This is a genomic window from Herbaspirillum sp., from assembly GCF_035644555.1.
In the GTDB taxonomy this organism is placed as follows: Bacteria; Pseudomonadota; Gammaproteobacteria; order Burkholderiales; family Burkholderiaceae_D; genus Herbaspirillum.
In genome coordinates, this window is the sequence record NZ_DASQOH010000032.1 from 1 (window position 1) to 49,425 (window position 49,425).

Below are 49,425 nucleotides of genomic sequence, written 5' to 3' on the forward strand. Positions count from 1 at the left end.
AAGACGACGAAACGGCACCCTGCATGCCGCTTCGCCGATATCTCGGGCTCAACGCTGCCAACCCGGTCGAGTCTTCCGGCCTCAGGCCGCCACTTCTCTGGAGAGAAACTCCTCGAAGTCCTGCGGAGATGTCTTTTGGACGGGCGTGAAATCGCGGTGAGCAATGAAGTCGGGACGAGTCGGCTTCACGATCGCATTGGAGAGTGCTGACAGGGTCAGATAGGCAATCCGGCGAGGGTAGGGCGTGATATTTCCGGCAGAGCCGTGCACGATGTTGGCGTGGAACATCAGCACTCCGCCCTTCTTGCCGGTCGGAGTCACGATGCCGTTACGTTCGACCAGATCGGTCACCGTCTGGTTGTCCAGGGTCCAGAGCGGATAGGAGGTGGTCTTGACGTCGTGGGACGACTCAAGTGCTCCCGACTTGTGGCTGCGGGGAACGACCATCAGGGGACCATTGATCGGCATGACGTCATCCAGAAAGACGGCGATGTTCATCGCACGAGGTTCCGGCATTCCGTCGTCCTTGTGCCATGTGGGGAAATCCTGATGCCATTGCCACACGTCGCCCGTGAATGCGGCTTTGGCGTTGATCTTGAACTGATGGAGATAGCAGCGCTCGCCAAACAACTGCTCAACGGGAGTGACCAGACGCTCGTCTGATGCAAGCAGCCTGCAGGCTTCGCTGTATTGCTGGCAGGCGAAGGCCATCCGGGGTGCGCCGTCCTTCTCGCGCCAGACTTCCGCGCGATGTTGGGCGAAGACCTCGCTGGCCGCTGTGCGAAGCGCTTCCACCTGCTCCAAGGGGAAGCACTCCGGCAAAAAGATGTAGCCCAGTTCGTCAAACTCGGCGAGTTGTTGTTTGGTCAGTTGCATGTTGCGTCTCCATTTTTTTAAGAAAAAGCGACCCCATGACCCGGTGCAATCGAGCCAGTCAGTCGTTACTGTGAATACCGAAACTAGGGCCTGCTGCACATTTAATCTGTGCTCGTAGATCAAATGTGAGCAGGCCCTAGTCGGCGGATTCCCTGAACTTCGTAAGTCGTCGGTACATGTCGTTGCTGGCCCTCTGCATGTGACGCGCGGCCAGATCGCTTCCTTCGAGGACGTTGCCCGACAGGAGGTATTCGGTCAGTTCCTCATGCTCTTCCCACGCTCTGCCCGGGGTTTCCGGCTCATCCAATACGATGAGCATGGATCGCATCAGGTGCGCCCAGCGCGTATTCATCATTTGTTCGATGACGTGATTTCCGGAGAGGCGATAGATGGCGCGATGGAATTCCAGATCGGCTCTCACCAGGTTCGCTAACGGCTCGCCTGCCGCATAAGCTCTTTTCCCTTCCATGAGCGCCGCCTTCAGGGCCATGACCTGCTCGGGCATGGCGATCCTGTCGGCCACGCGTTGTGCGGCAAGCCCGGCAACCGTGACTTCCAGCGCCTTTCGGGCCTGGTACATCTGTTTCATGTAATCCGGATCGATAGGGGACACCACCAGCCCTTGCCGTCCCGAATCCTGAACCAGGCCCTCGTGTTTCAGGAGTTGTAGCGCGTGACTTATCGGCTGTCGGGACACGCTCAATTCCGCGGCCAACTCGGCTTGCCGAATTCGTTGCCCGGGCTTCAGTGTGCCGAGGGCGATGGAGGTCAGCAACTGCTCGAATACCTGATCAATGAACGGGGAGGTGTCTTCGATAACCATGATTTTTTGAATTCCGTATTCCGAACTCGAATCATAGGTATCGGTTATTTGGCTGTCAACGACAGATTTTGTAAAAGATGGCGGAATACGGGGGTTAAAGAGGAGTTTTCGTTGAATTAATTGGCGTGACTTCGGTGCAAAAAGTTCACCTGACTTCTTTTTGTTGTTGTTATATTAATATCCTGATTCGAATTTCGCTTGTATTTATTTCTCTTTAGGCAATAAAAATGTAAAAATGGAATTCCGTATTGAGCGAATCGCGCCATCCGCAGGACACCCGTCTTCGGATAGCGCGTTCCAAAGCGGATGGTTGAAATGGCTTGATTTCTTACGAGGAGGAGATTGAGGATGGAAAACGAAGAACAGACGCGGGCTGTGGAGCGCTGCGTCGCCTCTGTCATGCAGCTGGCGATTGATACCGACATGACGTTGATCCAGCGGCTGATTGAACATGCCCTGCGGGCAGGCACTGGATGTGCGGGCGCGGAAGGCCGAATGAGGGTGATGCTCGGAGAGTCACTCCGGGCTAAAGCGAACTTGCTGGCGGTGGATGAACCGGCGATCGCAGAAATGCTGATGCGGGCACATCAGGCAACACAAACCTTGCCGGCACACCTTGATCGCTAAGGGCAAGTGCCGTCCCCCATCGCTGATCCCAATGGGGTGTCCATTGCCACCCTTGTCCCGCTGCTCCTGACGCGGTTCTCAGGGCGCAACCACCAGCTGTTCCCAGGTGCGATGCACGTGGCGGCGCAGATAGCTGCCGAGTTTTTCCGCATCACGCCCGCTCAGCAGTTCGATGATCACCTCATGCTCGTCGACGGCGGTATGCCAGATGTCCGAGGTCACGCTGCCCTGGTAGCGGTAGCGATACAGCTGCCGGTTGAGCTGGCCGTGCACATCGCTGAGCGTCTGATTGCGGGCCGCCGTGACGATGCCACGGTGGATGCGCTGGTTCAGCTGGAAGTAGGCCATCCGGTCGCGTCGCTCGTAGGCCGCCAGCATTTCGTGATGCAGGGCGCGTATCTCGCCGATCTCCGCATCGGTAGCCAGCTTGCAGGCACGGATCGCAGCGAACTCCTCGATCACGCCCAGCACGTCCAGCTTTTCCTCGATCTGTTCCGGCGTCAGCTCGGCCACGACCGCGCCGCGGTTGGGTAGCAGTCGCACCAGCCCGTCGCTGGCCAGGATCTTGAGCGCATCCCGCAGAGGCGTGCGCGACACCTGCAACTGCTCGGCCAGTGTGCGCTCGCGCAGGGGCGTACCTGGGCGGAGTTCGTCGGTGACGATCAGGGTGCGCAGACGCTCGGCCAGCTGTTCGGAGAGCAGCTCCTGCGCGCCTTCTTGCGCCGGTTCTTCGTTTGGGGCCGGTTCCAGTCGTGCTTCCTGCGTCATTTCTTTCCTTGCATGTGTGTGTTTCCGCGCGATGCCCGAGGGCGAGGCGTAACTTCTTTTTGATTTTGGTATTCCATTTTATATAAGAATATAACTTTATAAATCAATGACTTAAATTTAATTATCAAAAATAAGTCGTTATTTTATGATTTTGGTATACCATTTGATGGCCGGTTCACCTCCGGTCACCGCACTTTTCACTGAAAAAACATACTCCAAGCGGGAGACAGACAATGCCTATCAACGATGCCGCCACGCTGCGGCCAAGCCATCACCGCATCTTTTCGTCAGGATCTGCCCGCACCAGCGGCGGCCGCACCCTTCATGCCGGTCCGTTTCCGTCCTGCGCCGACCACAGCTGAGGCCGGCGCCATGCGCGCACAAGCGCAACGCAACGATTCCTGAACCCACGAAAAGAAGGCCACCCATGCATCCCGATGTGTATCAACTGGTCAGCCCGGTGCTGGCGATTTTATTACTGATTCTGCTCATTACGCGCCTGCGGTTTCATCCTTTTCTGGCACTGATCCTGGCGGCCGGCTTCCTCGGCATCGTCAGCGGCGTGTCGCCGGTGGACACCGTCAAGAGTTTCCAGAAGGGATTCGGCGGCATCCTGAGTTCGGTCGGCCTGGTGGTCGGCCTGGGCAGCATGCTGGGCGGCCTGCTGCTGGAGTCCGGCGGCGCCGACAAGATCGCCAACGCCTTCGTCGGCATGGCCTCCAGACGCTGGATTCCCACCACCATCTGCGCCGCTGCACTGCTGATCGGTCTGCCGCACCTGTTCGACGTCAGTTTTGTCATGCTGGTGCCGCTGGCCTTCGTCATCGCCCGTCGCACCAATAACTACATTCTTCGCATCGGGGTACCGCTGGCGGCCGGCCTGTATGTCTCGCACGGCCTGCTGCCCCCGCACCCGTCGCCCACGCTGGCCATGGCCGCCTATCACGCCGATGCCGGCAAGACCATCTTCTACGGTTTCCTGATCGCGGTGCCGATGGCGATCATCTCCGGCCCCTTGTTCACTTCCTTCATCATGCGCTGGTTCCCGGCCTCGGGCGGCTTTGGCGAGGATGCCGCGCCGGCTGCCCATCCGGTGACCGGGCCGGATGGCCGTCGTCTGCCGTCGCTGCCGCTGGTGCTGGTCGCCGTGCTGCTGCCGCCAGGCCTGATGATGTTGCGTACCTTCGGTCGCGACCTGTTTGACAAGCACAGCCCACTTCACACCTGGCTGGAATTCGTCGGTGACCCGATTGTGTCGCTGCTCATCGCCGTGCTGTTCGCCATCTACGCGCTGGGCATCCGTAGCGGGTTCTCGCTGACCCAGATCCAGAAACTGCTGGGCAAGAGCCTGGGCCCGGCGGCCGGCGTGATCCTCATCCTCGGTGCCGGGGGCGGCCTCAAGGAAATGCTGGTGGCCACCCACGTCAGCGACCTGATCGCGCACTGGGCGGTGACCTGGCAGATCAACCCGCTGATTCTCGGCTGGGCCATCGCCGCCCTGATCCGCGTGGCGATCGGTTCAGCCACCGTGGCCACCGTCACCGCCGCCGGCATCGTGGCGCCCCTGGCTGCAGCCGATCCCAACGTCAGCCTTGAACTGCTGGTGTTGGCCACCAGCTCCGGCGGCCTGATGCTGTCGCACCTGAATGACTCCGGCTTCTGGCTGTTCAAGGAGTACTTCAAGCTGAGCGTCTCGGAAACGCTCAAGAGCTGGACCCTGCTGGTATCGCTGCAATCGCTGATCGGCCTGGCCGGCGTGCTGATTCTCAATGCCTTGATCCATTGACCTACCGTTCAATCGCAACAGAAGGAAAGACATGAACTACGAAACCCTCTTCCAGGAACTGCAGGGCCGTACCATCAGCATCGCGCTGACAGGGGCCAAGGGCGGCTTCGGCCGTTCGTTGCTGGTGCAGTGCCGCCACATCAAGAGCATCCGCGTCGCCGCCTTGTGCGATCTCGACCTCGACGGCACCCGTGACATGCTGCTGGGCCTGGGCTATGCGGCCGACTCGCTGGCCGTCTGCACCGATGCCGCGCAGGTGCGCACCGCCAACGCCGCCGCCAAGACCGCGCTGATCAGCGACTATCGCCTGCTCGACGACGCCACGCTGGACATCGTGGTGGAAGCCACCGGCAACCCCGATATCAGCGCCCAGATCGCCATCAATGCCATCAAGCGCGGTGTGCACGTTGCCATGGTCAGCAAGGAGACCGACGCCGTGGTCGGGCCCTACCTGAACCGCCTGGCCTGCGAGCGCAAGGTGGTCTATACCACTGCCGACGGCGACCAGCCCAGCAACCTGATCGGCCTGGTGACCTGGGCTCGCGTACTGGGCTTCGAGGTGGTGGCCGCTGGCAAATCCAGCGAATACGACTACGTGTTCGATCCGGTCTCCGGCCAGCTGGAGTACATGGAGGCGCCGCATGCCATTCCTGGCTTGAATGCGCTGCTGACCCTGGGCGAGGACGTCGCCGGCCGCCTGCAACAGCGACGCGATGCCATCAGCGCCTTGCCGCAGAGCGCCACGCCCGACTATTGCGAGATGAATGTGGTGTCCAACTCGACCGGCCTGACGCCGGCCTGCGATGCCCTGAGCTATCCGCTGTGCCGCATTGCCGAACTGGCTGACGTCTTCATTCCGCGCGCGGATGGCGGCATTCTTGATCGCGAGGGCGTGGTCGATGTCTTCAACTGCCTGCGCTTGCCGGACGAAGCCAGCTTTGGAGGTGGCGTCTTCGTGGTGGTACGCTGCACCGATGCCGAAGTCTGGGAAATCCTGCGCCAGAAAGGTCACGTGGTCGGCCGCAATGGCAAGTACGCGGCGATCTACCTGCCGTATCACCTGATGGGCCTGGAAACACCGATCAGTCTGTTCTCCGCCGTGCTGCAGGGGCGTGCCTCCGGCAGCCCGACGCAACAGGTGCATGCCGTGATGGCGGCCCAGGCGCAACGCGCCTTCAAGGCCGGTGAAGTGCTGAAGATGGGCGGTCACCACCATAACATCGAAGGCATGAAGCCCTTGCTGCTGCCGGCGGCACAGGCGCATCGCGTGCATGCGCCGTTCTACCTGGCCGCCAACCGCAGGTTGAAGGTGGACCTGGCTGCGGGCGATATCGTCAGTCTGGATATGCTGGAGTTTGGCCAGAGCACGTTGTATTCGGCATGGCAGGCGCTGGACTGAGCGCGCCAGCCGGTCTATGCCGCCGGCGTTCGGACATCCAGATTTCCGCTCGCCTCAAGTTGCACCTCCCGCACCGCCTGGAGGATTTCCTCCAGCGGGCTGGGCTTCCACAGGAACGCTGAAAACAACTTCAGCGTAGCCCGGGAGTCCGTCAGCGGCGTGGCGCTCAGCAGGACGATGGGAATGTGCCGATAACGGGCATCCGCCCTGAGCGCTGTGGCGAACGTCAGCCCATCCATGACCGGCATGCGCAGGTCCGTCAGGATGACGTCCACGGGCTGATCCTGCATGAGCGCCATCGCCTCCGCACCTTGCCCGGCCTGGAGCACGTGGTAGCCCTCTGCCTCGAACACATCGACGAGCAGCGACCTGACATAGACATTGTCTTCGATCACCAGGAGAGTGCCGGCTTCCGACTTCGGATTCATGTAAAGCCCACCAAGGAAATGGAACAAGACATCGCTGCGGGGACGAGGGCATGGCTCGACCCGGCGGCGATGGCCAGGGAAAGGGGAACGTCCACACGCTTGATGCACATGACGCGCTTCAATGGAAAGTCGTCATTCTCTGCGTGGTGAAGCCGGCACGTCCCGCCAGCTCGTCGTGCTCCTCGATGAAGAGCAGGAATTCCATGTGATTCCTGGCATTCACCCAGGTATCCAGCGCCCGCCGATTCGGTATCGCCGACGCACTGATGTGCTCGCCGATCAGGCGGCCTACGAAGTGACGGATGTCAGCGCATTCCGCTCCCGCCGCATGCATCGCCACCAGGCAATTGCGCGTGGCCGCGCGCACCAGGTCGCCGACGATGAGGTTGGCGCCGGCCATTTCCGCCAGCCTGCTCATGATCAACATGTAGCGTCTGGCGATGTCCTCAGCATGACTATTGAGCATCTTTTCTCCCATGGGCGTCGTTATACGCCCCTGGGAAATTCGTGCCATCAGGAGAATCCTGAGCGTGCGCGCAACTTCCCCGTGGCGTGGCCATGTTGCAGCTCAGGTAATTTCTGATAGGTGAACCTGGATGGACGATCAATAATGGATCCACTGGACGTCACCGTGGAGGGGAGCATCAATGGACGTTTGTGCTATCAAGGTGGCGTCGAAAGCAGCCAAGCGCTTCGTCATCGTGGTCTGTCTGATCATCGTCGGGCTGGAAGGCTGGTCCAGCTGGCACGAACGCAGGACAGTGGTGGAGGAATCGTTCCGCTCTACTGCCAACATGGTGGTAGCCCTCTCGCAGCACGCCGACCAGGCACTGGACGAGGTCGACATCGTGCTCAAGGCGGTGCAGGAGCAGGCGACGAGCAGCGGCAAGACCGCTGGCGAGCGCACGCGGCTGCACAACTTCCTGGTGCGCAACGTCAGCGACGTACCCCAGCTGGCGGGGCTGTTCATCTATGACGAGAAGGGCGCCTGGATCGCATCGTCGCAACAGGTACTCGAAACCAGGTTCAACAACAGCGACCGCGACTACTTCATGCACCACCGCGAGCAGCGGCTCAATACCGCTTTCATCGGCAAGCCCGTGCGCAGCAAATCAACCGGCCATTGGGTGCTGACCATGAGCAGGCGTATCGACAAGCCCGATGGAAGCTTCGGCGGTGTGGTGCTGGCGACGCTGGATATCAACTTCTTCGAGCGCTTTTATCATCAATTCGATATCGGACAGAAAGGCGCCATCCTCTTCGGCAGCAATGACGGCACGGTCCTGTACCGGCGCCCGCTGCTTGCCGATTCGATGGGCAAGGTACTGATCGATTCTCCCCTGTTCCAGCAGCACATCAGGCAGGCCGATGCCGGTGCGGTGGAAATACGTTCGACCCAGGATGGGGTGCTGCGGGTCAACAGTTTCAAGCATCTGACCCATTACCCGCTCTTCGTGATCGTGGCGATGTCGAAGGAGGAAGTGCTGCAGAGCTGGACCCGTCACGCCATCGAGAAGGCCGTCGGGATCGGCTTCCTGCTGCTGGCCGTGTGTTACGGTGGCAGCAAGATGGTGACCCAGGTGGCCCTGCGCGAGCGCGCGCAGGCCGAGGCCGTGACGGCCCGGCAGCATCTGGAAAAGATGTTCCAGCTCCTGCAGGTGCAGTCGCGCCGGGATGGACTGACCGGCGCCATCAATCGACGCTATTTCGACGAGTTGCTGGCGCTGGAAGTGGCACGCTTCAGCCGTTCCGGCGGCACGGTTTCCCTGCTCATGATCGACGTCGATCACTTCAAGAAATACAACGACCGCTATGGCCACGTCGCCGGCGACCTTTGCCTGCAGAAGGTGGCGGCCGCAATCTCCGAAGCGGCCAGGCGCGAAGTCGACGTGGTCGCGCGATACGGTGGCGAGGAATTCGCCGTCCTGCTGCCGGCCTGCGGACGGGCAGGCGCAACCGTTGTGGCAGAGCGCATCTGCGCCGCTGTCAGCGCGCTGGCGATTGTGCACACCGCCAGTGAGGACGGGGTGGTCGGCGTGAGCGTCGGTATCAGCTCGATCGAGTCGGACAAGGGCTTTACATTCCAGCCGCGGGAAATCGTGGAAGCCGCGGACAAGGCGCTTTACGTGGCCAAGGAAGAGGGGCGGGGCAGGGCCGTCTACCGGGAATTCACCTACCGGCCGCCGACGCTGGTCTGGTCGGCGTAGGCGCGGCCCATCCGGTGTGTTTCAGCTGTAACCTTGCTGTTTCCGGCTGCAATCAGGGCGTCACCGGCGTGGCCCAGGATGACTACCTATCGAAACCCCAGTCATCGGAGAACACCATGCGCTACTACCTCTTCTATTTCGTTGCCGTCGTCAGCCTGATGGCCACCACCGTGGCCGAGGCCGCCACCGCCGGCCAATATCACAGCCCGGATGAATGGTGGTTCTTCCAGGTCATGGGCGCCATCGGTGGTTTCTCGTTCTGATCTGCCAGGGCTTGGAAGTCATCCGGTACTGAGCGATGTCAACTGGCCCGCGCTCCGATTCAACGGCAACAGCGCGCGCCCTGCGTGAGCCATCGATCATCCCTCCTCAGGGCAGCGGTGGTTCAGGCGGCTTCGATGCTGTCTGTGCTTGTGCTCCTTCTTCCACCAGCACCCCGCCGCGTCCGATGCGCTGGATACCGGCGGGCGCGTGCAGCGGTGGCTGTCCGCCCAGCGTACCCTCATGGCCGGGCTCTTCCTTCTCCACATGCGTGGTGGTGGCTGCCTCGCCGGGACGTTGCGTGGGATGTTGCTTGCGGTCAATTTGCTCGGGGCTCATGGTAGGTTCCTCCAAAAAAATCACCATAGCGCCCGTGGGGCGAAGCCGGCATCAGTCAGGGGCGTAATCTGGCGTCAGCCAAGTGCCGACAGAGGCGTCAAGCGTCCGTCAGGTCCTGCAGGGCGCGCTCCCTTACCTTGTCCAGGGCGCGCATCAGGGCGTCGCGCTCGGCAGTGCTCAAGGCTTCCAGCAGGAAGGCTTCGCGCGCTTCCACCATGGGGACGATCTTGCGATACAGCCGGCGCGCCTGCGCAGTGGGCTTGACGATGCGCGCGCGCGCGTCTTCCGGGCTGGGTTCGCGCCGGATCAGGCCGGCCGTCTCCATCCGGCCCAATGCACGGCTGACCTGCATCTTGTCCAGCGAGGTATGCGGTACCAGGTCGCTGCCCTGCATCTCGCCCTGTTCGGCCAGCGCCGCCAGGATGCGCCATTCGTCGCGGCTCAGGCCGAAGCGATCGGCATACACCGATGCCACCGAGCGGCTGACCGCTTCTGCCAGCTGGGCCAGCTGGTAGGGGAAGAAAGCTTGCAGTTTCATGTCGCCATGGTAACAGACGTTACCAAGATCGCAGGACGATGACGGGTTTGATGCAGATCAAGCCGGGCGTCGAAGAGCAGCCATCTTCCCTCCGGGCGCGTTGACCGCCGACGGTTTCCCTCCATATAGTAACAAATGTTACTAAATAAGCTTCGCCCCGCCACCCCTCCCAGGAGATATCCATGAAGATCGATCGCATCCATCACGTCGCCTACCGCTGCAAGGACGCCAAACAGACTGTGCAGTGGTATGGCAAGTACCTGAACATGAATTTCATCCTGGCCATCGCCGAAGACCAGGTGCCCTCGACCAAGGCCCCCGATCCCTACATGCACGTGTTCCTGGATGCGGGCCAGGGCAATGTCCTGGCCTTCTTCGAGATTCCTCATGCGCCGCCCATGGGGCGTGACGAGAATACGCCGGACTGGGTGCAGCACATCGCCTTCAAGGTCGAGGACGAGGCCACGCTGCGGGAAGTGATGCAGCGCCTGCAGGACGATGGCATCGAAGTGGTCGGCGTGACCGACCATGCCATCTTCAAGTCCATCTATTTCTTCGACCCCAATGGCCACCGGGTGGAACTGGCTGCCGACTGCGCCACGCCCGAGCAGATGCGGCAGCTGGACCAGGTGAAGTGGGACATGCTGGAAGAGTGGTCCCGCACCCGCCGCGCGCCCCGGCATGCCGCATGGATGCATGCGCAGGAATTCACCGCCGCCGGCCGCTGAACCGCTCACCCAACGCCGTTCACCCCTGCAGTTCATTGATAACGACAAAACGATATCCCTCTCAGGAGACACGCATGCAGAGCACCTACACCTATCCGCGCTTCACCTACCGGCAATCCGATGAACAACGGGAGGGCAGGCCGCGCCTGCACCCGGTGGTCATCATCGGGGCCGGCCCGATCGGTCTGACCGCTGCGCTGGAATGCGCCGCGCGTGGCCTGGCGGTGGTGGTGCTGGATGACAACGATACCGTCAGCATCGGCTCGCGCGCAGTGTGCTATGCCAAGCGTCCGCTGGAGATCTGGGACCGCCTCGGTGTGGCCCGGCGCATGGTGGACAAGGGGGTGAGCTGGCAGGTGGGCAAGGTGTTCTTCGAGGACCGCCCGGTCTATCGCTTCGATCTCCTGCCCGAAGCGGGCCACAAGATGCCGGCCATGATCAATCTGCAGCAGTATTATCTGGAGCAGTACATGGTCGAGGCCTGCGCTGCCCAGCCGCTGATCGACCTGCGCTGGAAACACAAGGTGCTCAACCTGCAGCAGGACGAAGATCAGGTCACGCTGTCGGTGGAAACCCCGGACGGCTTCTTCCACATGCGGTCGCAATGGGTCATCGCCTGCGATGGGGCCAACAGCGATATCCGTACGATGCTGGGAGCGGAGTTCACCGGACAGTTCTTCCTGGACCGGTTCCTCATCGCCGACGTCATCATGAAGGCCGACTTCCCCGCCGAGCGCTGGTTCTGGTTCGATCCGCCTTTCCATCGCGGCCAGAGCGTGCTGCTGCACAAGCAGTGCGACAACGTGTGGCGCATCGATTTCCAGCTCGGCTGGGATGCCGATCCGGAACAGGAAAAGAAACCCGAGAACGTGATGGCCCGCATTCGCGCCATGCTCGGCAAGGACGTCGAGTTCGAGCTGGAATGGGTCTCGGTCTACCAGTTCGCCTGTCGTCGCATCGACAACATGCGCTACCAGCGCGTGCTGTTCGCCGGCGACGCCGCGCACCAGGTCTCGCCTTTCGGCGCGCGCGGGGCCAATACCGGGGTGCAGGATATCGATAATCTGGTCTGGAAGCTCAAGCTGGTCATCGACGGTCATGCGCCGGTCAGCTTCATCGACAGCTACCACGAGGAGCGCGTCCGGGCCGCCGACGACAACCTGCGCCAGTCCACCCGTTCGACCGATTTCATCACGCCCAAGAGCGCGGCCAGCAAGTTGTTGCGCGACGCCGTGCTGTCCCTGGCGGAAACCGAGGAATTCGCGCGTACGCTGGTCAACAGCGGTCGCCTGTCCACTCCTACGCCGTATCGCGATTCATCGCTGAACACCCCGGACAGCGCCTTCTTCGACAGCCCCATGGTCCCCGGCACCCACTGCGCCGACGCGCCCATCCTGCGCGGTGGCAGTCCCGGCTGGCTGCTGGAAGAACTGGGGCAGGGCTTTACGGTGCTGGTGTTCGGCGACCAGGCGCCGACCATGGCGCTGGACATTCCCGGAGTCGCTCTCAGGATCAGGACCATCGGCGCACCCGGTTGCGGCGCCGACCTGATCGATGTCGATGGCCTGGCGGCCATTCGCTACGGCGCCGCTCCCGGCACCACCTACCTGATCCGCCCCGACCAGCACGTGGCGGCGCGCTGGCCTTATGCCGATGGTGTGGCCATCGCCGGGGCCATCGCCCGCTGCATCGGTCACTGCGTGGTGTAGTGCTGCAGCGGACGGCGCTGGCGCTTGAGGTGATACATGCCCTGGTCGGCGCGCGCCAGCAGCGCGTCGATGTCGTCGCCATCGTCGGGAAAGCGGGCATGGCCCAGGCTGGCGCTGATGCGCAGCGTATCGGCGCCGATCTGGAAGGGCGCCGCCAGGGCCTGGTTCAGCTTGTCGCGGATGATACCGATGTCGCCGCAGGCAACGATCTCGGTGAGCACCACGAATTCATCGCCGCCGATACGGGCGATCGTATCGGCGTGGCGCAGGCTTTCCGAGAGCCGGCCGCCGATCTGCATCAACAGCAGATCCCCGACGGCATGACCATGACGATCATTGACTGCCTTGAAGCCATCGAGGTCCAGGAACAGCAGGGCGAAGGCGCCTTGTTCGCGTTGCGCGCGGGCGATGGCCGACGTGATCCGGTCTTCCAGCAGGTTGCGGTTGGGCAGGCCGGTGAGACCGTCATAGAGGGCCTGGCGGCGCAGGCTTTCGTTGACCGCCTGTGCCTGCCCCAGTTGCTCGCTCAGCTGGCAGCAGCGTCGGTGCGCGCCGTACAGCAGGCCGGCGACGATGGCGAGGGCAGCCATGACGCCGCCGCCCAGGGTCAGTTGCCCGATGCGGGCCAGTTCGCTGTCATCCATCCCAAACATAAAACGCCGCGCCCTCTTTCATTCCTACGCACATGAATCCCCGGCCGTAGATATTCCTGATCTCGAACCGGGCATGGACGAGTTGTCCCAGCTTCTTCCGGATGCGATAGATGATGGTATCGATGCGGTGAGGATCGAAAATCTCCGCCGTGATATTGAGTGCATGCAGCAACTGCTCGGAACTGACCGGGAAGTGCGGGCTCAGGAACAGCGTGGTCAGGACCGCGCACTCCTTGTCGCTCAGCGCCAGTCGCTCGTTGTGCGGGCTGACCAGCGTCCCGTGGCGGCGATACAGGCTCCACGCCTCGGGTGGCCCGTTCAGCGGCGCGTGCCGGATGTGCAGGCGGCGCAGGAAGGAACGGATCGTCGCCAGCAGCACGGAATCCTTGACCGGCTTGTGCAGGAAATAGTCGGCACCATCATGCAGCGCGTGTTCGTGGTTCGCTTCGCTGGCATTGTCGGCGACGATGACGATGCCCAGCATCGGAAATTTCTGACGAAGATCGGCGACCAGCGGACGGAAACCTCCGGTGAGCCGGTGCGTCTCGAGAATCAGGATGGCCGGTTTTTTTTTTGAACCTCGCTCTCCAGCTCGGACGGTGCTGCCACGGACCTGACCGGCAGACCACTCTCTCCCAGGACCTTCAGCACGCTCCCTGATCCCGCGTCTGGATGCTCTACGATTAACACTGCCACGTCGACTCACATCCCCAAAATGAAACAGCCCTGATCTGTTATTGCGCTCTCAACGGATGAGTCTGATTATTGGTTACGTTATACCCCCTTTTGTAAGCGGGGAGATTCACAGAAAATCTCGACAACATTTCCAATTGGCAATAAGATGGCGCGCCATGATGAGCCTCTTCGCGGTGGCAGGCAAGCGGAAAGCGGCAGAAGCAGGCGGGGTTGGGGCCAGGAAGGGCAGGGTGCGGAACAGGGGTGGGCAGTGCGGATGCGCGAGCGCCGGCACATCGCGCGCCGTCGCCTGGCAGGCGGGAGCGGTGCCATGGCCCGGCAGTAGCGGGCCATGGTGTCCGGTCAGTAGATGTCCAGTCCGAAATACTGGGCGACGTCGCCCTCGGTCCAGTCCTTGATGACATCGCGTTCCAGCAGGACGCGATATTCGGAGCGGACTGCGCCGGCGCCCAGCTGGATCATGCGGCTTTCCAGTGTATAGACGGTCTGGTGGATGCGGGTGGTCATTGAGGCCTGCTTGACGACCGCACCGACCTCCGGTTCCTGTTGGTCGTCGTTGGCTGGGATGTCCATGGGATGTCCTATTTCATCTGCGCGCGCCGGGCCAGGATCTTTTCGATCTTTTCCTTGAGCGTGGCGGCATTGAAGGGTTTGACGATATAGCCGTCGGCGCCTTCCTGGGCCGCCATGACGATGTTTTCCTTCTTGGCCTCGGCCGTGATCATCAGCACCGGCAGATGTGCCAGCGCCGGTGTGGCCCGGATCTTCTTGAGCAGGGTCAGGCCATCCATGACCGGCATGTTCCAGTCGGTGAGGACGAAGGTGATATTGGAGGCGCCGGATTCCAGGATCTTGAGTGCCGTCGAGCCGTCATCGGCTTCCACGATCTTGGTGTATTCCAGTTCCTTGAGCAGGCCGCTGACGATGCGGCGCATCGTGGAGAAATCGTCGACGACGAGAAAATGTTGGTCTGTATCTGCCATGTGACTTGTACCTTGAACGGTGATGACGATGGCCTGTCGTCAGCAAGATGCATGCCGATCTTGCCCATCACGACAGGAGCGTCGCCAGCCGGTGTCCGCGCCGGCACCACGCAAGCGTAGTCGCCGGCGCACCCCCGGAGGATGCGCCGCACGGGAGGCGACGCGGATCAGCGGACGTGCTTCAGTTGCTCAGCGCCCACTTGCCCTGGGCGTTCTTGCAATAGCGCAACTTCAGCGGTTCGGTGCCACGCTTGCTGGTAACCACCAGGTCCACGTTGGCGCAGGGCGGGGTGCTCTGCTCGAAGCTCGGGGTGATGCTGGCCGAGGTCGAGGGCTTGGGACCGTCGGTCCACTTGGAGGTCTTGCCGCTCACACCGGCATCCAGCGAGGCCGAGATGGCAGCGTAGAGGGAATTGATCTGCTCCTTCTTCAGGTCGGCCACGGCCGTATTGGAGAAGAAGTCCAGGTTGGCCTGGGCATGCGCCTGGCATGCCAGTACAGCGGTGCAGAGTACGCCCGCACGGGCAGCCAGTTGGACGAAGCGGAGGAGGGGGTGGTGGTTCATGGAGTGCTCTTTTCTCGATGTCTGAAAGGCAGGAATGTTGCCCGGTCAAGGGGGAGGACAACGAAGCGCTTTTATACCAGATATCCTGACCGGTCCAAACCGGCGCTTGCGAGGGAAAGGCCCCGCTTTTCCTGCTTTGTCGACCTCGTCGCATCGGCATAATGCGCAAACTGTCACTGCGCGCGCAAGCCTGCGCCGCCGATGGCAGACGCATAGGGAGGGGATCGATGAAATCCGTGCTGGCGCAAACCTTGTTCATGATCGGCCTGTACGCCGGCACTACGCCCCTGCTGCAGGCGCAGACCGCAACGCCCGGGGCGACCGCGACCGCCCCTGCCGTCACCACCGCTGGCGCCGCCGCGTCCACGTCGCGGTCGGTCGCTTCCGGTGTGCGCTACGAAATGATCGGCCGCTGGGATGTGGACAAGCTCAATACCATCCTGAAAAAGGATACGCCGGCCTTCTCGGGCGTCCAGGTCTCCTATACGCCGGCGCGCAATGCAGTGATCCTGTATCGGGTCACCTATCCCTCGGTCATCCCGGAGCGCGGCAACCAGCCCATCCTGGCCTCCGGCCTGCTGGCCATTCCAGACACGCCGGCGCGCGCCTATCCCATGGTCTCGTATCAGCACGGCACGGTCTACGAGCGCAAGCAGGTCCCTTCCTTCCCCGAGCAATCGCCCGAGACGCAATTGATGATCGCCCAGTTTGCCGGACAGGGTTATGTCCTGATCGGCGCCGATTATTTCGGCATGGGTATTTCCACCGAGCCGGAAGGCTATATGGTCAAGGGCAGTCACCAGCAAGCCACCTATGACATGCTGATGGCGGCGCGCAGTGTACTGGCCGGCATGGGCGTGCACGATGACAAGCTGTTCCTGTCGGGCTGGTCGCAAGGCGGTTTCGTCACCATGGCCTTCCTGGAAAAACTGGAGGCCGCCGGCGTCAAGGTCGATGGCGCGACGACCGCCAGCGCGCCACTGGATGTGTTCGCGCTGCTGGAGGGCTTCCTCACCTATCCGCGTCCCAACGACGCAGCCTGGCTCAACAGCATCGTCATCCTGTCGGCCTTCGCCTTTGAAAACTATTATGGCGTGCCCGGTCTGGCGCGTTCGGTGCTGGCCGACAAGAGCTACGAGGTCGCCCGCAAGGCCTACGAACGAGAGCCATTCCAGGTCAGCGAGATCCCCACCGATCTGCATCAGTTGATGCGTCCCGAATATTTCGATCCACAGTATTTCGCCCGTTCCGCCTACGGTCGCCTGATCGCCACTACCCAGGCCTATCGCTGGGTGATCCGCTCCGACGTGCGCAACTACTATGGCGAATCCGACGAAGCCATCACCCCCGGTGTGGGCCGCATGGCGATGACCTATGCCCAGGCCATGGGCGCCGGCAATCCGCATGTGCAGGCCATCTCCACCGGCCCCACCACGCACCGCGGTACCTTCGCCACGGCGGTGCCGGCCTGGAAGCAGTGGTTCGACGGCAAGTAATCATCCCATGCGCCGGCTGCAGCCGGCGCCCTTGTCCGCCGGCACGCAAAGTCATCCGCACCCCTGCCGTTGTCCATGGGCCGATCAGGCCCGTCTCTACCCCTCTGTTCGCGCCTGGTGACGACGCACGTCCCGCGTATCATGACATGCGCTGCGCCAGTCGCCGCGAGACCCGTTTCAATCCACACGAAGACTCACATGAATCCTCTCCGTCGTCTCCGCCTGGGCACGCGCCTGGGTGCCGGCTTTGCCGCTCTGCTGGCCTTGCTGGTGATCATCACCGTCATCGGCATCACCCGCATGTCCTCGCTCGATACCACCGCCAGCGACTTGAGCAGTCGCATCTATCCCAAGGTCAATGCCGCACAGAAGATGCAATTCCTGATGATGAATATCGCCCGTTCGGCGCGCAACATCATCATCCTGGAAGACGACGCGCAGATGGCCAGCAACAAGCAGGGCATCGACAAGGATCTGGTCGAATTCCAGAAGACGCTGGAATTCCTGCGCGCCAACATCGTCAGCGAAGATGGCAAACGCCTGATCAACGCGGTCGACGAGGCCAGCAAGAATTACTTTGTCTTCACCGCCGAGGTGGTGGCGCTGGGTCTGAAGAACCAGAACGAGGAAGGACAGCGCCTGCTGTTCGGGCCGCGCTACAAGACCCAGGGCGATCTGCTGGAAGCGCTGCGTCAGCTGGTGGCACGCTACGAGGAACAGATGCGCGACGCCACTGCCGCGGCCCACGCCACCTATGTCAGCTCGGCCACCATCCTGGGCGTATCGGCGATCGTGGCCATCCTCATCGGTCTGATCGCCGCGCTGGTGATCAGCCGTTCCATTACCGTGCCGATGGCCGATGCCCTGGACGCCGCGCGCAAGGTTGCCAATGGCGACCTGACCAAGCATATCGATGACCACGCCGCCGACGAAACCGGCGAGCTGCTCGGTGCGCTGCGCGAGATGAACCGTTCACTGGTCGATATCGTCTCCAGCGTACGTGGCGGCGCCGATACCATCGCTACCGCCTCGCAGGAAATCGCAGCCGGCAACCAGGATCTGTCGGCGCGTACCGAGCACCAGGCCAGTTCGCTGGAAGAGACCGCATCGTCCATGGAAGAGCTGACCTCCACCGTCCAGCAGAACAGTGCCAATGCCCGCCAGGCCGCCGAGATGGCGCAGGCTGCTTCGCACATTGCTGGCCAGGGTGGTCAGATCGTCGGTGAAGTGGTGGCGACCATGGATGACATCGATGCCTCCGCGCGCAAGATCGTCGACATCATCGGCGTGATCGACGGCATCGCCTTCCAGACCAATATCCTGGCGCTCAATGCGGCAGTGGAGGCGGCCCGTGCCGGCGAGCAGGGACGCGGCTTCGCGGTGGTGGCCACCGAGGTACGCAGTCTGGCCCAGCGTTCGGCGGCGGCCGCCAAGGAAATCAAGGTACTCATCGGCGACTCGGTGGAAAAGGTGGACTCGGGCGCGCATCTGGTCAAGAAGGCCGGCCAGACCATGCAGGAAATCGTGCAGAGCGTGGCCCAGGTCAATACCATCATCGGACAGATCAGTGCCGCCGGCGAAGAGCAGCGCGCCGGCATCGAACAGGTGCACCAGGCCGTGTCGCAGATGGATGAGGTCACGCAGCAGAACGCGGCACTGGTCGAGCAGGCCGCCGCCGCCTCGCGGGCCATGCAGGGCCAGGCGGCCGAGCTGGCCGAACAGGTCAGCATCTTCCGCCTGCCGCCGCGCTGACGCGCGGCGCCGCGCCGCTATCGCTGATGATGGCGCAGGGGCGGATGAAGGCGGCTGCCAGCAGGCAGCCGCTTTTTTTTGTCCCGCTGCCACACCAGGCCCTGCGCGGTGGCGGGCAGGCGAGTACAGGCGATTGAGGTAAAGAAAGGTAAAGACGGCTAGAGGAGGGGGATGCGGGCGGGACAGGTTGTCGCGACCGGAGCCGGCCGCGACCAGACGGGATCGGTTCAGATCCGCCTCAGTCCTCGCCTCTGGCAGCGATATCGATGGCACGTACGATAGCCACGGCTTTTTCGATCACTTCGGCCTGGCTGCTCACGCGCATGCTCTTCTTGAGGTGGTGGATCTCGTCGCGGGTCTTGCGGCTGACCGGGACATTGAGAAAGCCGTCCGGCTCGGTCACGAAGCGCGGTGGCGTCGCAACGACGGGTTCAGTGGTCTTGGAACGTCTGGGCATGGGTCTCTCCCTTTTGATGGATCTGAATGACGGCGGCGGAGTGCCTGCGGCAATATAACTTCGATCTGAAAAATATTAGAACTTATTTTTTTGATTTTACGATTTTTCTGGCTTGTCTCCTATTCCGTGGGAAAGTCTGGCTGATCTTTGGCCTGCTCGCAACAACGATGCAGTGCGTCATCCATTCTTCAGGCAGCGCTTCAGGCAGCATAGGTGCAATCGCTCCCGATGCCGTGCGCCGATGGTGGAAACTCTTAGTTTTCCACCTCGTGGACAGTTTCTCCTTTCCACCTTCGTCACGCTGCATGTCCCTCTGTGGTGCAGTCCGGTCATGCGTCCGGATGGCACTGCGGGCGCATTCAAAAACTAACAAAACTCATTCCGGCTTGCCGGGACACACCGGTGTTGCCATCGGCGTTGGCAAGCGCCATCATCGTGATGCGAACACGTGATGCTGGCATGGTAATTGCACATTGGCCAGGGCGTCCAGTGCGCTGCCCGATGGGGCAGGCCGGCATCGCAGGAGCAAGGGGGACTGGCCGGTTTCCTAAGAAACCATGCACGGTGCCCGTCATTGCGGGCCGGACTCATCCTTGATCTCCCGGCCGCCCATCATCGATCATCATTTCCAACGACAACAAGGGAACCACCATGAAGTTCGTCAAGACCGCAATCGCAGCATCCCTGGGCCTGATGGCCGTACTGGCAGGTCCGGCAAGTGCCGACAACCTGGCCGACATCCAGAAGGCCGGGGTGGTGAAGATCGGTGTGCCACAGGATTTCGCGCCCTACGGTTCGGTCAACTCGGACCTGCAGCTGCAGGGCCTGGACATCGAGGTCGCCAAGCTGGTGGCCAAGGGCATGGGCGTCAAGGCCGAGCTGGTGCCGGTCCCCATTTCCAGCCGCATGGCCTTCCTGCAGACGCACAAGATCGACCTCATCATTTCCACGCTGGGCAAGAATGCCGAACGTGAAAAGGTGATCGACTTTTCGCAGGGCTATGCACCGTACAACAACAGTGTCTTCGGCGTGGCCGCCATCAAGGTCGCCGGCCCGGCCGACCTGGCCAACCAGACCGTGGGCGTGGCCCGCTCCACCTTCGAAGACCTGATGCTCACCGACAGCGTCCCCAAGAGCACCATCATCAAGCGCTACGAAGACAACAACGGACTGATCTCGGCCTACGTTTCGGGCCAGGTGCAGATCGTCGGTACCGGTGACTTCGTGGCCTATGCGCTGGCTGAGAAAACCCCCAACAACAAGCCGCTGCTGAAGTACATCATCAATGTCTCGACCTGCTACGTTGGCATGAACAAGGGCGAACCGGCGCTCATGGCCAAGGTCAACGACGCCCTGACGGCGGCCAAGAAGAGCGGTGAACTCAACGGCATCGTCAAGAAGTGGCTCAATGTGCCGCTGCCGGAAAAGATCGCTACCACCTACCAGTAAGCAGTGGTCGGCCCGGTAGCGGGTCGGCGCTATTGCTCTTCGGGCGCCGCGTCCTGCGGCGCCATCTTCGCGCTCCTTTGCCCAGGCCCGGCGCCGCCAGGTACGTTTCTTGCTGAAAAAAATGACAGGCGGCAACCCGGGGTGGGCGCCGCAGGCAAGCAACATTTCTGGGGAATCATCATGAAGGTCTTTGGGAACCTGCGTATCGGCAGCAGGCTGGCTGGCGGTTTCGCGCTGGTATTGGCGTTATCCATCCTGATCATGGGTATCGGCGTATGGCGCCTGCAGGTAGTGAGCAACGTCACGCAGGACATGGTCAGCCAGTCGGTGCGCAAGGAGCGCCTGATCTCGGGCTGGTATGGCAACCTGCGGGCGGCCATCCTGCGCACCATCGCCATGTCGCGCAGTACCGACCTCACGCTCAATAACTATTTCCTCAATGAGGAACTGGCCTCGGTCAAGGAAAGCGCCGATCTGCAGAAGGAACTGGTGCCGATGTTCGATACGCCCGGCGAAAAGGCGCTCTATGCCGAGATCGAGGCGCTGCAGAAAGACTACAAGGCGATCACCCTGAAGATGATGGACCTCAAGTCCACCGGTGAGCAGGATGCCGCCAACAGCGTGCTGATCCAGGAATTCATGCCGCTGTCCAAGAAATACCAGGCCGCCATGCGCAAGCTGCAGCAGGCCGAGCAGGCCGAGATCGACAGCGCCGCCAGCAACATCATGACCCTGGCCGAGCGCAGCCGCATCCTGCTGATCGGTCTGGAGGCCGCGGCTCTGCTGTTCGGCGTGCTGTGTGCCTGGCTGCTCACGCGCAGCATCGTGCGCCCGCTCAAGCAGGCGGTGAGTCTGTCGCAGCGGGTGGCCGCAGGCGATCTGACGGCACACATCGACGTCGCCTCGCGCGATGAAGTCGGCCAGTTGCTGGCCTCGCTGCAGGACATGAACAGCCGCCTGCGCGATCTGGTGGCGCGGGTACGGCACGGCACCGATGCGATTGTCACCGCCTCCGGAGAAATCGCCGAGGGCAACCAGGACCTGTCGTCCCGCACCGAGCAGCAAGCCGGTGCGCTGGAAGAGACCGCCTCGGCCATGGAAGAACTGATTTCCACCGTCCGCACCAATGCCGACAATGCCCGCCAGGCCAGCCAGCTGGCGGCATCCGCTGCCGGTATCGCCGGCGAGGGCGGCGAAGTGGTGGGGCGGGTGGTCGATACCATGGACGCGATCAATGGCGCCTCGCGCAAGATCGTCGACATCATCAGCGTGATCGACGGCATCGCCTTCCAGACCAATATCCTGGCCCTGAATGCGGCCGTGGAAGCGGCCCGTGCCGGCGAGCAGGGGCGCGGCTTCGCGGTGGTGGCGTCGGAGGTGCGCTCGCTGGCGCAACGGTCGGCGGCTGCGGCCAAGGAAATCAAGACGCTCATCGACGACTCGGTGGACAAGGTCAGCGCCGGCAGTACGCTGGTGGAACAGGCCGGGGCCACCATGTCGCGCGTGGTGCAGAGCGTGGAGCAGGTCAATGCCATCGTCAACGAGATCAGCGTCGCCAGCAGCGAGCAGAGCGACGGCATCCAGCAGGTCAATGACGCCATCGCGCAGCTGGATGACATGACCCAGCAGAATGCCGCGCTGGTCGAGCAGGCGGCGGCCGCGGCCGCCTCCATGCGCCGGCAGGCGGGCGATTTGACCGAGCTGGTCAGCGTATTCCGGGTCGAGGGTCAGGCGGTCCTGGGGGAGGATGGAGAAGCCAGCGGTGGCCGTCGTCTCGCGCTGTTCTCACGGCGCCGGCCGCTGCTGACGGCATGAGGGCGCCGCCACCGGAGACATCCAGCCTCGGCAAGAGGCGATAGGGAAAGACCGACGGGACGCCCGTGGTGGCGGTCCCGTCCTGGTCGAGGATTACTGGAAGGTGCTGGCCATCTTGGCCGGCAGCGGTACATTGAGCCACTTCTGCACGATGCCGTTGAGTTCGCCGCTCTTCTTGGCCGCTGTCAGGACGTCGTTGACCTTGGCCAGCAGCGCCGCTTCGCCCTTGTTCAGACCCACGCTGCAGCTGGATTCGTTGATGATGTACTTGAGCACGGGCTTGTTGTCCGGGGCCTTCTCGGCCAGTGCATAGGCGACGAAGTCACCGGTGCCCACCAGCTGCACCTGTCCCGAGACATAGGCCGAGATCATGGCATTGTTGTCTTCGTAGCGCTTGATGGTGGCGCTCTTGGGTGCGGTGTCGGTCAGTTGCAGATCCTGGAAGGTACCGCGCGCCACCCCCACGGTCTTGCCGGCCAGATCGGCCGGGCCGCTCACCTTCACCGCAGCCACGCCGAAGACGCTGTTGTTGTAGGGCGCATAGGCCTGCGAGAAATCGATCACCTTTTCACGCTCGGCGTTCTTGCCCAGGGTGGAGATGACCAGGTCGGCCTTGTGGGTCTGCAGATAGGCGATGCGGTTGGCGCTGGCCACCGGTACCAGTTGTACCTTCACTCCCATTTTCTGCCCGATCAGCTTGGCCACGTCGATGTCCAGGCCCTGCAATTGCAGGTCGGCGTTGACCGAGCCGAAGGGAGCGAAATCCTGCGGCACGGCGATGCGTACGGTGCCCGACTTCTGGATATCGGCCAGCGCATCGGCGTGGGCGGTGTTGACGGCCAAAGACAGCAGGGCCAGGGAAACGGCCAGTGCCGGTTTTGCAAACTTCATGGAAACCCCTTGAAAAAAGATACGTCAGGAGCTTTCCTGTTTGCAATGAGCGTGCCAGAAGCCATCCGGGCGCAGCAGGCCGGTGCGCGGCTGGCCGTGGGCGGCACGGCAATCCTTCCCGGGTGTTGATGGGGCAGGTGCAAGTCAAAAAGGGACTAACTTGGGGCGCGGTTTCACCAAGTTCGGGCTTGTCTCATTGCCTGATAAGCGCTGGCGCGTGGACGCTGGCAGTGCAGCAGGCAGCGTGGGCGACTGCCTGCAGGGTACTCGGGGAGGGCACACATCAGAACTTGTGCGCGATGCCCAGGTCGGTGGCCCAGACGTTGTAGGCGCTGGTGAGCGTGTTACCGCGCGCGATGTCGGAGTACAGATAGGTGCGCTTGCTCAGGTTGTACATGCCGCCCACGCCCAGCTTCTTGGACGAGAAGGTGGCGGCGGCATTGGAGCGCGCCACCGCCGCGCCGGCACGCAGCACGAAGGCCGAGATCGGGACGTTCACCCCCAGACCGTAGCCATTGATCTTCAGAGGCCCGACCGGATTGTTGGTGGCCCAGGAACCCATGATCTTGGTGCCGTTGATGTCGTAGGCACCGGCGACCTGGATGTTCTTGGTCTTGCGGTTGTTCTGCTCGTAGCCGGCCATCAGCGAGATGGGACCATTGTCGTAGGTCAGCGAGGTGCTGATCGGCACCGCCGACCCGGTGCGCGGTTGCACCGAGACGCGCGCGACCACCCCGGCCATGTTGGGCGAGTCGTAGAACACCGCGCTGCTCCAGCGTCCCTCGCCACCGGGAACGGCGCTCTGCTTGGCGCTCAGGTTGGCTGGCTTGGTCAGGTCTTCCTCGGCCACATAGTAGGCGGTCAGCTGATCCTGCGTATTGGCGACCGTGGCCACGCCGAACGGTTCGTAGCGCCCGTTCGGATCCTGGACCGCGGTCAGGCCACGGCCCATGCGGATCCAGCCATAGTCATTGCTGCGCAGGCCGACCCGCGATTCCCCTTGCCAGAACGGACGTACGCCGCCTTCCACCCCGCCGTTGGCCGGTTCGAAGCGGTGCTGCAGGGCGAAGGTGGCGGCATTGCCGTTACCCAGGTCTTCGATGCCGGAAAAGATGAGGCGGTTGTTGTTGCCGCGGTCAACCTTGAACAGGCTGCCGTTGGGCGTCGAATTGTAGATGACGCCGGCGTCGAGCAAGCCGGAAATCGTGACACCCGATGTCGGGATGGTCGCTTGCTGTGCCATCGCCGCGGCGCTGCTCAAGCCCGTGGCCAGCAGTACGCAAATACTTTTCTTGTTCATTACCTTCCTCCTGATTGATGAATATGCGGCCCGGCTGGGCCGACGCTTGGATGTGCCCCGGTAGCGCGGAGCGGACCGGAGCGGTGTTGCTCTTTACGCCTGCAGGGCCGCGAGGATTTCGTAGCAGGCGCCGGTGGTGTGGTAATCGACCTTGCCGGCCGGACTTTTCTGGTCGGTGGTATTGACGTTTTCGCGTGTGAGCAGGCGGAACCAGGCACCGTGCCGGTGATCGATCCAGTGCTGCCAGCAGTAGGCCCACAGCCGCTGGTACCAGTCCCAGTAGTCCTGGCGGCCGGTGCGACGCGCCAGCACGGCTGCCGTGGCCATGCTTTCGCACTGCACCCAGTGGTACTTGCGGTCGTCGCAGATGCTGAAATCCGGTCCGAAGCCGTAGTACAGGCCCTGGTGCTGGTGATCCCAGGCGCGCGCGAAGGCGCATTCGAACAGCGCCTGCGCGCGCGGCAGCAGCCACGGCATGGGGCGATGCCGTTCCAGGATCAGCAGCAGCTTGGCCCATTCCGTGAAATGCCCGGGCTGGTAGCCCCAGGGCCGGAAGATGTTGCTCATGTCGTTGCGGTTGTAGTCCCAGTCGACCGACCAGTCCGGGTGGTAGTGTTCCCAGATCATCAGACCATCGGTCAGGGCGGCCTGGCGCACCGTGATGTTTTCGGCCACCAGCGCTGCGCGCTCCAGGTAACGGGCATCGCCGGTGGCTTCGAAGGCGGCCAGGCAGGCTTCGGTGGCGTGCATGTTGGCGTTCTGCCCGCGATAGTCGCGCAGGGTCCAGTCGGCGCTGGCTTCGTCGGCATACAGGCCCTGTTGCGGCAGCCAGAAGCGGCGTTCCATCAGGTCGAAGGTTTCATCCAGCCAGGCCCGTGCCTGCGGCAGGCCGGCCATGAGCGCATGGGCATAGGCCAGCAGGACGAAGGCCAGGCCATAGCAGTGGTTGGTGTCGTCGGTGATCTCGGCCTGCCCATCACGCCAGCTCAGCTGCCAGGCATAGCCGCCGCTGGCCGGATTGCGATGCACCTCGCGCAGGAACGCCACCGCGCGCCGGGTATGCTCCAGATAGGCGGGCTGCTCGGGGAAGTGACGTGCGGCCATCGCCCAGACGAACACGTAGCGGGTACTGCTGACCAGATGCCGGGTATGCGCATCGAAGACGCTGCCGTCGTCACGCAGGAAATGATAGAAGCCGCCGCTGGGATCGATGGCGCGCGGGTGATAGAAATCCAGCGTGTGACGCACGTGATCCAGGATGGGCTGGCGCTGGCGCAAATCGGGCAGCGGGGGAATGAGCATGGGAGGTTCCTTCAGACAGATGGATCGAACAGGTGGCAGCTGATGGCATGCCCGGGTGCCGGCGTGATCGGCGTGGGCACGCGGTGCTGGCATTCCAGCCAGGCACGTGGACAGCGGGTGTGGAAGACGCAGCCTTCGGGCGGTTGCAGCGGGCTGGGGATTTCGCCGGCCAGCGGCTCGTCTTCGCTCAGACGCTGGGCCGGGTCGGCGATCGGTGAACTGCGCCACAGGGCCTGGGTATAGGGATGGCGTCCGCCCTCGGCCAGCAGCGCGCGCGGTGCGCTCTCCATGAGACGTCCGAGATAGAGCACCAGCACACGGTCGCAGATGGCCTCGATCATCGGCAGGTCATGCGAGACGAAGACGATGGACAGGTTCAGCTGCGTGCGCAGGTCCAGCAGCAGGTTGACGATCTGCGCCTTGACCGAGGCGTCCAGCGCCGCCACGGCTTCATCGGCGACCAGCACTTCCGGCTTGAGCGTGAGGGCGCGGGCGATCACCACCCGCTGCTTCTGGCCGCCGGAGAGTTCGTGCGGATAGCGGTGCAGGACGTGCGCCGGCAGGGCGACCAGGTCCAGCAGGCGCTGGATTTCCCTCTCGCGTCCGAGGCGGTCGATGCGACCGTTGAGCAACAGCGGTTCGTGCAGGCTCTGGGCGATGGTCATGCGCGCATTGAGACTGGCATTGGGGTCCTGGAACACCATCTGCAGCTCGCAGCGCAGCCGCTGCAGCGCGGCGCCGCGATAGCTGCCCAGCGGCTGTCCCTTGTAGCGGATCACGCCGCTGGTGGGGGTGAGCAGGCGCAGAGCCAGCTTGCCCAGGGTGGACTTGCCGCAGCCCGATTCGCCGACCACGCCGAGGATCTCGCCGCGCCGCAGATCGAAGGAAATATCCTGCAGGGCCTGCAGACGGCGCGATTTGCCCAGCCATCCGTTGCGGGTATCGAAGCGCATCCCGACTTGTTCGAAGCTGAGGATGGAAGCGTCGGATGCGGGGAGAGAAGAGGCAGAGTGGTTCATGATCAGAAACCCGGTTGATCGGCAAAATGACAGCGCACGACATGGGCCTGGCCCAGCGTCACGGCCGGCGGCGTATGCGTATGGCAGAGCGCGGCGGCGCGCTCGCAGCGATTGGCGAAGCGGCAGCCCGGCGGCTCGCCCAGCACCAGCTCGACCTGCCCGGCGATGCCGCGCAGCCGGCCGCCCTGCCGGGGATGGGGAATCGAAGCCAGCAGGCCTCGGGTATAGGGATGGCCTGCCCGTGAAAACAGGGTGGCGGTGCTGCCGGTCTCGACCAGCTGACCGCCATACATCACCGCCACCCGGTCGGCGATCTGGGCCACCACGCCCATGTCGTGGGTAATGAACAGCACGCCCATGCCGACCTCGCGCTGCAGTTGCCTGAGCAGGCGCAGGATCTGCGCCTGGATGGTGACGTCCAGTGCGGTGGTCGGTTCGTCGGCGATGAGCACCTGCGGACGGCAGGCCAGAGCCATGGCGATCATCACCCGTTGCCGCATGCCACCGGACAACTGGTGCGGATACTGCCGCGCACGCAGCGCCGGGTCCGACATGCCGACCTGGCGCATAAGATCGATCGCGCGCGCACCGGCCTGGGCCCGGCTGACGTTCTGGTGCACCCGCATGGCCTCGCCGATCTGGTCGCCGATGCGCACCAGCGGATTGAGCGAGGTCATCGGCTCCTGGAAAATCATGCCCAGGTGCTTGCCGCGCACCCCGGCCATCTCTTCGTCGGAGAGCGACAGCAGATCGATGGCGGTTCCCTCGCCGGTGCTCAGGTGCGCCTGGCCGCTGATGCGGGCGGCATCGCCCAGCAGGCGCATGAGCGAGAACGAGGTGACGGATTTGCCGCAGCCGGATTCGCCGACGATGGCCAGGGTCTCGCCGCGATGCAGTTGCAGGTGCAGGTCGCTGACGGCCTTGACCACGCCGGCGGGCGTATCGAAGGAGCAGCTCAGGCCCACGACGTCGAGGATCAGGTTGGATGCAGACATGTCGGTGTTCACTCAGTGGATGACGCTCACATCAGGCCGCTCTTGATCAGGATGGCCATGACCTTTTCCGCCGCCGCGTCCGACAGCGGACGGTTGGGGCGGCCCATATGGCGCTGCTCGATCAGGCCCATCATCTGCATCGCGGTCTTGAAGCCGCCCACGCCGGAAGCCCCTGCGCTGCTCTCGGGCAGGCCCTGGAACACGATCTGGAACAGTCTGATCAGGCGCTCCTGCTCCTGCCGCGCCGCCACCCAGTCACCGCGTCGTGCAGCGTCGTAGAGCCTGACGTAACCCGCCGGGTCGACGTTGCCCAGGCCCGGCACGCAGCCATGGGCGCCGCCCAGCAGGGCATAGTCGGCGACGATTTCGGAGCCGGTGAGAATGGAGAAATCCTGGTGCCCGGCGAAGTCCTGCATCACCATGCGCAGGTTGCCGTCGTCGCCGCTACTGTCCTTGAGACCGCAGATGAGCTGCTCGCGGTACATCTCGCCGATGGTGTCCCGGGCCAGCTTGATGTGCACGCAGACCGGAATGTCGTAGGCGATGATGGGCAGGTCCACGGCTTGCCTGACGTAGCGGAAGTGATCCACGATCTCACCCTGGCTGGTGCGGGTGTAATAGGGCGCGGTCAGCACCAGGCCATCCACGCCCAGCGATTCGGCCTGGCGCGCATGGGCGATGCAGTGGTCGGTGACCGAGTCGAGGATGCCGGCCACCACCGGCACCCGGCCGCCGACTTCGGACAGGGCGACCTCGATGACTTCTGCACGCTGCTGCGGCGTCAGGAATACGCATTCGCTGGTCGATCCCAGCAGGAACAGGCCGTGCACGCCACCGGCCAGCAGGTGACGGATGACCTTGCGCAGGCTGACGTGGTCAATCCGGTCATCCTGGGTGTAGGGCGTGACGACGGGAGGGATGATGCCGTTGAGGAAGAGAGAGGACATGCTGTTATCCAAAAAAATGCCTGGGTTGCGGAAGACGCGGCGGTTGGCCGCGCAAGGGGTGCTGCATTAAGTCAATATAAAAACTTGACTATCGGTTAAGTAATCATGCGTGGACGAGCGGCATGCCATCGGCGGCCGATGGCGGCACGGGACGTGCAGGCTTACTTGCGGTCCGACTTGGGATCGAAGGCCAGGCGCAATCCTTCGCCCATGAAGCTCACCGACAAGGCAGTGAGCACGATCAGGCAGCCCGAAGGCAGCCAGATCCAGGGGTATTGCTGCAGTACCGCGCTTTCGCGCGCGATGCTGATCAGGCTGCCCCAGCTGGCATCGGGCATTTGCACCCCCAGGCCGAGGAAGGACAGTCCGGCTTCGGCCATGATGGCCGTGACGAAGCCCAGCGAAGAAAACACCAGCACCACGTCGCCGGTATTGGGTAGCAGATGGCGTCGCATCAGATACCAGTGGCCGGCACCGAACAGGCGCGCCGCCGCGACGAATTCCATCTCGCGCAGGGTCAGGATGCGGGCGCGTACCAGGCGGCCCACCAGCGGCCAGGACAGCAGGCCGATGATGACGATGGTCTTGCCGGTGCCCGAACCGATCACCGCGGCCAGGGTCATGAGCACGATGATGGTGGGGAAGGTCATCACCACATCGACGCAACGCATGATCAGGTTGTCGATCCAGCCGCCGAAGTAGCCGGCCAGCCCACCCAGCAAGGCCCCCACCACGATGGCCAGCAGCACGCTGCACACGCCCACCAGCAGCGAGATGCGCCCGGCCACCAGGGTGCGCGCGAGCATGTCGTGGCCGGTCTGGTCGGTGCCCAGCCAGTGGGCGGTCGAGGGCGCCTGCAGCGCCGCGCCGAGATCGATGGCATTGGGATCCAGCTGCAGCAGCCAGGGGGCCATGACGCAGGCCAGGGTCACCACGGAAAACACCAGCAGCCCGGGCAAGGCCAGACGGTGGCTGGTAAATCTGCGCCATGTGGTGCGGGCGGGGGAGGATGAATTCATTTCTTTGTCACGCAGGTTAGAGGGCTCAACGCAAGGCGATCCGCGGATCGATCCAGGAGTACAGCAGGTCGGTCAGGGTGTTCACTGCCAGGATGGTGAGGGCCATGAACAGGGTGATGCCCATGATCAGGGGGTAGTCGCGGCTCTCGATACCGTCCAGGAACAGCGTCCCCATGCCGGGCCAGGAAAACACCGTCTCGATGAATACGGCACCTCCCAGCAAAGCGGCGAAGTTGGTGCCGATCACCGTGATGATGGGAATGAGCGCATTGGGAAAGGCATGCCGCAGCACCACCTGGTTGCGTGTGAGCCCTTTGGCGCGGGCGGTACGGATGAAGTCCTGGCTCATCGCTTCCATCACGCCGGCGCGGCTGTAGCGCATCAGGATGGCAATGAACTGGATCGACAGCGCCGTGGCCGGCAACACCAGGTGGCGGGCGATGTCCTGCCAGTCGTCGTGACCCGGGGTGCTGTAGCCGCCGGCCGGGAACCAGCCCAGCTTGAGCGCGAAGACGTACAGCGCCAGGATGCCGACCAGGAAGGCCGGGCAGCTCACCGCCAGATAGGCGGCCAGCGACAGCCCGTGGTCGATGCCGCGCCCGGCCTGGCGTGCAGCCAGCAGACCGGCCAGGATGCCCAGCAGGGCACCCAGGGTGAGCCCGGCCAGCGCCAGGGTAAGGGTGGGCACGATACGGCGGGCGATGGCCGCGCTGACGCGGTCGCCATCCTTGTAGCGATAGCCCAGGTCACCCTGGGCCAGTTGCGCCAGCCAACGGCCGAAGCGTACCGGCAGCGGGCGATCCAGTCCCAGTTCGTGGCGCAAGCTCTCCTTTTGCTGGGCCGACAGGGTGGCCGTGGGCGGCACGAAAGCATCCACCGGATCGCCCGGCGCGATGCTGATGAGGAAAAAAACGGCGATAAGAATCGCAAGCAGGGTCGGCACATTGGCCGCCACCCGGCTGAGCAGGTACTTGAGCATGGAATTCGTGACGCGATTTGCATCGCGTCATCCTGGAGAAAGAAAGACCTTGTCGTGCTTAGCGCAGGGACCAGTTCTCGGGATGGTCCTGGTAGCGTCCGCCACCGGGAGCCGGGGTCCACAGCGCATCCTGGACATTCTTGCCGAAGCCACCGAAGCGGTTGGCGACCCACAGCGGGACCAAGGGTAACTGTTCGTTGGTGGCGCGGCACAGTTGCTGATAGATCTGGGTACGCTTGCCCTCGTTGATTTCGGCCTTGCCGGCCTCCAGCAGCTTGTCGATCTCGGGGTTGCTGATGCGCATGCGGTTCAGGCCCTTGGGCGGCACATAGGCCGAACCGAGCACGTTGTTGTAGACGCTGGGATCGGGGCCATTGCCCTGGCCCGCGAACACCATGGCGAACTTGCCGGAGTCGGTCAGCTGCCCGTAGGTGGCGCCATCGACGAAGCGCGGGCTGATCTTCACGCCCACCTGGGCCAGCATCGATTGCACCGCCGCCAGGACATCCTTGGATACCTGATCGCCGTAGTAGGTCAGCATTTCGATCGGCTCGCCCCGGCTGAGGCTGCTCCAGCGCGCATCGCTGAGCAACTGGCGCGCCCTGGCCAGATCGGTGGCATAGGGTTCCAACTGGCCCGGCAAGAACTTGGGCAAGGTCAGCGCACAGCTGGCCAGCGTGGCATTGCCGGCATACAGGTTCTTGACGATGGCGGACCGGTCCAGGGCCAGCATGATGGCCTGGCGCACCCGTACATCCTTGAAGCGCGGATCGTCATTGTTGAAGCCGATGTAGTTCAGCACGTGCGAAGAGCCGGCCACCACGTTGTAGGCCTTGGTCTTTTCGTTTTCCCTGACCTGGTCCAGTGTCAGCGGCGTGTGCTGGATCTCGCCCGCCTGCAGCGCGATGGCCGCCGAACTGCCATCCTTGAAGTAACGGTTGATCAGTTTGGCCAGTTTGGGTTTGCCACGATAAAAATCGGGATTGGCGGCCAGCTCGACATACTGGTCGGGGACATACTTGACCCATTTGAAGGGGCCGCTGCCGACGGGCGACTTCCACCAGTCGCCATTGCGCAGATCCTTGGGCGCGACCTGGCCCAGCAGATGCTGCGGCAGGATCATCACGGCCGTCAGCGCATCCGGCAGCGACACATCGGGCGAGCTGAGCGTGAGGACCAGATTCTGGTCGTCGCTGACCTTGATGCTGCTGATGGCCTCCAGTCGGGCCGCGAACACGCTGGCCATGTCGGGATGTCTGACCAGTTCCAGCGTGAACTTGACATCGCGCGCGGTCAGCGGCGTACCGTCATGCCATTTCACGCCCTTGCGCAACTTGATGGCCAGGCTCTTGGCGTCGGTGCTGTAATTCCAGCTTTCGGCCAGGTCGCCGGAAATCTTTTGCAGGCCCACATCGTAGAGCGTGAGCGTGCTGAAGTATTTGTTGTAGAAGCTGAAGCCGGCCGAGGCTGTCAGCGGATTGAACTTCTGCGGATTGCCGCCAGGGCCGACGTCGAAGGCACCGGTAAAGGTTTGTGCGGTCGCGCTGCTCATGGCAACGACGAGGCCGGCCAGGGCCAGGACAGACTTTTTGCTTTTTTTCATGTCTCCATGCTTTCTTCTTGGTGGTCGATGAGCGCAGGACTACCGCAGGACGGCAGCCTGCTAAAGGGGGTAACGCTTGAACAGGTAATGGAAATGCTTTCGATGGGCCGAGATCAGTCCGAAGGTGTCACGCTGTTCCAGCATCTCGGCGATGAAGATGTGCTCGCGGGCACGGCCTTCCAGCACATCCTGCGAGGCCGGCTGCGGGGTCGCCACCCGGTTCATGCGGTTGAAGGTGCGCCAGAACAGGTCGATCATCGAGTCCAGGAAGGCGTTGTCGAGGCACTTGTACATCTCGACGTGGAAGGCGTGATCCTCCTCGGCGAAGGCCAGGCCCTGGCGGGCGCGTTCCAGCATGGTGTCGGCCAGCTGCTTGACGCGCTCGACATGGGCCGGCGCGATGCGGTTGACCACATCGGGGATGGCACCCAGTTCCAGGTAGGCGCGGGTGTACAGCAGGTTCTTGACCTGTGCCTCGGTCATGGCCATGGCATAGGGCAGGTTGTCAACGATGGAGTCGAAGGAGAAGGCCTTCACGAATACGCCCTCGCCCTGGCGCGATTCGACGATGCCCAACGAATCCAGTGCCTTGAGCGCTTCGCGCAGCGACAGTCGGCTGATGCCGATCTCCTGCGAGAAGCGGTCCTCCGGCGGCAGGGCGTCACCGGGTTTGAGACCCTTTTCCTCGATGTAGCGCTTGATGTCGATCTGCGCCTGGCGATAGGTCGGTACGCGTGGAGTCATGATGGATTTCCTGGATCGGGTTGAAATGGTCGTCACCGCGTCGACAGACGCTGGCGCAGCCATAGTGTATCCAGGCAAGGCCGCCCTTCGTCGCTGTCGCCGCCGATCAGGACCAGACCATCGCCCACTTCCACACTGATGCCATTGGCGCGCGGCTGGGGCAGGCTGTCCAGATGGCACCACTGTCGCTCCACCAGGACATAGATGTTGGCCAGCCAGCGCTTGCGCAATCCTTCGTGGGCGAAGTATTCGCCCTGCGCATAGCGCTGCCAGGATCCGGGAAAATGCGTGCCCCCGGCCACCACCGGCCACTGCCCGATGCGTCCGGCAAAGCATCCCGCGAAACCGTCGTTGACCGGCACCGCATGCGGAGCATGCCATTGCACACCGCCGCCATTACCGATCCCGCCCACCCCCAGCCGGCCCTGCTTGATGGTGCTGGCGCGCAGGCCGGGCTTGACCTCGCCCCCGAGCAGGTAGAAGTCGAGGCCATCGCGCAGCAGCGTGGCCTTGCAATGCCCATGGTGCGGTTGCGTACCCACACTGCACCAGGTCATGGTGAGCAGGTTGAGCGACCAGACGTCGGTATTCCAGCCGAACTGTGCGATGGGGCGCCGCATGTAACGCGCGGTGATCTCTGCGCGCTGCGCCTGCGGCGCACTTTCCAGCGCATGGTGGAAGTGGTCGAACTGCTCGCGCTGATAGCCCCCGAAGAACAGCAGCGTCGAGGCATCGAGGGCCAGCGCCGAGGCGCCGGTCAGGCCGACCGGCAAGACCGTGCGCAACTGTTCCCAGCGGTCGCTGGCGGGCAGGTAGCGATAGCCGGTGTCGAACTGTGCGGTGCATGCCGCAGGCGAGGACTTCCCGCATCCGCCGAACACATAGATGGCCTCGCCGGCAGCCACCACCACCGCGCAACTGGGCGCCGGCCCGGGGAAGTCGGCACAGCGCTGCCAGGCATGGCCGGGCGATGACAGGTCCAGGCAATACCAGCGCTGACCGGCACTGCCCAGACCCGCATAGATGGTCTGGGCCATGCGGGCGCCGCCCCCGTCCACGCATTGGCCCGGCAGGTCGGGTAGCTGCGTGACGATGAGGGGCTGGTCTTGTGGGCGCGCGGGCTTGGTCATGGAAGAACTCTGAGGACTTGGTCGTTTATTCCTGTGCGGATGGTAAAAGTGAGCAGATATGGGGTCAATGAGAATTGTCCTAAAACTGCGTCCGGGTACTGTTGATAATCCGGAAATCAACGGAAATTTTTGGCTGATTTCGCGATATTGGTGCGATTTGAGAGGATTTTTTTGTGTTCTGGAAAATTTAGGCGGTCGCCTCTCCTGCCCCGGACGCATGGCGCGCAATGGATTAGAAGATCGAAGGATTTCGACCACTAAAGTTGATTGACATCAGAGGTGTTGTGCATAGACTTGCAGCAGGGCCACGCCCCTCGCGGTTGGCTACGCAGCGCAGATGCCTGCGCCGGCCAAGACCGCGACCCGCGACAACACGCTGGGCAAGGTGTATTGGGATGCGGTCTTCGGGCAATCTCAAGGATCCGCCCGCCTGATGCCGTCGGTCTGAAAGATTCGCCCTGCCCATCGGCCTGAGGGCCTTGTCAAGAAAGTCCATATCATGTCACTCGATCCTTCGGCGCAGGCCCATCTGCAACGCCTCGACCGTCTCGCTCTCGCCCAGCTTGACCAGCTCAGCCCCGTGCAGGCGCGCGCCCAGTCGCGCTGGCTGCGCGCGCAGCTGCAGGCATCGCCGGCACCGGCCGATACCGCGCCCGGTCGCCTGCAGGTGCAAGACCTGCGCATCCCTGGTCCAGCCGGCATGCTGGCGGTGCGCCTGTATCGTCCGGCCGAAGCGTTGGCGGCAGCGGGGCCGTGGCCGGGCTGCCTGTTTTTCCATGGAGGAGGCTGGGTGCTGGGTGATCTGGATACCCAGGATCAGGAATGCCGCATGCTCGCCGTCGAGGCGGGCTGCGTGGTGGTGTCGGTGGATTACCGTCTGGCGCCGGAATATCCTTTCCCCGCTGCGCCCGAGGATGCCTATGCAGCCACCGCCTGGGTCGCCGCGCAGGCCACCGCGATCGGCATCGACCCGGCGCGCCTGGCCGTGGCCGGCATGAGTGCCGGCGCCAACCTGGCCGCCGCCGTCACGCTGATGGCACGGCAGCGTCAGGGGCCGGCCCTGCTGGCGCAGGTGCTGATGGTGCCGGTGACGCATCATCATTTCGATACCCCGTCCTATCGCCAATGCGCGGAGGGTTACGACCTTGGTCTGCGTTCCATGCGCTGGTTCTGGCAGCACTACCTGGCGCGGCCGGAAGATGGGCTGCATCCCTGGGCCTCGCCCTTGCTGGCGCCCGACCTGACGGGACTGCCACCGGCGCTGGTGCTGGTCAGCCAGTACGACCCCCTGCGTGACGAAGGCGTGGCCTATGCCAGGCGGCTGCGGGAACAGGGCGTGGAAGTCCACACCGTGTTCCATCTGGGCATGATGCATGGCTTCCAGGGACCGGAAGCCATCTGGTGCGTGATCCGCTACCTGCGCACGCGGCTGGCCTGAAACTCAGGCCGGCTGTGCGGCTTGCGGCTGGACCTGTTCGCAGGCCAGCACCTGGCGCACGGTGGCGACGACGTAATCGATCTCGGCTTCGGTGGTGCCGCGTCCCAGCGAGAAGCGCACGGCGTTGCGCGCCACTTCCGGCGAACGGCCGATGGCCAGCAGCACGAAGGAGGGTGCCGCAGCCGCCGAGTTACAGGCCGAGCCGGCCGATACCGCGATGCCCAGCAACTGGCTGGCCAGTGTGCCATAACGGGTGGGCGGGAAGCTCACGTTCAGGTTGTGGGGTACGCGCTGCTCGGCGCTGCCATTGAGCTGTACGCCAGGCAGGTCAGCCAGCCCCGCCCACAGGCGATCGCGCAGGCTGCGGATGCGGCGGCCTTCTTCCTGCAGCAACTGGCCGGCCAGAGCGAAGGCTTCGCCCATGCCCACGATCTGGTGCGTGGCCAGGGTGCCGGAACGCATGCCATTTTCATGACCGCCGCCATCGATCTGGGCTTCCAGCTGCAGGTCAGGATGGGTGCGCACGTAGAGCGCGCCTATGCCCTTGGGGCCATACACCTTGTGCGCGGAGAAGGACATCAGGTCCACCGGCAGCTGCGCCAGGTCGATGGCGATCTTGCCGGCGGCCTGCACCGCATCGACGTGGAATATCACGCCGCGTTCGGCGCAGAGGCGACCCAGTTCGGCGATCGGCTGGATCACGCCGATCTCGTTGTTGACGTACATGACCGAGGCCAGCAGCGTATCGTCGCGCAGGGCGGCACGGAACTGTTCCGGGGTGATCAGGCCATCAGGGCCAGGCTGCAGATAGCTGACCTCGAAGCCGGCCTTCTCCAGGGTGTGCATGGTATCGAGCACGGCCTTGTGCTCGGTGGCCACCGTGATCAGGTGCTTGCCGCGTCCACGCGCACGCAGGGCATGGGCGCAGCCCTTCAGGGCCAGGTTGTTGGATTCGGTGGCGCCGGAGGTCCAGATGATTTCCTCGGGGCGCGCCCCGACCAGGCCAGCCACCTGCGCCCGCGCCTGTTCCACCGCGCGCCGGGCCTCCCAGCCGAAGGGGTGGGAGCTGCTGGCGGCATTGCCGAACTTGTCGGTGAGGAAGTCGCACATCACCCGCGCGACCTGCGGATCGACCGGCGTGGTCGCGCCATAGTCCAGATAGATGGGAAAGCGCAGATCGGCCGGCGGCCGACAGGGGGCAGGGGCGTTCATGGGGCGTATTCGGAAGTCGAAGTTGGAAAATCCAGGTTGATCCAGCCAGGCGCCGCCCGCAGGGACGGCGCCGCCATCAGTGAAGCTAACCCGCTTTGCCATGCCGGAAAACGACTTTGAAGGTATTTGTATATACGCTTTACGGTTTTCCAGACGGCAATCCGGGCGGGGCAGGCGCAAGGCAGCCAGCGGCGGCGATTCCCGGTCGGCCACTGCAGGGATGCATTTGCTTATACAAAATTATTATACTGAAATAGAATACAGACAAACCTATAATTCGAAAATCATATGCAAGCACTTTGATCAAGGAAAGCGATTTCGATGGACCTGAACCAGCTGGAGGCATTTGCGGCGGTAATGACCCTGGGCAGTGTGACCGGTGCCGGTCGCAGCCTGGGCCGTTCGCAGCCGGCCGTCAGCAAGGCCGTCGGTGATCTGGAGGCCGAACTGGGTTACGCCCTGTTCGACCGCAACGGCCCGCGCGTCACGCCTACCGCCAAGGCCTTCCTGCTCTATGAAGAAGTGGAGCGCTCGCTGGTGGGTCTGCGCAGCATCCGCGAGCGCGCCCTGGAAATCGCTCGCGAGGAAGTCCATCCGCTGCACCTGGTGGCAACGCCTGCGCTGGCCTCGACCATCGCCCCGGCCGCCCTGCAGTTGCTGGCCAGCGACAAGGGGCGCGCCTTTCCCGAACACGTCCACCTGCGCAGCGCGTCGGCCGAGCAGGTGGTGCACGCGGTCCTGCACCGTACCGTGAGCCTGGGGCTGACGTCCTTGCCGGTGGCTCATCGCGGGCTGGACCTGCACTGGATCGGCGAGGCGCCCTGCGTAGCGGTGGTGCGCGCCGACCATCCACTGGCCGGGCGCGACAAGCTGACCCGCGCCGCCCTGCGCGGGCAGCGCGTCATCACCATGTCCAATCGCTACCGGCTGCGCCAGCGCGTGGAGAGCGCCCTGGGCGAAGACAGCCAGCTGGACGTGGCCATCGATACCAATACTTCCTTCAACGCCATCATGGCCGCCCGCGCCGGGCTGGGGGTGGCGCTGGTGGAGCCGGCCACGGCCTATGGCATGCCCATCGAGGGGATGGTGGTCAAGCGGCTGGCGGTGGACATCCCTTTTTACTTTGGCGTGGTCACGCCCTATGGCAAGCCGGTCGAAGGCATGACCCAGGGCCTGATCGATGCGGTGGAGCAAGCCGCCCGTCATACCCTGCAGGGCTTCGTCAAGCGCGATGCCAGCCTGCACGATGAATTGCTGTAAATGATTTTGTAGTGTGTAGCAGCGCAGTAAGTAACAAGTAACAAAGAGGCTGGGGCAGATATTGTGTGCTGCCACTCACCGTTCGACCTGAGTAGCGGCATGGCCGCGTATCGAAGGCGCCACGCAGGTACGCCTTCGATACGGCCCTGAAAGGGCCTACTCAGGTCGAACGGTAGGTGGCTGAAGTCGACACAGCCTCCAAACAGCGGCGTCAACCGGGAAGGGCGCCGCGTCACAAGAACCCGACACGAGACGATCGACGGCAAACTACCGTGCCGGCGACGTCTTTTCATGCTTTTGACGAGGCGATATGGACAACACCCAAGCGACAACATCGAGCGCCCCCAGCCCGGTCGGACTGGCCGCCCTGGAGGCGCGTCTGCGCCAGGACCTGGAATGGCTGGCCCTCCCCGGCAAGTCGTGGACTCCAACCCTGCAGCGCGATGGTCAGCCCGTGATCGACGTGGCCATCATCGGCGGTGGCCAGGCCGGCATGGCCGCCTCGGTGGCGCTGTCGCACCTGGGTATCGCCAATGTCATCTACGATCAATCTCCAAAGGACTTCGAAGGCCCCTGGGCCACCACGGCGCGCATGGAAACCCTGCGCTCGCCCAAGACCCTGACCGGCCCGGCGCTGGGCTTTCCGGCGCTGACCTTCCGCGCCTGGTTCGAGGCCCAGTTCGGCCTGGCGGCGTGGGACGCACTGGACAAGATTCCGCGCCTGCAGTGGATGGATTACCTGCGCTGGTTCCGCCGCGTGATGCAACTGGATATCCGCAACGAGCACCGCGTGCTGGCCGTGCAGCCGCGTGCCGATGGCATCGTCGCATTGAAGCTGCAGTCACCTGCGGGCGAGTCCACCGTGCTGGCGCGTCGCGTGGTGGTAGCCACCGGCCGCGATGGTCTGGGCGGCGCCTACCTGCCGCCGCTGGTGCAGCAATTGCCGCGCGACCGCTGGGCGCATTCGTCCGACCTGTTGGACTACGCCAGCCTGAAGGGCAAGCGCGTGGGTGTCATCGGTGGCGGTGCCTCGGCCATGGACAGCGCGGCCACCGCCCTGGAAGAGGGCGCGGCGCGGGTCGATCTGCTGATCCGTCGCAAGGACCTGCCGCGCATCAACAAGGGCAAGGGCTCGGGCAGTCCCGGCCTGGTCAACGGCCACCTGCACCTGCCGGACGCCTGGAAGTGGCGCATCCGCCATTACGTCAATGCCCAGCAGGTGCCGCCGCCCTCGGGCAGCACCCGTCGCGTTTCACGCTTTGCCAATGCCCGTTTCCTGCTGGGGACGGCCATCGAGGCGGTCGAGGTCAAGCCGGATGGCACGCTGCTGCTGCAGACCAATCGCGGGCCGCTGGAGCTGGATTTCCTGTTCTTCTCCACCGGTTTCAAGATCGACTGGAGCCTGCGCACCGAATTCAGGGACATCGCCCCGCACATCCTCAACTGGAGCGACCGCTATACCCCGCCGGCCGGTGAAGAGGACCAGGAACTGGCCGATTCGCCCTACCTGGGCCCGGTCTTCGAGTTCCAGCAAAAGACCCCGGGCAGCCTGCCGGGGCTGGAGCGCATCCACTGCTTCTGCTACCCGGCCGCCGCCAGCCATGGCACGGTATCGGGCGATATCCCGGCCATCAGCGACGGTGCCTATCGCCTGGCGCAGGGCATCGCCGCGCTGATGTACAGCGAAGATGTCGAGTACCACTACCGCAATATCCAGTCCTACGAAGAGCCGGAACTGGAAGGCGACGAGTGGACCGAATCCCCCTGGGAGCTGCCCGCATGACGGTCGCCATTGCAAAGAGCGTGCTGCAGGCGCTGATGGTGGTGCTGTTGATGACGGTGATCGTCTTCTTCGGCCTGCACATGATCGGCAATCCGGTCGATATCCTGATCGGCCAGGACGTCGACCAGGTGGACCGCCTGCGCATCATCCAGGAGCTGGGGCTGGACCAGCCGGTCTGGCGCCAGTACCTGGCCTTCCTCAATGGCGCCCTGCACGGCAACCTGGGCAACAGCTTCGTCTACAACACGCCGGCCATCCTGCTGATCTTCCAGCGCTTGCCGGCCACGCTGGAACTGGCTTTCGCGGCGCTGTTCCTGGCGCTGCTGGTGGGAGTGCCGCTGGGCCTGTTCGCAGGCATGAAGCCCGACCATCCACTCTCGCGCCTGGTGATGACCACCAGTATTCTCGGTTTTTCGCTGCCCACCTTCTGGATCGGCCTGATGCTCATCATGGCCTTTTCGGTCACGCTGGGCTGGCTGCCTTCGGGCGGGCGCGGCCAGACCGCCGAACTCTTCGGGGTACAGTGGTCGTGGCTGACGGCGGACGGCTGGCGCCACATGATCCTGCCGGCCATCAACCTGTCGCTGTTCAAGATTTCGCTGGTGATCCGCCTGACCCGCGCCAACGTGCGCGAGGTGCTGCCGATGGACTTCGTCAAGTTCGCCCGGGCCAAGGGGCTGTCACCGGCGCGGGTGGTGCTGATGTATGTGCTGCGCAATACCCTGATTCCGCTGGTGACCGTGGTCGGCCTGGAGTTCGGCTCCACCATCGCCTTCGCAGTGGTGACCGAGAGCATCTTCGCCTGGCCCGGTGCCGGCAAGCTGATCCTGGACAGCATCAATGCCCTGGACCGGCCCGTGATCGTGGCCTACCTGATGGTGATCGTCTGCATGTTCGTCACCATCAACCTGGTGGTCGACGTGCTCTACAAGATACTGGACCCGCGCGTGCGGGTGGAGGCCAAGGCATGAGCGTGCCGCCGACCGAAATGACCCCGATGACCCAGGAGCAGGTGCGCGCCCGCGTGGCCGAGCTGTCGGCCTTCCAGGCCCCGCGCCGCGAGTCGCCCTGGCGCCGCGTGCTGCGCCACTTCGTGGCCTCGCGTTCGGCCGTGCTGGGCTTGGTGATCGTGCTGCTGTTGATCGTGGGCGCCATTGCCGCGCCCTGGATCACGCCGCAGAACCCCTATGACCTGATGCAGCTGGACGTGCTCGATGCACGCTTGCATCCCGGCACCATCAACGGCCTGGGGACCTATACCTACTGGCTGGGAACCGACGGCCAGGGTCGCGACCTGGTCTCGGCCATCCTCTACGGCCTGCGCATCAGCGTGGGCATCGGTGTGGGCTCGGCACTGATCGCCGGCGTGATCGGCACGCTCGTCGGCCTGCTGGCCGCCTACGCCGGCGGCAAGGTGGACACGGTGCTGATGCGTTTTGCCGATCTGGTGCTGTCCTTCCCGTCGATTCTGGTGGCGATGCTGATCCTGGCCTATGTGGGCAAGGGCATCTTCAACGTGATGGCCACGCTGGTGGTGCTGGAGTGGGCCTACTATGCCCGCACCGCCCGGGGCCAGGCGCTGGTGGAACGGCGCAAGGAATACGTGGAGGCGGCGCGCGGACTGAACCTGTCGTCCTGGCGCATCATGGTGCGTCACATCCTGCCCAATTGCCTGCCGCCGCTGATCGTCATCGGCACCCTGCAGGTGGCCCGTGCCATCACGCTGGAAGCCACGCTGTCCTTCCTTGGCCTGGGCGTACCCATTACCGAGCCCTCGCTGGGCCTGCTCATCTCCAACGGTTACCAATACATGCTCTCGGGCGAATACTGGATCAGCTTCTATCCCGGCATCACGCTGTTGGTCGTGATCGTCGCCATCAACCTGGTGGGCGACCGCCTGCGCGACATCCTCAATCCAAGGTGGCAGAAATGAGCGCCCTCACGCTGGAAGTGCGCCATCTGCGCACCCATTTCTTCACGCCCGATGGGGTGCTGCCGGCGGTCGATGATGTCTCGCTGGCGGTCGGTCGTGGCCGCATCCTGGGGCTGGTCGGCGAATCCGGCTCGGGCAAGAGCGTCACCGGTTTTTCCATCCTCGGCATGGTCGATGCCCCGGGGCGCATCGTCGGTGGCGAAATCCTGTTCCAGGGACGCGACCTGGTCACCATGGACAAGACCTCCCTGCGCGAGCTGCAGGGCAACCGCATCGCCATGATCTTCCAGGATCCGATGATGACCCTGAACCCGGTGCTCAAGGTCGAGGCGCAGATGGTCGATGCCGTGCTCGCGCACAGCAAGGTGAGCCGCCAGCAGGCCCGTGAACTGGCCCGCGACACCCTGGGCATGATGGGCATCGCCAGTCCCGAGGAACGGCTGCAGGCCTATCCGCACCAGCTCTCGGGGGGCATGCGTCAGCGCGTGGCCATTGCCATCGCCATGCTGCACAAGCCGGACCTGATCATCGCCGATGAGCCGACCACCGCGCTGGATGTGACCATCCAGGCGCAGATCCTGTCGGAAGTGCAGAAACTGGCGCGCCAGCATGGCACGGCGCTGATCTGGATCACCCACGACCTGTCGGTGGTGGCGGGCCTGGCCGATGAAGTGGCGGTGATGTATGCCGGGCGCATCGTCGAGCAGGGTAGTGTGGATGCGGTGCTCGATGCGCCGCTGCACCCCTATACCCAGGGCCTGATCGGCAGCCTGCCCAGCAACAACCGGCGCGGTGCGCGCTTGCGCCAGATTCCCGGCATGACGCCCAATCTGCTGCACCTGCCGCCCACGTGTGCCTTCGCGGCGCGCTGCGAGCGCGTCAGCCAGCACTGCCTGGAAGCCCCCGGAATCAGCGAACCGCTGCCGGGCCACCGCGTACGTTGCTATCACCCCACCACCAGCCCACAGGGCAATGCGCAACATGGATAAGGCCGTCATTCCCCTGATCGAAACCCGCGTCGTCAGCCGTCGCTTCGGCGAGCGTCGCCAGGGCTGGCTGGAGCGCCAGTTGCAGGCACGCGGCTGGAGCCGTCCACCGGCCGTCACGCACGCCCTCGACCAGGTCGATCTGCAGGTCTTGCCCGGTGAAGTGGTGGGGCTGGTCGGCGAATCCGGTTGCGGCAAGTCCACCCTGGGCCGCGTGGCCTGCGGCCTGCTCGATCCTTCGGACGGACAGGTGTTGATCAACGGCCGCGAGCGTTCCACGCTCACCAGCAAGGAAGAAGCCGAGGCCCGCCTGCAGGTGCAGATGATCTTCCAGAACCCCTATGCCAGCCTGAACCCGCGCCTGCGCATCGACCAGATCGTGGGCGAGGCCGCGCAGGTCAATGGCAAGGTCGAGGGCGACCTGGATGAGTACGTCTGCCGCCAGCTGCTGCGTGCCGGCCTCGATCCGGCCCTGCGCGACCGCTACCCGCACCAGTTCTCCGGCGGCCAGCGCCAGCGCATCGGCATCGCCCGCGCCCTGGCGGTGCAGCCGCAGATGCTGGTCTGTGACGAGGCCGTGGCGGCGCTGGATGTGTCGATCCAGGCACAGATCCTGAACCTGTTCATGGACCTGCGTGAAGAACTGGGCCTGACCTATCTCTTCATCAGTCACGACCTGGGCGTGGTGGAGCATGTCTCCGACCGTGTGGTCATCATGTACCTGGGCCGCGTGGTGGAGAGTGCGCCGGTGGCCGAGCTGTTCGGCCAGCCCAACCATCCCTACACGCAAGCCCTGCTGGCCGAGGTGCCGCGCATGGCGGCGCGCAAGAAGGAGTTCACCGCCATCAAGGGCGAGATTCCCAGCCCGCTCAATCCACCCACGGGCTGCCATTTCAACCCGCGCTGCCCGCATGCGATGGCGCGCTGCCGTGAAGAACAACCGCTGCTGCGCGAGATCGCGCCGGGGCATATGAGTGCCTGCCATCTCAACGATGGCCGCTGAAACAGATACAAGAAATCTAGTACCGAGCAGTCAAGAACTTGGAAATCCCGTAGTGCCTCCACCATGACCACACAGAGGAACCCGACCATGAAGAAGACCCTCCTGACCCGCCTGCTGGCCGTTGCCCTGACCGGCGTGGCCCTGGCCGCCGCTGCCGATGCAGCGCGTGCGCAGAACCTCAACATCGCCTTCGCCGACCCGCTGTCGTCGCTGGACCCGCAGTTGAACAACCACGCCGGCGACCGCTCGGTGGACCTGCATTTCTGGGATCTGCTGGTCCAGAACGACTACAACAAGCTGGTGCCCGGCCTGGCCGTGAGCTGGAAGAACATCGACCCCAAGACCTGGGAATTCAAGCTGCGCCCCAACGTCAAGTGGCAGGACGGCAAGCCCTTCACCGCTGACGACGTGATCTTCTCCTACCAGCGCGCACGCGCGGTGCCGGGCAGCGTGGCGACCTTCGCCGGCTACCTGCGCACGGTGGAATCGGTCACCGCCAAGGACCCGCTGACCCTGGTCATCAAGACCAACATCCCCAACCCCGACCTGCCGCTGAACCTGGCCTCGGTGCACATCGTCAGCAAGCACGTGGGCGAGAAGTCCACCACCGAGAACTACAACAGCGGCGCCGCCGTGATCGGTACCGGCCCCTACAAGTTCGTCTCCTACACCCCGGGCGACCGCGTGGTCATGCAGCGCAATGACGACTACTGGAACGGCAAGGCCCTGTGGGAAAAGGTCAACTACCGCTACATCAACAACGGCGCGGCCCGCACTGCGGCGCTGCTCTCCGGCGACGTGGACGTGATCGACAAGGTCTCGGTGTCCGACCTGGCCAAGCTGAAGCAGTCGCCCAACGTCAAGGTCTATCCCTACAACGGCCTGCGCGTGCTGCTGATCCAGCCGAGCTTCCACGAAGGCCCCAGCCCCTTCATCACCGACAACAACGGCAAGCAGCTGGACAAGAACCCGCTGCTGGACGTGCGTGTGCGCCGTGCCATGTCGCTGGCCATCAATCGCAAGGCCGTGATCGACCGCATCCTGCAGGGTGCGGCCACCGAGGCCAACCAGTGGATGCCGGCCGACACCTTCGGCTACAACCCGGAGATCAAGAACATCCCCTTCGACGCCGCCGAGGCCAAGAAGCTGCTGGCCGAGGCCGGTTTCCCGGACGGTTTCAAGCTGACCATCCACGTCCCCAACGACCGTTATCCGCAAGCGCCGGAAACCATGCAGGCGGTGGCCCAGTTCTGGACCCGCATCGGCATCAAGACCCAGGTCGAGGTGCTGCCATGGGCGTCGTATTCCTCGCGTGCCAACAAGAACGAGTTCGCGGTCTCGGTCCTGGCCTGGGGTAACGGCACCGGCGAAGCCAGCTATGCCCTGGTCAACGTGCTGGGTTCGGTCGATCCCAAGAAGGGCATCGGTGCCTCCAACTGGAACCACTACAGCAGCCCGGCCGTGGACAAGGCCCTGGCCGATTCCACCGCGGAATTCGATCCTGCCAAGCGTGAAGCCATCCTGCGTGGCGCCGCCAAGACGGTGTCGGATGAAGTGGGCGTGATCCCGCTGTACCACTACCAGAACATCTGGGCTGCCAAGAAGGGCCTGAAGGTCACCCCCATCAGCAGCGACCGCACCACCGCCATGATGGTGACCCAGGACAAGAAGTAAACCCATGCCCAACTTCTCCATCGAGGTCAGCCCGGCCGACGACCTGATCGACGTGCCACGCCGCATCATCGTGCGTGGCGCGCATCCGGGCGAGCCGGTGCGGATTTCAGCGGCGACCTTGCGCAACGGCGCCCAGTGGCAGAGCAGCGCCTGCTATATCGCCGATGCGTATGGCAATGTGGATGTGAGCATGAACCCGGCCATCGATGGCGACTACTACGGCATCGATCCGATGGGCCTGCTGTGGTCGCAGCAACCGGTGCAGGCCGGGCGCCGCGACAACTTCCATGCCGATGTGATGGCGCCGCTGGTGACGACGCTGACCGTGTCGTCGCTGGACCAGCCTGGCCTGGCCCGCTGCACCCCGGCCAGCACGGAACTGGTTCAGCGCCTGGCAGCCGAGGGCGTGATCCGGCGCGAGGTACGCGAAGCGGGGCTGGTCGGCAGCTTGTTCCTGCCGGCCACGCCCGGGCCGCACCCGGCGGTGATGATCGTCAACGGTTCCGGTGGCGGCATCAACGAACCGCGCGCGGCGCTGTATGCCTCGCGCGGCTATGCTGCCTTCGCGTTGGCTTACTTCAAGGCGCCAGGGCTGTCCGACTACATCTCCAACACGCCGCTGGAATATTTCGAACGTGGCCTGGACTGGCTGCGTGCCGAGGTACAACCGCTGCACGACTTCGTGGCCATCAGCGGCCAGTCGCGAGGTGGCGAACTGGTGCTGTTGCTGGGCGCGACCTTCCCGCAGAAAGTGTCGGCCGTGCTGGCCTATGTGCCCAGCGCGCTGGTGCACAGCGGCCAGAATGCGGCCGACCCGGCCGTGGGCCGCGAAGGCCCGACCTGGCTGCTGCGTGGCGAGCCGCTGCCACACCAGTGGCAGGACAACCGCAGCGCCAGCTGGGCGCCCTTCGACGAAGGCCCGGCACCGCATCGCCATGAACTGGCGATGCTGACCGCCTTGCAGGACGAGGAGGCGGTGGCCCGCGCCCGCATCCCGGTGGAGAAGATCGCCGGCCCGGTGCTGCTGCTATCGGCCACCGACGATGGCTCCTGGCCCTCCAGTCTCTACTGCGCCATGGTGCGCGACAAGCTGGCCGAGGTGGCGCATCCCTGGCCGGTGGTCTGGCGCAATTACGCCAATGCCGGCCATTCCATCCTGTTCCCGTTCGTACCGACCACGCAGACCACCTATGCCCACCCGGTATCGGGCCGCATCAGCACCGGTGGTGGCGAGCCGTCCGCGAATGCCCGCGCCGATCTCGACTCCTGGCAGCAGGCGCAGCACTTCCTGCGCGACGCGCTGACCAGGCATTCATCCAACAAGGAGACTTCATGAGTACCCCCGCCTACGACATCAGCAAGGATGTCATCGACCAACTGTCCGGCCTCGACGCCGGCAGCCCGCTGCACAGCCTGCGCCACCAGCGCGAGAAGGTGGCGGTGGCTTCGCAGGGCAGCTACGACACGCTGTTCGATCCCGCGCTGGCAGGCATCGGCCTGGACGAGCGCCTGCTGGTGGCGCTGTACGCCTGCCGCCTGGCCGGTGCCACCGACCTGGCTGCGCACTATCGCAGCCGCGCCCAGGCAGTACCGGCCGAGGCCGCGCAACTGGCCGTGGCCGACAGTGGCGAGCCTGAGCAGTTGCCCCCGGGGCGCCTGCGCGCCATGCTGGAATTCACCCGTGCGCTGACGCAGCGCCCGGTCGACGGCGACAAGGCCGCCATCGAGAAGCTGCCGGCGGCCGGCATCAGCACCCCTGCGGTGGTGGCGCTGTCGCAGCTGATCGCCTTCGTGTCCTATCAATTGCGCGTGGTCGCGGGCCTGAAGGCCATGCGGGCTGCGGCGGCTCAGTAAGGAGAATCGACATGAGCGACATCATCAAGGCCAACGGCTTTACCAATGAGACCCTGGAGTGGGATGCGTGGCTGGATGTGATCCAGCTGGACCAGGCCAGCGACGACCAGATCAAGGTGCTGGAGGAGAGCCATCCCAAGGCCAAGACGTCGGACTATTACCTGTTCCTGGCGCACCAGCCGGACATCCTGCGCCAGCGTTCGGCAGCCTTCAACGCGATCATGTACGCGCCGGGCGGTTTGTCGCGCGCGGAGCGTGAGCTGGGCTCGCTGGTGGTTTCGCGCATCAATGGCTGCGTGTATTGCGCGTCGGTGCATGCGCAGCGGTTCGAGCAGTTGGCCAAGCGTAATGACACGGTGAAGCAGGTGTTCGATTCGCCTTATGGCGCGGGCGTGGATGCGCGTGAGCAGGCGGTGGCGAAGTTTTCGGCCGAGCTGACGGAGGCGCCGGGTGAGATCGGTGCGGCGCAGATCAAGGCGCTGTATGACGTGGGTCTGTCCGAGCTGGAAGTGCTGGATCTGATCCATTCGGTGGCGATCTTTGCCTGGGCCAATCGGCTGATGCTCAATCTGGGGGAGCCGGTGTTTGCGGATGGTTCCAGGGCTGAGGCTTGAGGTTCATCTTTATTTTTAGGAGGCTGTGATGCTGATTCCCGATCATCTTGTCTATGCCCAGACCCATGAGTGGGTGCGGGTGGAGGAGGACGGTTCGCTGACCGTCGGTATTACCGATTTTGGGCAGGAGCAGTTGGGGCCGCTGGTCTATGTGGAGATGCCGGCTGTTGGGCGCTCTTTGGTGCGGGGGGAGGAGTCGGGGATTGTTGAGTCCAACAAGACGGCTTCGGATTTGCATGCGCCGGTTGATGGGGTTGTGCTGGCGGTCAATGAGGCGCTTGTCGAGACGCCTGATGCGGTCAATGATGCGCCCTATGAACAGTGGATCTTCAAGCTGCAGCCGGCTGTGGCGTTTTCTTCTGAGGGGTTTTTGGATGCTCAGGGGTATTTGAAGCTGGTTTCCTGATTTGGTTTTTGTTTGTTGGTTGCTGGGGCTTGGGTAGTCTGCACGGAATTTCTTCCTGCGCCCTGGCTTCATTTCTATCTTTCTCCGGTCGGAGGGGAGCGCCGGGGGCGGCCCGGCAGCCGCTCACTTTCTTTGGCCCGCCAAAGAAAGTAAGCAAAGAAAACGGCCCCCAAGAGCCAGCCCTCCTGCGGAGGGTTCCCGCCGGAGCGAAGCAGCAAGTGGGAAAAATAGAGTCGCTTCGCTCCCACTATTTTTCTGATCCACTTGCCGCTTCACTCCGGCGGCTGGCTCCCAAGGGGGAAAGCGTGACCGGCTCGCCTTCGGCCTCGCGGGAGGGCTCGCCTTCGGCTTCGTGGGGGGCTTGGCACATCCTGGTGGGGCGTGCGGGAGCTTTTTCTTTCTTTATTTTTACGTCTGTCCGACTGAGTAGGGCCGTATCGGGGATACTCCGCTAGCATTAAGTTTTGGTTAATGCATCTACCAAGATCATTAAATCCGTGGTATTCCGAAGCCGGAGGCGAGCCCTCCGCGAGGCCGAAGGCGAGCCGGATCGGCTGTCCGCTTCTGCCCCGCCGCGTTGGTCCCCATGAGAACGGATCAGGAAAATAGTGGGAGCGAAGCGACTCTATTTTTCCCGTTCTCATGGGGACCAACGTGGGGACCCTCCGAAGGAGGGCGGGGCAGTAGCGGTCGCCTTCTTTTGCTTACTTTTCTTGGCGAAGCAAGAAAAGTGAGCGGCTGCCGGGCCGCCCCCGGCGCTCCGTTCCGCCCGGAGAAAGATAGAAATTAAGCCGGGCGGAGGAAGAAATTCCGTGCAGACTACCCGCCGTTTAATCAAAAAATCGAAGCCCAAAAAGCTCAGCCATAAAAACCAGCCATCCCCCGATACTCCCCCAACCACTTGGCAAATAGCAAAGCCTCCGCCCCCGCCTGCGGAGAAATCCCCAGGTAATAAGGCGCCAAGGCCATCCGCAAATC

At 63.6% G+C, this 49,425-nt stretch carries 49 protein-coding genes; 24 read left to right on the forward strand and 25 right to left on the reverse strand.

The window, feature by feature from the left end; genetic code table 11:
- Positions 1 to 81 precede the first annotated feature (81 nt).
- Together VE092_RS08505 and VE092_RS08510 are read right to left on the reverse strand one after the other, a co-directional pair.
- Positions 82 to 876: a phytanoyl-CoA dioxygenase family protein gene (locus VE092_RS08505; protein WP_324875715.1), complete on the reverse strand. Its 795-nt coding sequence runs from the start codon at positions 874 to 876 to the stop codon at positions 82 to 84.
- 136 nt (positions 877 to 1,012) lie between these two features.
- On the reverse strand, positions 1,013 to 1,699 hold the full coding sequence (locus tag VE092_RS08510; protein ID WP_324875717.1) for a GntR family transcriptional regulator: 687 nt from the start codon (positions 1,697 to 1,699) through the stop codon (positions 1,013 to 1,015).
- A gap of 348 nt (positions 1,700 to 2,047) precedes the next feature.
- Between VE092_RS08510 and VE092_RS08515 the strand changes: the two genes are divergently transcribed.
- The gene (locus VE092_RS08515) at positions 2,048 to 2,326 is read left to right on the forward strand and encodes a hypothetical protein (protein ID WP_324875719.1); all 279 of its coding nucleotides are present in this window, start codon (positions 2,048 to 2,050) and stop codon (positions 2,324 to 2,326) included.
- Positions 2,327 to 2,404: 78 nt separating this feature from the next.
- On the opposite strand, the gene VE092_RS08520 is transcribed toward VE092_RS08515, so the two are convergent.
- The gene (locus VE092_RS08520; RefSeq protein ID WP_324875721.1) at positions 2,405 to 3,094 is read right to left on the reverse strand and encodes a GntR family transcriptional regulator; all 690 of its coding nucleotides are present in this window, start codon (positions 3,092 to 3,094) and stop codon (positions 2,405 to 2,407) included.
- A gap of 427 nt (positions 3,095 to 3,521) precedes the next feature.
- Between VE092_RS08520 and VE092_RS08525 the strand changes: the two genes are divergently transcribed.
- On the forward strand, positions 3,522 to 4,880 hold the full coding sequence (locus VE092_RS08525; RefSeq protein WP_324875723.1) for a gluconate:H+ symporter: 1,359 nt from the start codon (positions 3,522 to 3,524) through the stop codon (positions 4,878 to 4,880).
- 31 nt (positions 4,881 to 4,911) lie between these two features.
- Positions 4,912 to 6,279, forward strand: coding sequence for a homoserine dehydrogenase (locus VE092_RS08530; protein WP_324875725.1), 1,368 nt, complete (start codon positions 4,912 to 4,914; stop codon positions 6,277 to 6,279).
- Positions 6,280 to 6,293: 14 nt separating this feature from the next.
- Here the strand turns inward: VE092_RS08530 and VE092_RS08535 are convergent, their stop codons facing one another.
- Both VE092_RS08535 and VE092_RS08540 read right to left on the reverse strand, forming a co-directional pair.
- Positions 6,294 to 6,707 (reverse strand): response regulator, encoded by a 414-nt coding sequence (locus tag VE092_RS08535; protein ID WP_324875727.1) that lies wholly within the window; start codon positions 6,705 to 6,707, stop codon positions 6,294 to 6,296.
- Between the two features lie 118 nt (positions 6,708 to 6,825).
- Positions 6,826 to 7,221, reverse strand: a complete 396-nt coding sequence (locus VE092_RS08540; RefSeq protein WP_324875729.1) for a hypothetical protein — start codon at positions 7,219 to 7,221, stop codon at positions 6,826 to 6,828.
- A gap of 133 nt (positions 7,222 to 7,354) precedes the next feature.
- On the opposite strand from VE092_RS08540, the gene VE092_RS08545 reads away from it, so the two are divergent.
- Positions 7,355 to 8,914 (forward strand): sensor domain-containing diguanylate cyclase, encoded by a 1,560-nt coding sequence (locus VE092_RS08545; RefSeq protein ID WP_324875732.1) that lies wholly within the window; start codon positions 7,355 to 7,357, stop codon positions 8,912 to 8,914.
- A gap of 116 nt (positions 8,915 to 9,030) precedes the next feature.
- Entirely contained in the window at positions 9,031 to 9,177 is a 147-nt protein-coding gene (locus VE092_RS08550) for a hypothetical protein (protein ID WP_324875734.1), read from the forward strand.
- Positions 9,178 to 9,283: 106 nt separating this feature from the next.
- On the opposite strand, the gene VE092_RS08555 is transcribed toward VE092_RS08550, so the two are convergent.
- Together VE092_RS08555 and VE092_RS08560 are read right to left on the reverse strand one after the other, a co-directional pair.
- Positions 9,284 to 9,514 (reverse strand): hypothetical protein, encoded by a 231-nt coding sequence (locus VE092_RS08555; protein ID WP_324875736.1) that lies wholly within the window; start codon positions 9,512 to 9,514, stop codon positions 9,284 to 9,286.
- Positions 9,515 to 9,611: 97 nt separating this feature from the next.
- Entirely contained in the window at positions 9,612 to 10,052 is a 441-nt protein-coding gene (locus VE092_RS08560; protein WP_324875738.1) for a MarR family winged helix-turn-helix transcriptional regulator, read from the reverse strand.
- Between the two features lie 182 nt (positions 10,053 to 10,234).
- On the opposite strand from VE092_RS08560, the gene VE092_RS08565 reads away from it, so the two are divergent.
- Positions 10,235 to 10,780: a VOC family protein gene (locus tag VE092_RS08565; RefSeq protein WP_324875740.1), complete on the forward strand. Its 546-nt coding sequence runs from the start codon at positions 10,235 to 10,237 to the stop codon at positions 10,778 to 10,780.
- 74 nt (positions 10,781 to 10,854) lie between these two features.
- Complete coding sequence (locus VE092_RS08570) at positions 10,855 to 12,489, forward strand: FAD-dependent oxidoreductase (protein ID WP_324875742.1); 1,635 nt, start codon at positions 10,855 to 10,857, stop codon at positions 12,487 to 12,489.
- On the opposite strand, the gene VE092_RS08575 is transcribed toward VE092_RS08570, so the two are convergent.
- From VE092_RS08575 to VE092_RS08595, 5 genes are all read right to left on the reverse strand, one after another.
- Entirely contained in the window at positions 12,474 to 13,142 is a 669-nt protein-coding gene (locus VE092_RS08575; RefSeq protein ID WP_324875744.1) for a GGDEF domain-containing protein, read from the reverse strand. The genes VE092_RS08570 and VE092_RS08575 overlap by 16 nt on opposite strands.
- The gene (locus tag VE092_RS08580; protein ID WP_324875746.1) at positions 13,126 to 13,626 is read right to left on the reverse strand and encodes a response regulator transcription factor; all 501 of its coding nucleotides are present in this window, start codon (positions 13,624 to 13,626) and stop codon (positions 13,126 to 13,128) included. The genes VE092_RS08575 and VE092_RS08580 overlap by 17 nt, the downstream gene beginning before the upstream one ends.
- A 554-nt stretch (positions 13,627 to 14,180) precedes the next feature.
- A complete protein-coding gene (locus VE092_RS08585) occupies positions 14,181 to 14,411 on the reverse strand; it encodes a hypothetical protein (RefSeq protein ID WP_324875750.1) in 231 nt (76 codons plus the stop codon).
- A gap of 8 nt (positions 14,412 to 14,419) precedes the next feature.
- Positions 14,420 to 14,821, reverse strand: coding sequence for a response regulator (locus VE092_RS08590; protein ID WP_324875752.1), 402 nt, complete (start codon positions 14,819 to 14,821; stop codon positions 14,420 to 14,422).
- A 181-nt stretch (positions 14,822 to 15,002) separates the two neighbouring features.
- A complete protein-coding gene (locus VE092_RS08595; RefSeq protein WP_324875754.1) occupies positions 15,003 to 15,386 on the reverse strand; it encodes a hypothetical protein in 384 nt (127 codons plus the stop codon).
- Positions 15,387 to 15,613: 227 nt separating this feature from the next.
- On the opposite strand from VE092_RS08595, the gene VE092_RS08600 reads away from it, so the two are divergent.
- Together VE092_RS08600 and VE092_RS08605 are read left to right on the forward strand one after the other, a co-directional pair.
- Entirely contained in the window at positions 15,614 to 16,882 is a 1,269-nt protein-coding gene (locus VE092_RS08600) for an alpha/beta hydrolase (RefSeq protein WP_324875756.1), read from the forward strand.
- A 198-nt stretch (positions 16,883 to 17,080) separates the two neighbouring features.
- Entirely contained in the window at positions 17,081 to 18,634 is a 1,554-nt protein-coding gene (locus tag VE092_RS08605) for a methyl-accepting chemotaxis protein (RefSeq protein WP_324875758.1), read from the forward strand.
- Positions 18,635 to 18,872: 238 nt separating this feature from the next.
- Here the strand turns inward: VE092_RS08605 and VE092_RS08610 are convergent, their stop codons facing one another.
- Positions 18,873 to 19,091 (reverse strand): hypothetical protein, encoded by a 219-nt coding sequence (locus tag VE092_RS08610; protein ID WP_324875760.1) that lies wholly within the window; start codon positions 19,089 to 19,091, stop codon positions 18,873 to 18,875.
- A gap of 26 nt (positions 19,092 to 19,117) precedes the next feature.
- Here VE092_RS08610 and VE092_RS08615 point away from each other — a divergent pair, with 26 nt between their 5' ends.
- The 3 genes from VE092_RS08615 to VE092_RS08625 all read left to right on the forward strand — a co-directional run bounded on the left by VE092_RS08615 (position 19,118) and on the right by VE092_RS08625 (position 22,355).
- On the forward strand, positions 19,118 to 19,543 hold the full coding sequence (locus VE092_RS08615; protein WP_324875762.1) for a hypothetical protein: 426 nt from the start codon (positions 19,118 to 19,120) through the stop codon (positions 19,541 to 19,543).
- Positions 19,544 to 19,742: 199 nt separating this feature from the next.
- Positions 19,743 to 20,540, forward strand: coding sequence for a transporter substrate-binding domain-containing protein (locus tag VE092_RS08620; protein WP_324875764.1), 798 nt, complete (start codon positions 19,743 to 19,745; stop codon positions 20,538 to 20,540).
- A 180-nt stretch (positions 20,541 to 20,720) separates the two neighbouring features.
- Complete coding sequence (locus VE092_RS08625) at positions 20,721 to 22,355, forward strand: methyl-accepting chemotaxis protein (protein ID WP_324875766.1); 1,635 nt, start codon at positions 20,721 to 20,723, stop codon at positions 22,353 to 22,355.
- A gap of 93 nt (positions 22,356 to 22,448) precedes the next feature.
- Here the strand turns inward: VE092_RS08625 and VE092_RS08630 are convergent, their stop codons facing one another.
- The 11 genes from VE092_RS08630 to VE092_RS08680 form a co-directional block, all read right to left on the reverse strand.
- Positions 22,449 to 23,246, reverse strand: coding sequence for a transporter substrate-binding domain-containing protein (locus VE092_RS08630; protein ID WP_324875768.1), 798 nt, complete (start codon positions 23,244 to 23,246; stop codon positions 22,449 to 22,451).
- A gap of 283 nt (positions 23,247 to 23,529) precedes the next feature.
- Positions 23,530 to 24,546 (reverse strand): porin, encoded by a 1,017-nt coding sequence (locus tag VE092_RS08635; RefSeq protein ID WP_324875770.1) that lies wholly within the window; start codon positions 24,544 to 24,546, stop codon positions 23,530 to 23,532.
- 93 nt (positions 24,547 to 24,639) lie between these two features.
- Positions 24,640 to 25,848 carry an AGE family epimerase/isomerase gene (locus tag VE092_RS08640; protein ID WP_324875772.1) on the reverse strand — a complete coding sequence of 403 codons (1,209 nt, stop codon included), beginning with the start codon at positions 25,846 to 25,848 and terminating at the stop codon, positions 24,640 to 24,642.
- Between the two features lie 11 nt (positions 25,849 to 25,859).
- Positions 25,860 to 26,867: an ABC transporter ATP-binding protein gene (locus tag VE092_RS08645; protein ID WP_324875774.1), complete on the reverse strand. Its 1,008-nt coding sequence runs from the start codon at positions 26,865 to 26,867 to the stop codon at positions 25,860 to 25,862.
- Positions 26,868 to 26,869: 2 nt separating this feature from the next.
- Complete coding sequence (locus VE092_RS08650; protein WP_324875776.1) at positions 26,870 to 27,862, reverse strand: ABC transporter ATP-binding protein; 993 nt, start codon at positions 27,860 to 27,862, stop codon at positions 26,870 to 26,872.
- Positions 27,863 to 27,888: 26 nt separating this feature from the next.
- Positions 27,889 to 28,809, reverse strand: a complete 921-nt coding sequence (locus VE092_RS08655; RefSeq protein WP_324875779.1) for a dihydrodipicolinate synthase family protein — start codon at positions 28,807 to 28,809, stop codon at positions 27,889 to 27,891.
- A gap of 161 nt (positions 28,810 to 28,970) precedes the next feature.
- Positions 28,971 to 29,828: an ABC transporter permease gene (locus tag VE092_RS08660; protein WP_324875781.1), complete on the reverse strand. Its 858-nt coding sequence runs from the start codon at positions 29,826 to 29,828 to the stop codon at positions 28,971 to 28,973.
- A gap of 25 nt (positions 29,829 to 29,853) precedes the next feature.
- Positions 29,854 to 30,807, reverse strand: coding sequence for an ABC transporter permease (locus VE092_RS08665; RefSeq protein ID WP_324875783.1), 954 nt, complete (start codon positions 30,805 to 30,807; stop codon positions 29,854 to 29,856).
- A 58-nt stretch (positions 30,808 to 30,865) separates the two neighbouring features.
- Positions 30,866 to 32,410 (reverse strand): ABC transporter substrate-binding protein, encoded by a 1,545-nt coding sequence (locus VE092_RS08670; protein ID WP_324875785.1) that lies wholly within the window; start codon positions 32,408 to 32,410, stop codon positions 30,866 to 30,868.
- A 60-nt stretch (positions 32,411 to 32,470) separates the two neighbouring features.
- The gene (locus VE092_RS08675) at positions 32,471 to 33,154 is read right to left on the reverse strand and encodes a FadR/GntR family transcriptional regulator (protein ID WP_324875787.1); all 684 of its coding nucleotides are present in this window, start codon (positions 33,152 to 33,154) and stop codon (positions 32,471 to 32,473) included.
- Positions 33,155 to 33,186: 32 nt separating this feature from the next.
- A complete protein-coding gene (locus VE092_RS08680) occupies positions 33,187 to 34,284 on the reverse strand; it encodes a YjhT family mutarotase (RefSeq protein WP_324875789.1) in 1,098 nt (365 codons plus the stop codon).
- A gap of 499 nt (positions 34,285 to 34,783) precedes the next feature.
- Here VE092_RS08680 and VE092_RS08685 point away from each other — a divergent pair, with 499 nt between their 5' ends.
- Positions 34,784 to 35,722, forward strand: coding sequence for an alpha/beta hydrolase (locus VE092_RS08685; RefSeq protein ID WP_324875791.1), 939 nt, complete (start codon positions 34,784 to 34,786; stop codon positions 35,720 to 35,722).
- Positions 35,723 to 35,725: 3 nt separating this feature from the next.
- On the opposite strand, the gene VE092_RS08690 is transcribed toward VE092_RS08685, so the two are convergent.
- Positions 35,726 to 36,934 carry an aminotransferase class V-fold PLP-dependent enzyme gene (locus VE092_RS08690; protein WP_324875793.1) on the reverse strand — a complete coding sequence of 403 codons (1,209 nt, stop codon included), beginning with the start codon at positions 36,932 to 36,934 and terminating at the stop codon, positions 35,726 to 35,728.
- 321 nt (positions 36,935 to 37,255) lie between these two features.
- Here VE092_RS08690 and VE092_RS08695 point away from each other — a divergent pair, with 321 nt between their 5' ends.
- The 11 genes from VE092_RS08695 (at position 37,256) to gcvH (ending at position 48,447) form a co-directional block, all read left to right on the forward strand.
- A complete protein-coding gene (locus VE092_RS08695; protein WP_324875797.1) occupies positions 37,256 to 38,194 on the forward strand; it encodes a LysR family transcriptional regulator in 939 nt (312 codons plus the stop codon).
- Positions 38,195 to 38,504: 310 nt separating this feature from the next.
- Positions 38,505 to 39,977: an NAD(P)/FAD-dependent oxidoreductase gene (locus VE092_RS08700; RefSeq protein ID WP_324875798.1), complete on the forward strand. Its 1,473-nt coding sequence runs from the start codon at positions 38,505 to 38,507 to the stop codon at positions 39,975 to 39,977.
- On the forward strand, positions 39,974 to 40,948 hold the full coding sequence (locus VE092_RS08705) for an ABC transporter permease (RefSeq protein ID WP_006462491.1): 975 nt from the start codon (positions 39,974 to 39,976) through the stop codon (positions 40,946 to 40,948). Before VE092_RS08700 ends, VE092_RS08705 begins: the two co-directional genes overlap by 4 nt.
- A gap of 17 nt (positions 40,949 to 40,965) precedes the next feature.
- Entirely contained in the window at positions 40,966 to 41,910 is a 945-nt protein-coding gene (locus VE092_RS08710; RefSeq protein ID WP_411910015.1) for an ABC transporter permease, read from the forward strand.
- The gene (locus tag VE092_RS08715) at positions 41,907 to 42,899 is read left to right on the forward strand and encodes an ABC transporter ATP-binding protein (protein WP_324875803.1); all 993 of its coding nucleotides are present in this window, start codon (positions 41,907 to 41,909) and stop codon (positions 42,897 to 42,899) included. The genes VE092_RS08710 and VE092_RS08715 overlap by 4 nt, the downstream gene beginning before the upstream one ends.
- Positions 42,892 to 43,899: an oligopeptide/dipeptide ABC transporter ATP-binding protein gene (locus VE092_RS08720; RefSeq protein ID WP_324875805.1), complete on the forward strand. Its 1,008-nt coding sequence runs from the start codon at positions 42,892 to 42,894 to the stop codon at positions 43,897 to 43,899. The genes VE092_RS08715 and VE092_RS08720 overlap by 8 nt, the downstream gene beginning before the upstream one ends.
- Before the next feature lie 87 nt (positions 43,900 to 43,986).
- Positions 43,987 to 45,573 (forward strand): ABC transporter substrate-binding protein, encoded by a 1,587-nt coding sequence (locus VE092_RS08725; RefSeq protein ID WP_324875807.1) that lies wholly within the window; start codon positions 43,987 to 43,989, stop codon positions 45,571 to 45,573.
- Positions 45,574 to 45,577: 4 nt separating this feature from the next.
- Positions 45,578 to 46,909 carry an acyl-CoA thioester hydrolase/BAAT C-terminal domain-containing protein gene (locus tag VE092_RS08730; protein WP_324875809.1) on the forward strand — a complete coding sequence of 444 codons (1,332 nt, stop codon included), beginning with the start codon at positions 45,578 to 45,580 and terminating at the stop codon, positions 46,907 to 46,909.
- Positions 46,906 to 47,427, forward strand: coding sequence for a CMD domain protein (locus VE092_RS08735; protein WP_241811854.1), 522 nt, complete (start codon positions 46,906 to 46,908; stop codon positions 47,425 to 47,427). The genes VE092_RS08730 and VE092_RS08735 overlap by 4 nt, the downstream gene beginning before the upstream one ends.
- 11 nt (positions 47,428 to 47,438) lie before the next feature.
- Positions 47,439 to 48,041 carry a peroxidase-related enzyme gene (locus VE092_RS08740; RefSeq protein WP_324875812.1) on the forward strand — a complete coding sequence of 201 codons (603 nt, stop codon included), beginning with the start codon at positions 47,439 to 47,441 and terminating at the stop codon, positions 48,039 to 48,041.
- A gap of 28 nt (positions 48,042 to 48,069) precedes the next feature.
- Entirely contained in the window at positions 48,070 to 48,447 is a 378-nt protein-coding gene (gene gcvH, locus VE092_RS08745) for a glycine cleavage system protein GcvH (RefSeq protein WP_324875814.1), read from the forward strand.
- Positions 48,448 to 49,425 lie beyond the last annotated feature (978 nt).

What these genes read in the sequence shown, in the direction of transcription:
- VE092_RS08505 (WP_324875715.1), bottom strand. Translation starts at nt 876, where the DNA reads ATGCAACTGACCAAACAACAACTCGCCGAGTTTGACGAACTGGGCTAC.
- VE092_RS08510 (WP_324875717.1), bottom strand. Translation starts at nt 1,699, where the DNA reads ATGGTTATCGAAGACACCTCCCCGTTCATTGATCAGGTATTCGAGCAG.
- VE092_RS08515 (WP_324875719.1), top strand. Translation starts at nt 2,048, where the DNA reads ATGGAAAACGAAGAACAGACGCGGGCTGTGGAGCGCTGCGTCGCCTCT.
- VE092_RS08520 (WP_324875721.1), bottom strand. Translation starts at nt 3,094, where the DNA reads ATGACGCAGGAAGCACGACTGGAACCGGCCCCAAACGAAGAACCGGCG.
- VE092_RS08525 (WP_324875723.1), top strand. Translation starts at nt 3,522, where the DNA reads ATGCATCCCGATGTGTATCAACTGGTCAGCCCGGTGCTGGCGATTTTA.
- VE092_RS08530 (WP_324875725.1), top strand. Translation starts at nt 4,912, where the DNA reads ATGAACTACGAAACCCTCTTCCAGGAACTGCAGGGCCGTACCATCAGC.
- VE092_RS08535 (WP_324875727.1), bottom strand. Translation starts at nt 6,707, where the DNA reads ATGAATCCGAAGTCGGAAGCCGGCACTCTCCTGGTGATCGAAGACAAT.
- VE092_RS08540 (WP_324875729.1), bottom strand. Translation starts at nt 7,221, where the DNA reads ATGGCACGAATTTCCCAGGGGCGTATAACGACGCCCATGGGAGAAAAG.
- VE092_RS08545 (WP_324875732.1), top strand. Translation starts at nt 7,355, where the DNA reads ATGGACGTTTGTGCTATCAAGGTGGCGTCGAAAGCAGCCAAGCGCTTC.
- VE092_RS08550 (WP_324875734.1), top strand. Translation starts at nt 9,031, where the DNA reads ATGCGCTACTACCTCTTCTATTTCGTTGCCGTCGTCAGCCTGATGGCC.
- VE092_RS08555 (WP_324875736.1), bottom strand. Translation starts at nt 9,514, where the DNA reads ATGAGCCCCGAGCAAATTGACCGCAAGCAACATCCCACGCAACGTCCC.
- VE092_RS08560 (WP_324875738.1), bottom strand. Translation starts at nt 10,052, where the DNA reads ATGAAACTGCAAGCTTTCTTCCCCTACCAGCTGGCCCAGCTGGCAGAA.
- VE092_RS08565 (WP_324875740.1), top strand. Translation starts at nt 10,235, where the DNA reads ATGAAGATCGATCGCATCCATCACGTCGCCTACCGCTGCAAGGACGCC.
- VE092_RS08570 (WP_324875742.1), top strand. Translation starts at nt 10,855, where the DNA reads ATGCAGAGCACCTACACCTATCCGCGCTTCACCTACCGGCAATCCGAT.
- VE092_RS08575 (WP_324875744.1), bottom strand. Translation starts at nt 13,142, where the DNA reads ATGTTTGGGATGGATGACAGCGAACTGGCCCGCATCGGGCAACTGACC.
- VE092_RS08580 (WP_324875746.1), bottom strand. Translation starts at nt 13,626, where the DNA reads ATGCTGGGCATCGTCATCGTCGCCGACAATGCCAGCGAAGCGAACCAC.
- VE092_RS08585 (WP_324875750.1), bottom strand. Translation starts at nt 14,411, where the DNA reads ATGGACATCCCAGCCAACGACGACCAACAGGAACCGGAGGTCGGTGCG.
- VE092_RS08590 (WP_324875752.1), bottom strand. Translation starts at nt 14,821, where the DNA reads ATGGCAGATACAGACCAACATTTTCTCGTCGTCGACGATTTCTCCACG.
- VE092_RS08595 (WP_324875754.1), bottom strand. Translation starts at nt 15,386, where the DNA reads ATGAACCACCACCCCCTCCTCCGCTTCGTCCAACTGGCTGCCCGTGCG.
- VE092_RS08600 (WP_324875756.1), top strand. Translation starts at nt 15,614, where the DNA reads ATGAAATCCGTGCTGGCGCAAACCTTGTTCATGATCGGCCTGTACGCC.
- VE092_RS08605 (WP_324875758.1), top strand. Translation starts at nt 17,081, where the DNA reads ATGAATCCTCTCCGTCGTCTCCGCCTGGGCACGCGCCTGGGTGCCGGC.
- VE092_RS08610 (WP_324875760.1), bottom strand. Translation starts at nt 19,091, where the DNA reads ATGCCCAGACGTTCCAAGACCACTGAACCCGTCGTTGCGACGCCACCG.
- VE092_RS08615 (WP_324875762.1), top strand. Translation starts at nt 19,118, where the DNA reads ATGACGGCGGCGGAGTGCCTGCGGCAATATAACTTCGATCTGAAAAAT.
- VE092_RS08620 (WP_324875764.1), top strand. Translation starts at nt 19,743, where the DNA reads ATGAAGTTCGTCAAGACCGCAATCGCAGCATCCCTGGGCCTGATGGCC.
- VE092_RS08625 (WP_324875766.1), top strand. Translation starts at nt 20,721, where the DNA reads ATGAAGGTCTTTGGGAACCTGCGTATCGGCAGCAGGCTGGCTGGCGGT.
- VE092_RS08630 (WP_324875768.1), bottom strand. Translation starts at nt 23,246, where the DNA reads ATGAAGTTTGCAAAACCGGCACTGGCCGTTTCCCTGGCCCTGCTGTCT.
- VE092_RS08635 (WP_324875770.1), bottom strand. Translation starts at nt 24,546, where the DNA reads ATGAACAAGAAAAGTATTTGCGTACTGCTGGCCACGGGCTTGAGCAGC.
- VE092_RS08640 (WP_324875772.1), bottom strand. Translation starts at nt 25,848, where the DNA reads ATGCTCATTCCCCCGCTGCCCGATTTGCGCCAGCGCCAGCCCATCCTG.
- VE092_RS08645 (WP_324875774.1), bottom strand. Translation starts at nt 26,867, where the DNA reads ATGAACCACTCTGCCTCTTCTCTCCCCGCATCCGACGCTTCCATCCTC.
- VE092_RS08650 (WP_324875776.1), bottom strand. Translation starts at nt 27,862, where the DNA reads ATGTCTGCATCCAACCTGATCCTCGACGTCGTGGGCCTGAGCTGCTCC.
- VE092_RS08655 (WP_324875779.1), bottom strand. Translation starts at nt 28,809, where the DNA reads ATGTCCTCTCTCTTCCTCAACGGCATCATCCCTCCCGTCGTCACGCCC.
- VE092_RS08660 (WP_324875781.1), bottom strand. Translation starts at nt 29,828, where the DNA reads ATGAATTCATCCTCCCCCGCCCGCACCACATGGCGCAGATTTACCAGC.
- VE092_RS08665 (WP_324875783.1), bottom strand. Translation starts at nt 30,807, where the DNA reads ATGCTCAAGTACCTGCTCAGCCGGGTGGCGGCCAATGTGCCGACCCTG.
- VE092_RS08670 (WP_324875785.1), bottom strand. Translation starts at nt 32,410, where the DNA reads ATGAAAAAAAGCAAAAAGTCTGTCCTGGCCCTGGCCGGCCTCGTCGTT.
- VE092_RS08675 (WP_324875787.1), bottom strand. Translation starts at nt 33,154, where the DNA reads ATGACTCCACGCGTACCGACCTATCGCCAGGCGCAGATCGACATCAAG.
- VE092_RS08680 (WP_324875789.1), bottom strand. Translation starts at nt 34,284, where the DNA reads ATGACCAAGCCCGCGCGCCCACAAGACCAGCCCCTCATCGTCACGCAG.
- VE092_RS08685 (WP_324875791.1), top strand. Translation starts at nt 34,784, where the DNA reads ATGTCACTCGATCCTTCGGCGCAGGCCCATCTGCAACGCCTCGACCGT.
- VE092_RS08690 (WP_324875793.1), bottom strand. Translation starts at nt 36,934, where the DNA reads ATGAACGCCCCTGCCCCCTGTCGGCCGCCGGCCGATCTGCGCTTTCCC.
- VE092_RS08695 (WP_324875797.1), top strand. Translation starts at nt 37,256, where the DNA reads ATGGACCTGAACCAGCTGGAGGCATTTGCGGCGGTAATGACCCTGGGC.
- VE092_RS08700 (WP_324875798.1), top strand. Translation starts at nt 38,505, where the DNA reads ATGGACAACACCCAAGCGACAACATCGAGCGCCCCCAGCCCGGTCGGA.
- VE092_RS08705 (WP_006462491.1), top strand. Translation starts at nt 39,974, where the DNA reads ATGACGGTCGCCATTGCAAAGAGCGTGCTGCAGGCGCTGATGGTGGTG.
- VE092_RS08710 (WP_411910015.1), top strand. Translation starts at nt 40,966, where the DNA reads ATGACCCCGATGACCCAGGAGCAGGTGCGCGCCCGCGTGGCCGAGCTG.
- VE092_RS08715 (WP_324875803.1), top strand. Translation starts at nt 41,907, where the DNA reads ATGAGCGCCCTCACGCTGGAAGTGCGCCATCTGCGCACCCATTTCTTC.
- VE092_RS08720 (WP_324875805.1), top strand. Translation starts at nt 42,892, where the DNA reads ATGGATAAGGCCGTCATTCCCCTGATCGAAACCCGCGTCGTCAGCCGT.
- VE092_RS08725 (WP_324875807.1), top strand. Translation starts at nt 43,987, where the DNA reads ATGAAGAAGACCCTCCTGACCCGCCTGCTGGCCGTTGCCCTGACCGGC.
- VE092_RS08730 (WP_324875809.1), top strand. Translation starts at nt 45,578, where the DNA reads ATGCCCAACTTCTCCATCGAGGTCAGCCCGGCCGACGACCTGATCGAC.
- VE092_RS08735 (WP_241811854.1), top strand. Translation starts at nt 46,906, where the DNA reads ATGAGTACCCCCGCCTACGACATCAGCAAGGATGTCATCGACCAACTG.
- VE092_RS08740 (WP_324875812.1), top strand. Translation starts at nt 47,439, where the DNA reads ATGAGCGACATCATCAAGGCCAACGGCTTTACCAATGAGACCCTGGAG.
- gcvH (WP_324875814.1), top strand. Translation starts at nt 48,070, where the DNA reads ATGCTGATTCCCGATCATCTTGTCTATGCCCAGACCCATGAGTGGGTG.